The sequence below is a fragment of the Acinetobacter sp. V116_7 genome (genome assembly GCF_056735735.1).
The window spans coordinates 115343-173013 of record NZ_JBWZIF010000027.1 but is presented as its reverse complement, the minus strand read 5'-3'; the positions used below and the strand labels follow the sequence as shown (position 1 = coordinate 173013).

The 57671-nt window shown below is 40.2% G+C and carries 57 protein-coding genes (2 of these 57 running past the window's edge); 19 read left to right on the top strand and 38 right to left on the bottom strand.

Translation table 11 applies throughout. The features are described from left to right. Both AC1PJP_RS13420 and AC1PJP_RS13415 read right to left on the bottom strand, forming a co-directional pair. Window positions 1–109, bottom strand: the 5' portion of a protein-coding gene (locus AC1PJP_RS13420; RefSeq protein WP_479755315.1) for an MFS transporter. Its footprint begins 1193 nt before the window's first position; the window shows 109 of its 1302 coding nt (coding positions 1–109); the start codon lies at window positions 107–109; its stop codon lies off the left edge, out of view. A 78-nt stretch (window positions 110–187) separates the two neighbouring features. Beyond that, window positions 188–937 carry an SDR family NAD(P)-dependent oxidoreductase gene (locus tag AC1PJP_RS13415; protein WP_016138944.1) on the bottom strand — a complete coding sequence of 250 codons (750 nt, stop codon included), beginning with the start codon at window positions 935–937 and terminating at the stop codon, window positions 188–190. A 184-nt stretch (window positions 938–1121) separates the two neighbouring features. On the opposite strand from AC1PJP_RS13415, the gene AC1PJP_RS13410 reads away from it, so the two are divergent. Next, window positions 1122–1997 (top strand): LysR substrate-binding domain-containing protein, encoded by an 876-nt coding sequence (locus tag AC1PJP_RS13410; RefSeq protein ID WP_479767323.1) that lies wholly within the window; start codon window positions 1122–1124, stop codon window positions 1995–1997. 11 nt (window positions 1998–2008) lie between these two features. Here AC1PJP_RS13410 and AC1PJP_RS13405 read toward each other — a convergent pair whose 3' ends face one another. Then, a complete protein-coding gene (locus AC1PJP_RS13405) occupies window positions 2009–2455 on the bottom strand; it encodes a hypothetical protein (RefSeq protein ID WP_479767247.1) in 447 nt (148 codons plus the stop codon). A gap of 171 nt (window positions 2456–2626) precedes the next feature. On the opposite strand from AC1PJP_RS13405, the gene AC1PJP_RS13400 reads away from it, so the two are divergent. Next, window positions 2627–3772 carry an aldose epimerase family protein gene (locus AC1PJP_RS13400; RefSeq protein ID WP_479767245.1) on the top strand — a complete coding sequence of 382 codons (1146 nt, stop codon included), beginning with the start codon at window positions 2627–2629 and terminating at the stop codon, window positions 3770–3772. 67 nt (window positions 3773–3839) lie between these two features. Here AC1PJP_RS13400 and AC1PJP_RS13395 read toward each other — a convergent pair whose 3' ends face one another. Further along, window positions 3840–5060: an MFS transporter gene (locus tag AC1PJP_RS13395; RefSeq protein WP_479767243.1), complete on the bottom strand. Its 1221-nt coding sequence runs from the start codon at window positions 5058–5060 to the stop codon at window positions 3840–3842. A 105-nt stretch (window positions 5061–5165) separates the two neighbouring features. Here AC1PJP_RS13395 and AC1PJP_RS13390 point away from each other — a divergent pair, with 105 nt between their 5' ends. Beyond that, entirely contained in the window at window positions 5166–5954 is a 789-nt protein-coding gene (locus tag AC1PJP_RS13390) for an AraC family transcriptional regulator (protein WP_479767241.1), read from the top strand. Here AC1PJP_RS13390 and AC1PJP_RS13385 read toward each other — a convergent pair. Beyond that, window positions 5921–7243, bottom strand: a complete 1323-nt coding sequence (locus AC1PJP_RS13385) for a glutaminase (RefSeq protein WP_004703144.1) — start codon at window positions 7241–7243, stop codon at window positions 5921–5923. The two genes, AC1PJP_RS13390 and AC1PJP_RS13385, sit on opposite strands and share 34 nt — an antisense overlap. A 177-nt stretch (window positions 7244–7420) precedes the next feature. Next, the gene (gene def, locus AC1PJP_RS13380; RefSeq protein ID WP_004703146.1) at window positions 7421–7903 is read right to left on the bottom strand and encodes a peptide deformylase; all 483 of its coding nucleotides are present in this window, start codon (window positions 7901–7903) and stop codon (window positions 7421–7423) included. A gap of 234 nt (window positions 7904–8137) precedes the next feature. Here def and AC1PJP_RS13375 point away from each other — a divergent pair, with 234 nt between their 5' ends. Next, on the top strand, window positions 8138–9436 hold the full coding sequence (locus AC1PJP_RS13375) for an MFS transporter (protein ID WP_013198643.1): 1299 nt from the start codon (window positions 8138–8140) through the stop codon (window positions 9434–9436). 57 nt (window positions 9437–9493) lie between these two features. Here AC1PJP_RS13375 and AC1PJP_RS13370 read toward each other — a convergent pair whose 3' ends face one another. From AC1PJP_RS13370 to AC1PJP_RS13305, 14 genes are all read right to left on the bottom strand, one after another. Then, window positions 9494–10690, bottom strand: coding sequence for a hypothetical protein (locus AC1PJP_RS13370; protein WP_479767238.1), 1197 nt, complete (start codon window positions 10688–10690; stop codon window positions 9494–9496). Window positions 10691–10845: 155 nt separating this feature from the next. Further along, the gene (locus AC1PJP_RS13365) at window positions 10846–12486 is read right to left on the bottom strand and encodes a thiamine pyrophosphate-binding protein (RefSeq protein ID WP_323739643.1); all 1641 of its coding nucleotides are present in this window, start codon (window positions 12484–12486) and stop codon (window positions 10846–10848) included. 40 nt (window positions 12487–12526) lie between these two features. After that, window positions 12527–13993 (bottom strand): aldehyde dehydrogenase, encoded by a 1467-nt coding sequence (locus AC1PJP_RS13360; RefSeq protein ID WP_479767236.1) that lies wholly within the window; start codon window positions 13991–13993, stop codon window positions 12527–12529. A 13-nt stretch (window positions 13994–14006) separates the two neighbouring features. Continuing rightward, a complete protein-coding gene (locus AC1PJP_RS13355) occupies window positions 14007–14798 on the bottom strand; it encodes an aspartate dehydrogenase (RefSeq protein ID WP_005303282.1) in 792 nt (263 codons plus the stop codon). Window positions 14799–14813: 15 nt separating this feature from the next. Continuing rightward, window positions 14814–15608, bottom strand: coding sequence for an SDR family oxidoreductase (locus AC1PJP_RS13350; RefSeq protein ID WP_004703156.1), 795 nt, complete (start codon window positions 15606–15608; stop codon window positions 14814–14816). A 15-nt stretch (window positions 15609–15623) separates the two neighbouring features. Then, entirely contained in the window at window positions 15624–16448 is an 825-nt protein-coding gene (locus AC1PJP_RS13345) for an alpha/beta fold hydrolase (protein WP_479767234.1), read from the bottom strand. 36 nt (window positions 16449–16484) lie between these two features. Next, entirely contained in the window at window positions 16485–17006 is a 522-nt protein-coding gene (locus AC1PJP_RS13340; protein WP_013198649.1) for a cupin domain-containing protein, read from the bottom strand. A gap of 23 nt (window positions 17007–17029) precedes the next feature. Next, the gene (locus AC1PJP_RS13335; RefSeq protein WP_144733237.1) at window positions 17030–18253 is read right to left on the bottom strand and encodes an MFS transporter; all 1224 of its coding nucleotides are present in this window, start codon (window positions 18251–18253) and stop codon (window positions 17030–17032) included. A gap of 42 nt (window positions 18254–18295) precedes the next feature. Beyond that, window positions 18296–19507, bottom strand: coding sequence for an NAD(P)/FAD-dependent oxidoreductase (locus AC1PJP_RS13330; RefSeq protein WP_479767232.1), 1212 nt, complete (start codon window positions 19505–19507; stop codon window positions 18296–18298). Between the two features lie 28 nt (window positions 19508–19535). Further along, window positions 19536–20465: a VOC family protein gene (locus AC1PJP_RS13325; protein ID WP_479767230.1), complete on the bottom strand. Its 930-nt coding sequence runs from the start codon at window positions 20463–20465 to the stop codon at window positions 19536–19538. 11 nt (window positions 20466–20476) lie between these two features. Next, a complete protein-coding gene (locus tag AC1PJP_RS13320) occupies window positions 20477–21241 on the bottom strand; it encodes an SDR family oxidoreductase (protein ID WP_479753880.1) in 765 nt (254 codons plus the stop codon). Further along, the gene (locus tag AC1PJP_RS13315; RefSeq protein WP_479767228.1) at window positions 21234–22301 is read right to left on the bottom strand and encodes a Rieske 2Fe-2S domain-containing protein; all 1068 of its coding nucleotides are present in this window, start codon (window positions 22299–22301) and stop codon (window positions 21234–21236) included. Before AC1PJP_RS13315 ends, AC1PJP_RS13320 begins: the two co-directional genes overlap by 8 nt. A 16-nt stretch (window positions 22302–22317) precedes the next feature. Continuing rightward, window positions 22318–22617, bottom strand: coding sequence for a recombinase-like helix-turn-helix domain-containing protein (locus AC1PJP_RS13310; RefSeq protein ID WP_005070730.1), 300 nt, complete (start codon window positions 22615–22617; stop codon window positions 22318–22320). A 27-nt stretch (window positions 22618–22644) separates the two neighbouring features. Next, window positions 22645–22950, bottom strand: a complete 306-nt coding sequence (locus AC1PJP_RS13305) for a non-heme iron oxygenase ferredoxin subunit (protein WP_002117586.1) — start codon at window positions 22948–22950, stop codon at window positions 22645–22647. Between the two features lie 273 nt (window positions 22951–23223). On the opposite strand from AC1PJP_RS13305, the gene AC1PJP_RS13300 reads away from it, so the two are divergent. Beyond that, on the top strand, window positions 23224–24036 hold the full coding sequence (locus AC1PJP_RS13300) for an IclR family transcriptional regulator (protein WP_005303269.1): 813 nt from the start codon (window positions 23224–23226) through the stop codon (window positions 24034–24036). Window positions 24037–24083: 47 nt separating this feature from the next. Here the strand turns inward: AC1PJP_RS13300 and AC1PJP_RS13295 are convergent, their stop codons facing one another. Together AC1PJP_RS13295 and pnuC are read right to left on the bottom strand one after the other, a co-directional pair. Further along, entirely contained in the window at window positions 24084–24383 is a 300-nt protein-coding gene (locus tag AC1PJP_RS13295; RefSeq protein WP_479767226.1) for a hypothetical protein, read from the bottom strand. 14 nt (window positions 24384–24397) lie between these two features. After that, complete coding sequence (pnuC, locus tag AC1PJP_RS13290; protein WP_005303266.1) at window positions 24398–24979, bottom strand: nicotinamide riboside transporter PnuC; 582 nt, start codon at window positions 24977–24979, stop codon at window positions 24398–24400. Between the two features lie 402 nt (window positions 24980–25381). Between pnuC and AC1PJP_RS13285 the strand changes: the two genes are divergently transcribed. The 4 genes from AC1PJP_RS13285 to AC1PJP_RS13270 all read left to right on the top strand — a co-directional run bounded on the left by AC1PJP_RS13285 (window position 25382) and on the right by AC1PJP_RS13270 (window position 28811). Continuing rightward, window positions 25382–26326 carry a DMT family transporter gene (locus AC1PJP_RS13285; protein ID WP_479767224.1) on the top strand — a complete coding sequence of 315 codons (945 nt, stop codon included), beginning with the start codon at window positions 25382–25384 and terminating at the stop codon, window positions 26324–26326. Between the two features lie 193 nt (window positions 26327–26519). Further along, on the top strand, window positions 26520–27308 hold the full coding sequence (locus AC1PJP_RS13280; RefSeq protein WP_479767222.1) for a crotonase/enoyl-CoA hydratase family protein: 789 nt from the start codon (window positions 26520–26522) through the stop codon (window positions 27306–27308). A gap of 20 nt (window positions 27309–27328) precedes the next feature. Beyond that, the gene (locus AC1PJP_RS13275; protein WP_479767321.1) at window positions 27329–28222 is read left to right on the top strand and encodes an alpha/beta hydrolase family protein; all 894 of its coding nucleotides are present in this window, start codon (window positions 27329–27331) and stop codon (window positions 28220–28222) included. Window positions 28223–28250: 28 nt separating this feature from the next. Continuing rightward, a complete protein-coding gene (locus AC1PJP_RS13270; RefSeq protein WP_479767220.1) occupies window positions 28251–28811 on the top strand; it encodes a TetR/AcrR family transcriptional regulator in 561 nt (186 codons plus the stop codon). 45 nt (window positions 28812–28856) lie between these two features. Here the strand turns inward: AC1PJP_RS13270 and pgaD are convergent, their stop codons facing one another. The 5 genes from pgaD to AC1PJP_RS13245 form a co-directional block, all read right to left on the bottom strand. Continuing rightward, complete coding sequence (gene pgaD, locus AC1PJP_RS13265) at window positions 28857–29276, bottom strand: poly-beta-1,6-N-acetyl-D-glucosamine biosynthesis protein PgaD (RefSeq protein WP_005303256.1); 420 nt, start codon at window positions 29274–29276, stop codon at window positions 28857–28859. A gap of 89 nt (window positions 29277–29365) precedes the next feature. Then, window positions 29366–30622 (bottom strand): poly-beta-1,6-N-acetyl-D-glucosamine synthase, encoded by a 1257-nt coding sequence (pgaC, locus tag AC1PJP_RS13260; protein ID WP_479767218.1) that lies wholly within the window; start codon window positions 30620–30622, stop codon window positions 29366–29368. A gap of 13 nt (window positions 30623–30635) precedes the next feature. Continuing rightward, window positions 30636–32630, bottom strand: a complete 1995-nt coding sequence (gene pgaB / locus AC1PJP_RS13255; protein ID WP_479767216.1) for a poly-beta-1,6-N-acetyl-D-glucosamine N-deacetylase PgaB — start codon at window positions 32628–32630, stop codon at window positions 30636–30638. 243 nt (window positions 32631–32873) lie between these two features. After that, window positions 32874–33212 carry an FKBP-type peptidyl-prolyl cis-trans isomerase gene (locus AC1PJP_RS13250; protein ID WP_002117532.1) on the bottom strand — a complete coding sequence of 113 codons (339 nt, stop codon included), beginning with the start codon at window positions 33210–33212 and terminating at the stop codon, window positions 32874–32876. Window positions 33213–33299: 87 nt separating this feature from the next. Further along, on the bottom strand, window positions 33300–33830 hold the full coding sequence (locus AC1PJP_RS13245) for a YaeQ family protein (protein WP_005303252.1): 531 nt from the start codon (window positions 33828–33830) through the stop codon (window positions 33300–33302). Between the two features lie 188 nt (window positions 33831–34018). On the opposite strand from AC1PJP_RS13245, the gene dctA reads away from it, so the two are divergent. Further along, complete coding sequence (dctA, locus tag AC1PJP_RS13240; RefSeq protein WP_479767215.1) at window positions 34019–35281, top strand: C4-dicarboxylate transporter DctA; 1263 nt, start codon at window positions 34019–34021, stop codon at window positions 35279–35281. A 43-nt stretch (window positions 35282–35324) separates the two neighbouring features. Here dctA and AC1PJP_RS13235 read toward each other — a convergent pair whose 3' ends face one another. Then, window positions 35325–36323 (bottom strand): CobW family GTP-binding protein, encoded by a 999-nt coding sequence (locus AC1PJP_RS13235; RefSeq protein ID WP_479767213.1) that lies wholly within the window; start codon window positions 36321–36323, stop codon window positions 35325–35327. Window positions 36324–36822: 499 nt separating this feature from the next. On the opposite strand from AC1PJP_RS13235, the gene AC1PJP_RS13230 reads away from it, so the two are divergent. After that, window positions 36823–37023, top strand: a complete 201-nt coding sequence (locus tag AC1PJP_RS13230; RefSeq protein WP_000761577.1) for a hypothetical protein — start codon at window positions 36823–36825, stop codon at window positions 37021–37023. Between the two features lie 115 nt (window positions 37024–37138). Here AC1PJP_RS13230 and AC1PJP_RS13225 read toward each other — a convergent pair whose 3' ends face one another. From AC1PJP_RS13225 to AC1PJP_RS13210, 4 genes are all read right to left on the bottom strand, one after another. Continuing rightward, window positions 37139–37654, bottom strand: a complete 516-nt coding sequence (locus AC1PJP_RS13225) for an acyl-CoA thioesterase (protein WP_005303245.1) — start codon at window positions 37652–37654, stop codon at window positions 37139–37141. Between the two features lie 252 nt (window positions 37655–37906). Further along, entirely contained in the window at window positions 37907–38521 is a 615-nt protein-coding gene (locus tag AC1PJP_RS13220) for a MarC family protein (RefSeq protein ID WP_004794054.1), read from the bottom strand. An 11-nt stretch (window positions 38522–38532) separates the two neighbouring features. Beyond that, window positions 38533–40599 carry a choline transporter gene (locus tag AC1PJP_RS13215; protein WP_005303243.1) on the bottom strand — a complete coding sequence of 689 codons (2067 nt, stop codon included), beginning with the start codon at window positions 40597–40599 and terminating at the stop codon, window positions 38533–38535. 120 nt (window positions 40600–40719) lie between these two features. After that, window positions 40720–42342: a BCCT family transporter gene (locus AC1PJP_RS13210; RefSeq protein ID WP_479767209.1), complete on the bottom strand. Its 1623-nt coding sequence runs from the start codon at window positions 42340–42342 to the stop codon at window positions 40720–40722. Between the two features lie 265 nt (window positions 42343–42607). Between AC1PJP_RS13210 and betI the strand changes: the two genes are divergently transcribed. From betI to AC1PJP_RS13175, 7 genes are all read left to right on the top strand, one after another. After that, a complete protein-coding gene (gene betI, locus AC1PJP_RS13205) occupies window positions 42608–43231 on the top strand; it encodes a transcriptional regulator BetI (RefSeq protein WP_005303239.1) in 624 nt (207 codons plus the stop codon). Further along, on the top strand, window positions 43224–44696 hold the full coding sequence (betB, locus tag AC1PJP_RS13200) for a betaine-aldehyde dehydrogenase (RefSeq protein WP_479767207.1): 1473 nt from the start codon (window positions 43224–43226) through the stop codon (window positions 44694–44696). Before betI ends, betB begins: the two co-directional genes overlap by 8 nt. 94 nt (window positions 44697–44790) lie before the next feature. Continuing rightward, window positions 44791–46449, top strand: a complete 1659-nt coding sequence (gene betA, locus AC1PJP_RS13195; protein WP_111856049.1) for a choline dehydrogenase — start codon at window positions 44791–44793, stop codon at window positions 46447–46449. A 510-nt stretch (window positions 46450–46959) separates the two neighbouring features. Continuing rightward, entirely contained in the window at window positions 46960–48600 is a 1641-nt protein-coding gene (gene mqo / locus AC1PJP_RS13190) for a malate dehydrogenase (quinone) (protein ID WP_479767205.1), read from the top strand. 91 nt (window positions 48601–48691) lie between these two features. Further along, window positions 48692–49162, top strand: a complete 471-nt coding sequence (locus AC1PJP_RS13185; RefSeq protein ID WP_199942591.1) for a hypothetical protein — start codon at window positions 48692–48694, stop codon at window positions 49160–49162. 216 nt (window positions 49163–49378) lie between these two features. Then, the gene (locus AC1PJP_RS13180) at window positions 49379–50257 is read left to right on the top strand and encodes a homocysteine S-methyltransferase family protein (RefSeq protein WP_479767203.1); all 879 of its coding nucleotides are present in this window, start codon (window positions 49379–49381) and stop codon (window positions 50255–50257) included. A gap of 5 nt (window positions 50258–50262) precedes the next feature. After that, window positions 50263–51597 carry a basic amino acid/polyamine antiporter gene (locus AC1PJP_RS13175; protein ID WP_479767201.1) on the top strand — a complete coding sequence of 445 codons (1335 nt, stop codon included), beginning with the start codon at window positions 50263–50265 and terminating at the stop codon, window positions 51595–51597. A gap of 54 nt (window positions 51598–51651) precedes the next feature. Here the strand turns inward: AC1PJP_RS13175 and AC1PJP_RS13170 are convergent, their stop codons facing one another. Both AC1PJP_RS13170 and AC1PJP_RS13165 read right to left on the bottom strand, forming a co-directional pair. After that, on the bottom strand, window positions 51652–53565 hold the full coding sequence (locus tag AC1PJP_RS13170; protein ID WP_479767200.1) for an esterase/lipase family protein: 1914 nt from the start codon (window positions 53563–53565) through the stop codon (window positions 51652–51654). A 149-nt stretch (window positions 53566–53714) separates the two neighbouring features. Then, window positions 53715–54422, bottom strand: coding sequence for a YoaK family protein (locus AC1PJP_RS13165; RefSeq protein WP_151987128.1), 708 nt, complete (start codon window positions 54420–54422; stop codon window positions 53715–53717). A 322-nt stretch (window positions 54423–54744) separates the two neighbouring features. Here AC1PJP_RS13165 and AC1PJP_RS13160 point away from each other — a divergent pair, with 322 nt between their 5' ends. Next, window positions 54745–55020 carry a hypothetical protein gene (locus AC1PJP_RS13160; protein ID WP_016138988.1) on the top strand — a complete coding sequence of 92 codons (276 nt, stop codon included), beginning with the start codon at window positions 54745–54747 and terminating at the stop codon, window positions 55018–55020. A gap of 4 nt (window positions 55021–55024) precedes the next feature. Here AC1PJP_RS13160 and AC1PJP_RS13155 read toward each other — a convergent pair whose 3' ends face one another. The 4 genes in view from AC1PJP_RS13155 to hsmA are tightly spaced (at most 32 nt apart) and all read right to left on the bottom strand, a layout consistent with a single transcriptional unit that may run on beyond the window. Continuing rightward, window positions 55025–55465 carry a YbaN family protein gene (locus AC1PJP_RS13155; RefSeq protein WP_191010951.1) on the bottom strand — a complete coding sequence of 147 codons (441 nt, stop codon included), beginning with the start codon at window positions 55463–55465 and terminating at the stop codon, window positions 55025–55027. Window positions 55466–55493: 28 nt separating this feature from the next. Next, complete coding sequence (locus AC1PJP_RS13150; protein WP_080632545.1) at window positions 55494–56093, bottom strand: biliverdin-producing heme oxygenase; 600 nt, start codon at window positions 56091–56093, stop codon at window positions 55494–55496. Between the two features lie 32 nt (window positions 56094–56125). Further along, complete coding sequence (locus tag AC1PJP_RS13145; protein WP_416697012.1) at window positions 56126–57043, bottom strand: energy transducer TonB; 918 nt, start codon at window positions 57041–57043, stop codon at window positions 56126–56128. Between the two features lie 10 nt (window positions 57044–57053). Then, window positions 57054–57671 carry the 3' portion of a hemophilin secretion modulator gene (gene hsmA, locus AC1PJP_RS13140; RefSeq protein ID WP_465223388.1) on the bottom strand. The gene runs 873 nt beyond the window's last position, so 618 of the gene's 1491 nt are visible here — the last part of the coding sequence; its start codon lies off the right edge, out of view — the gene reads right to left on this strand; it ends in the stop codon at window positions 57054–57056.

Sequence of the window (57671 nt, the reverse complement as noted above, 5' to 3'; positions counted from 1 at the left end):
AGGCACAAAAATAACAAAGCATTAAAAATGGCATAAGCCGAAATGCAATTTTTCGATACGCCGATTTACGAACTGCCGTATCTACTTCAGATGAAAATACTGTATCCATCATGCGAATCCCTTTACATTTGGCCACGGTATCCTCTTGTGACCATCATTCTATTTTTAGTTTTTAAATGACAAGTGATTAATGAATCAGCATGCCACCATTTACATCGAGTGTTACGCCAGTTAAGTAAGCTGACAGATCACTTGCCAAAAATAATGCTGCATTTGCAACGTCTTGCGCTTTACCTAAACGCCCGAGTGGAATACCTGCAAGAATGTCGTGACGACGGTCATCATTCATTAAACCGCCAGTAATATCAGTATGAATTAGACCCGGAGTAAGCGAATTTACACGAATTTGGTCAGGGCCAAACTCTCGAGCCATTGCTTTTGCCAGACCTAATACCCCTGCTTTGGCAGCGCTATAATGTGGCCCGCCAAAAATACCACCGCCGCGCTGCGCTGAAACTGAAGATAAGCACACAATGCTTCCACCACCATTTGCTTTCATGGATGGAATAACAGCTTGCGACATAATCAGTGTTCCACGCAGGCTGACGTCTAAAATACGATCATAGTCATTGCGCTGAATATCGAGTGTTTTAACTGGCTGAGTAATACCAGCATTGTTAATTAAAATATCAATCTTGCCGTAGTGCTGTAGTGCTTGTTCAACAGCTGCTTTGACCTGTTCTTCATTTGCAACATTTGCAGCAAGACCTAAATGTCCTTCACCAAGTGCCTTTGCAGCGTTTTGGCTTTGAGCAAGATCTAAATCAACAATAATGACCTTAGCACCTTGTTGTGCAAAGATTTCTGCGGTTGCTCGCCCAATTCCACGTTCTGATGCTGCACCCGTAATTAATGCCACTTTTCCTTGTAGTAACATGTTGAATCCTCTTTTACGCTTTATTTCCTGAGTTCAGACTTAGATTCTCTTTTTTCAGAAGTTCCAGCAATCATCTCGAATTCAACAAGACATGAAAAAAATTCATGCCTGTGCTATTTTTAAATAAGTTTTAGGGATAAAAACGGATCATTTCATGGATAGTAGTGAAAACAATTTCAACCAGATGCCCTCAATTAAAACATTACAGGCTTTTGAACAAACTGCCCGTTTTGGCAATGTTGCCAAGGCAGCCGAGCATTTAAATCTCACGCCTTCAGCAGTCAGTCACCAAATTGCCAAACTAGAAGAAATGATTGGGCAAAGTTTATTTATTCGTGGTGCCCGTGGTGTGACGCTGACCCCGTCAGGTGAACGCTATTTTCAGGATGTCACGACCATTTTGCATAACCTGATGTTAGCCACTGAAAAAGCCGCTGATAAAAGCCCTAAAGATAGTTTATATATTCATTCATCCCCAAGTTTTGGTTTGCTTTGGCTACTGCCACGCCTCGAATCATTTAAAGAAAAGTTCCCAATGATTCAGGTCAACCTATCGTGCTCTTATGAAAACTTGCACTTTACTCGTGACAAGATCGACATAGATATTCGACATGGTCTACCTAACTGGACAGGTGTGGAAATCAGAACCATTCGTAATGAAAAACTAGAGGTACTTGCATCGCCTAAGTTGCTTGAGCGTAGCCCAGTGCATAAGCCCCAAGATTTATTAAAAAAAGAACTGATTTTATCGCGCTCAACCTTAGTCACTTGGCCCCAGTGGTTTGCGCATCAGGGCTTAAGCATTCCTGAGTTTCCCTATACTTTGAGTTTTGACCGCTCTTACATGTCACTTGAAGCAGCCACACACGGACTAGGTTTTGTTTTAGAAAGTAATTTACTTACTCAAAATTATTTGGAATCTGGAAAGTTGGTTAGAGTTTTTGCAGATGAGCTATTGATTCCTATCTCGGCTCATCATTTGGTATATCCACGAACCCATCAATTTATTCCTAAAATTGAACTGTTTTTAAACTGGATTCATGATGAGTTAGCGGATTGAGAAGTCATTTCTTAAAGGATCTGAATTTCCTCCACTCTTAAGTGATGCATCATCTCTCGAACAAATACAAAGTAGGTAAAAATATAAAGCTGATCTGGAGCCACTTGGTTTGTGTAGTAGCTCAAACGCTCAATAAAACTATTAAAACCATGTTCAAGCTCAATACGGCTGATTTTCTTTTTTGCACTAAAAAATAACTCACTGAGGTGTGTCATAGCAGCATCAGACGTAACAGCTACACCACTTATCTTTAGATTTCTGAGTGGCTTTGACTCGATGATTTCTTCAATGAAATAAATCATCTTTTCGATAGCAAGTTCATCAATTACACCATGACTAATACTGTTCGACTCAACAAAACTCAAGCCTTGTTTGAGTTCAATGTGCTGGTTGTCTATGTCAAATGACAAGCCATTAAGACCAAGCGAAAATTTTAAAACCGAGTCGGGATGATCCATAAAAATAGCTTACCGTTGAGTTTTATTAATAGGATTAGTGCCAGTTTGTTCAATACTTAGCGTTAACAGCGCTAATCATCATTAACACTATATATAATAAAAAACTCTTTAAAAAGACGAAAAATCAATCTTATATTCATCCAATTCCACGATTAAAAATAGAGTATAAACATGAAAAAATTAGTAATTTTAAGTTTCACCCTTTATAGCTTTGCGCAAATTACAAATGCGGCCACATTAAACGTAAAACCTTATGGCACCACTCAAGATGGTCAAAAAGTTGATTTATACACCATGAGCAATAATAAGGGAGTTTCGGTGTCTTTTATTAGCTTTGGTGGAGTAATTACACAAATTTTGACTCCCGATGCACAAGGTAAACAAAATAATATCGTTTTAGGCTTTGACGACCTAAAAGGTTATGAAGTCACTGATACCAAAGAAGGCATTCATTTTGGCGGATTGATTGGACGTTATGCGAACCGTATTGGTAATGCTAAATTTAGCTTAGAAGGAAAAACGTATAACCTTGAAAAAAATAATGGACCGAATTCATTGCATAGCGGTAATCCGGGTTTTGACAAACGTGTTTGGCAAGTTAAGCCCCTCGTTTCTAAAGGTGAAACCGTTAAAGCTTCTCTTAAGTTAACCAGTCCAAATGGTGATCAAGGTTTTCCGGGAAAATTAGATGTAGAAGTGATCTACAGTCTTTCAGATCAAAATGAATTCCAAATCGAATATAAGGCCAAAACTGATCAACCAACAGTCGTCAATCTTACCAACCACAGTTATTTCAACTTATCAGGTGCTGGTAATAACCCTTATGGTGTGCTCGATCATGTGTTACAACTCAATGCAGACCGTGTATTGGTGACCGATCAAAACTCTTTACCCACAGGTGAAATAGCTTCGGTTGCAGGTACACCTTTTGATTTTCGAACGCCTAAAGCAATCGTAAAAGATATTCGAGCGAATCATCAGCAATTGGCCTATGGATATGGCTATGACCAAACTTGGGTACTTAATCAAAAGTCTCAAGGAAAGTTAAATCTTGCAGCTCATGTTTTTGATCCAAAATCTAAACGGACACTGCAAGTCTTAACCACTGAACCAAGCGTTCAAATGTATACAGCCAATCATTTATTGGGAAATGTTGCTGGTGCAAATGGCGTACTCTATCGACAAGCAGATGCGCTAGCACTAGAAACGCAGCATTTTCCAGATAGTCCAAATCAACCATCCTTCCCTTCTACACGTTTGAACCCAAACCAAACTTATAACAGTGTCACCGTATTTAAGTTTGGTATTCAAAAATAGTCTTTTAATTAGAGATATATTTGGCTAAAAAAGACTCTCAGCTGAATATGCCTGAGAGTCTTTTCATTTATTTAACTTTTGTGTTTGGTAGAAGTGCTGTTGCAAAACCAAGTAATGGCAAGAATGAACATAAACCAAATACCCATTCAATGCCGTTAATATCGGCTAAATGTCCCAACCCTGCTGCAGCAATACCACTTACCCCAAACATCAGACCAAACATTAAACCTGCGATCATACCCACACGGCCCGGTACAGCTTCTTGTGCGTAAACCACCATTGCAGCAAAAGCAGACGACAACACCAAACCTGCAATAATTGAAAACACTGTTGTCCAAAATAAGTTTGCATACGGCATCATTAATGCAAACGGCGCCATACCAACAAATGAAACCCAAATAACAGCTTTACGACCAATTTTGTCACCAATTGGACCACCAGCAAATGTACCTAAAGCAACAGCAGCCAAGAATGCAAATAAATGCAATTGAGCGGTCTGGATGCTGATATGGAACTTTTGAATAAGATAAAAAGTAAAGTAGTTACTAATGCTCGCAATGTAAGTAAATTTAGCAAACATCAATAAACTAATTGTGCTCAAAGCAATAATTAGCTTACGGCCATGCAATTTACTTTGTACTTGGTTTGCACGTGTAGCTATCTGATTTTTAGCGTGACTTACCGTCCAACGGCTTACGCCAAATAAAACCCAAATCGCTAAAAGTGCAAATATTACTAAGCCCGCAACTGCATGCTGCCCAAATGGAACAATCAATAACGCTGCCAACAATGGGCCAATGGCAGTACCTGTATTTCCGCCCACCTGAAAAGTCGACTGTGCCGTACCGAAGCGCCCACCCGATGCCATTCGTGCCACCCGCGAAGCTTCAGGGTGAAAAGTTGCCGAACCTACCCCAATAAGTGCAGATGCACATAACAACACTGTGAAGCTTGGTGAAAATGCTAACAAGATAATGCCGCAGAATGTGACCATCATTCCGAGTGGTAGAAGATACGGTTTTGGATGTTTATCGGTATAAAGTCCAATCCAAGGCTGAAGCAGCGAACCTGTAATTTGATATACAAACGAAATCAGGCCAACTTGAGCAAAACTCAGCGTAAAGTTTGCTTTTAGCATTGGATAAATAGCGGGTAGCACTGCTTGAATCAAATCATTCAGTAAATGTGCGACCGCCACGGCGCCTACAATTTTAATAATCATTCCTTGAGGCTGATCATGTGCAACGGTATTGGCAATACCATCTTTCAATTGTATTGAAGACGTCATACCTGAAAAACTCCAATATTTTAAGTAAGATGCTTATTGTAAATTGTCGCTTATAAAGTTATCTTCCAATAATCATCGTATAAGTGACAATTTTCAGGATAGTTTATGTCCGATTCTCTTATTCAGTCTGATTTGTCTGAACTTGTGATTGGGCTATCTTCTGAGCACTCTTACCGAGAAATCACCCCTACCCACACACATACACGTGCGCAGTTTTTGTATGCATCCACAGGAAATATTCAGGTGTTTACACCGAACAATGTCTGGATTGTGCCACCCATGTGTGCCTTATGGATTCCTGCTCATGTCGAGCACAGTGTGATTTCGCTGAGTCACGTGAAGTTAAATACGGCGTTGGTTGAAGTAAATGCAGCAGCTCTAATGGGTCAGCATTGCTTTATTATTCGGGTAAGTAACCTGTTGCATGAGCTTTTGATTCGTTTAAATGAAATTGAACGAGAAGACACACCAAATACGGCGACGTCTCAAGAGCTTTCCCGCTCTTTACAAATTTTGATTTTTGAAGAAATTCATCGGGCCAATTTATTGCCTATTCAGATTCCTTGGCCGAAAGACAAGCGACTATTAAAAATTTGCCAAGATTTATTACATACTCCTGATCATTCAAAAGACTTAACAGATTGGGCTGATGAGATTGGTGCGAGTTCTAGAACCCTAATGCGTATGTTCCAAAAAGAAACTGGACTGTCTTATCGAGCATGGGTCCAGCAAATGCATATTGCACTTGCCTTAAGTAAAATTGCGAATGGTGAATCTATTGCTCGAATTTCTGAATCACTGGGGTATAACAACCCCAGTGCGTTCAGTGCAATGTTTAAGCGACATCTAGGAAAAACACCTCAGCAGTTTAGAAGTTCTGCGATGTCGCTATAAGTCTTTTTTTTTGCAGGTAGGTCATGCTTTTCGAGCAAATCATCAAAATCGTGGTAGACATGAAGCTCACGATCTTTACCAGTTCTCGCATGATCTAATCGTTGTTCAGGATCAACCAAAACAAGGGTATGGCCATCATCAATCAGACGATCTACACCTTCTAAGAACATACGTTTACCCACATCATGGATAAGTGAAATCTGGGTTAAATCAATGACGATGGTGCTTTGGTCAGTTGTCTCATCTTGTAAAATGCGCAACAACATTTCAGCTTCGGTAAATTTCAATACACCGCGAAGCACATATACACTTAATGAAGCATCTTTTCCTGTACGGTAATGGCTTTGCACAATCGTTTGTGCAGAAGGTGTACCTTCCATGAGGTGTAATCCCATGTCACGAGATAACCGTTCTAAAATATCGATGCCTCGAATACTATGACCATGCTCATCTAAACGAGGAGAAAAAGCAGCAATACTGACCTGACCCGGCAGCACACCTAAAATACCGCCCGCTACACCACTCTTAGCAGGAATACCTACAGTCGACAGCCAGTCACCCGCGGCATCATACATGCCACAGCTCATCATGACACTGAGCACTTGTCTAACGACAGATCGGTTTAATAAACGCTTTCCAGTTTTAGGGTCAACCCCACCATTGGCAAGTACACTACCCATACGTACCAAGTCTTTAACTGTAACCATGATCGCACATTGGCGAATGTAACCATTCACAATATCGACAGGGTCAGTCTCTAAAATTCCGACAGTTCGCAACATATAACCGATCGAAAGATTACGGTAGGCCGTTTTAACTTCCGAATCGTAAACAGACTCATCAAAACTTAATTCACGCCCTGCAAGCTCGCTCATAAAACGGCGTAGAATTTCTGCACTATGTAAACCATGCTTGACCTGAATCAAGGAATGTACAGTAATTGCGCCAGAGTTAATCATCGGGTTTTTCGGACGTCCGTCTTTACCCAATGAAATTTCATTGAAGGCTTCCCCCGAAGGCTCTACTCCTACTTTCGCAAGTACTGCATCAATGCCAAGCTGTTGTAAAACATAGGCATATACGAACGGTTTAGAAATCGATTGAATGGTGAATTCAACATCATCATCTCCAATCGAATAAATTTCGCCATCTACCGTAGACATGGCTAAAGCTAATCGATCTGGATTTGCATTTGCTAACTCTGGAATATAGTCAGCTAGATGTCCGCTATTATCTACCTCACAGGCTTCTATCACATTTGCCAAATAATCTGGGAGAGGGGTTTTCATGGTCAGTAACCTTAAATGAGGAGATTTACACTTTCGATCATTTTTTCAGCACAACCTGCTGATAATATTAAAATTATAATTTTTTAGTGAAATAAAAATCACGATATAAGTATTGTAATTCCGATGGCTTATTTATTTCAAGCTCATTATACGTTTTTAAAAACTTTAAACAGAAGATTAGATTATTCTTTCTACAAATAGAACTCCATTTAAATGATCGACTTCATGTTGAACAATTCGAGCCGGAAAACCATGGAAAACCGTTTCAACGGCTTCACCCTGAAGTGTTAAATATTTAACCTTAACCATTTCGGCACGTTCAACTTGTCCACGCTCATCTGGCACACTTAAGCAACCTTCTTCACCCAAAAGCGTTTCATTTGAGAACTCTAAAATTTCAGGATTCACCATCACCACAGCATCCATTTCAGGTGCATCGGGATAGCGTGGGTTTGGTCGAGATGCCACAATAATGACGCGTTTAGAAATATAAACTTGCGGTGCGGCAATCCCTACTCCATTGCGCTCAAGCATCGTTGCTTGCATAGCAGCGGCAAGCTGATAAAGCCAATCACTGTTCAACTCATTTGCCGAGACAGGAGCCGCAATCAGTTTTAAGATATCTTCACCACGCTTTGCGACTGGTAAAACTACGCTCATCCTTTGAATCTCTCATTAAACTCAATATGACAAGTTTTATTGTGTCGCTGAACAGCTCAAAAGAAAAGTCATTCCTACATCTGTTTTTGTTTCATCTAATGCGTTTTTTGTTTTAAAGCTTTTTTATTTGAGTGATGAAAATCTACACCTCTTCATAGAACAAATTTCCTCCATTTACTTTTACTTCACTTTTCCATTAATATCCAAACTTCAATTACAACAATTAAGTAAAAAATGGATCAGGACTTAACTTTGCAGGATGCGAACTATCTTAATAAAGAAGATAAACGAACTCTTGCCCTTTCTTCATTGGGCGGTGCTTTAGAGTTTTACGATTTCGTGATTTATGTGTTTTACGCCAAAATCATTTCTGACCTCTTTTTCCCCAGCACACTCAGCCCATTTTGGGCCATGCTTAACACTTACGGTATTTTTGCAGCAGGTTACTTTTTTAGGCCATTAGGCGGAGTTGTCATGGCCCATTTTGGTGACTTAGTCGGGCGTAAAAAACTGTTTTCACTTTCTATTTTGCTAATGGCGCTACCTACTCTGTTTATCGGGATATTGCCGACCTTTGAAAATATTGGGTATTTAGCCCCCCTACTTTTACTACTTATGCGTGTAGTGCAAGGGATTGCGATTGGGGGTGAAATTCCAGCTGCATGGACCTTTGTGTCAGAACATGTACCCGAAAGAAAAATTGGACTGGCAAATGGTTTACTAACTGCCGGACTGTCTTTAGGAATTTTACTAGGCGCGCTGATGTCTTTATGGATTTCACTGAATTTTAGTGAAGGACAGATTCACGACTGGGCATGGCGTATTCCTTTCATTGCAGGTGGTATTTTTGGTCTAGTCGCACTTTATTTACGGACTTATTTAAAAGAAACTCCAGTGTTTAAAGCCATGCAGGCACGTAAAGAAATTTCAAAAGAAATGCCTGTAAAACAAGTATTAAAAACGCATAAAACAGCCGTTGCAATTGGCATGTTATTTACGTGGTTTTTAACGGGCTGCGTGGTGGTAGTGATTTTAGCCATGCCAAATTTATTGATTGGTTCATTTGGCTTTGAACGCGCACAGACTTTTGAAATGCAAAGTGCCGCCATTGTCATGCAAATGGTCGGCTGTATTTTGGCAGGCTATTTTGCTGACCGTTTTGGCTGTGGCAAAGTCATGATGGTCGGTGCGCTTGCCGTTGCACTTACAGCAGCAGTTTTTTATAACAGTTTAGGACATGCCGCCCATTCAACCATTTTTGGCTTATATATGTTGTTGGGTCTATGCTCTGGTACTGTTGGCATGGTGTCGAGCAGTATGGTCAAAATGTTTCCCGCGCCTGTGCGTTTCTCGGGCATTTCATTTTCTTATAATTTGTCTTATGCGATTGTTGGTGGTATGACACTGCCTTTAGTGCATTGGCTCAGTCAATATAGTGATATTGGTGCGATGTATTATATTTTCGCGCTAACAATTTTAGCCTTTGTGACTGCTTTTGTATTTTGGAATAAGTTTGAGAAAAATAGATATTAAAAGCTTTAACCTATGAAAAAACCACGCCGATTGCGTGGTTTTTTATTGTTATTCACTTTAGAAAGTAAAGCCAATATTAAAGTTAATACGGTATAACCATTTATCACTGTTTGGCGAGGTTGCAGAGGTATAACCCGTTGAGTTGGTTGCCCCACCAATAATGTTGGAGTTTTTACCCCACGTATAATCTGCCCAAACCATAAATGGTGAAGCAATAAACATCATACCTGTGGTGTTCATTTGTGAGTCGGACCAATCATCACGTTTTTTATCCAGATAACTATAGTCATTATAAAACTTAATGGATTTTAGCTTGCCCATATTAGTGACAGGCAACGTATAAGCAAGGTTTAAACTGGCAATCATACCTTCTGAAGCAATGAAATAAGCAGGTGTAAGTCCATTCGCCCCCATTAAAGTCATATCACTATTTACACCATCCGGATTTTTAGCATCGTATTGATAGTGAATGACCGAGCTTTGTAAATTAAAGCGTTTGTAGTTGTTTTCGGTGTGCAAACCGACTGCATAATATTTGCCGTCTTTATCGGTAATATCATTATGTAGCTGGGCAATTGCACCCGATACCCCAAACTCTTGCTTACCGAAATCAGTTTCTAACTTACGAACAATGCGGGTATTCACCTGATTGCGCTTTTCATTTTGATAGGCTTTTTGAGATGGAAATGCATTTCCTGCCAAGTCATCATAAGTTGCACTCTCAGGTGAATAACGCAAGTTCGTCTCTAACATTTGCGGGTAATAACCGAGTTTTACATCCCAATCTTTGTCGTGATAATTCCAGTTAATCCCCGGTGCAATATTGTTGCCATAACCTAAAAAGAATGGAATGTGATAGGTCCAGCCGTTTTGTGGGTATGGATAAATCGTGAAAGGCTTATAAACTAGGCCCGCTTCAATGCTGTTATTGGCATCTAGGTTATAGCCGACATATGCTTTTTCAATGGACGTTTTCTGTTGGTCTTGAAACATATAACTGGCATTGATGTAGGCATCATCAAATTTACCTTTTAGATCGACCCTGAAAATATCAAAATGGAGCTTACCAAAACCACGGTTTGGCCCTTCCCAATCTTCATAGCGTTGATTTAACCGAACCACCCCACCTAACTTTAATGAGTCGGTGCCGTCATCACTTTTCCATTCAAGCAATGAATCTTTTGCAAATGCATTGACGCTTACCCCCAGCGTAAGCGGTGCAATGAATGCCATAATCAATGAAGTCTTTTTCATCTCTACATCCTTGATTGAGTTCCAGCATCCTGCTGGAACTTTATTTGTTTTACCTGTAAAACTTCGTTTTTATTGTTTTTTAGACAAAAAAATTTATCTAAAAAAAGGATGGCTTAGCAGCTCCCATCGCATATGTACTAAACCATCCAAACTGGTTAATACAGTTTCTTTTGCGGTGGACCCGCGAAGTTTAATGGTCCAATCGAATTCATATCGAGCTCAATCACAGTTGGTCCTTCAAAAGCGACAGCCTCTTGAATAACCGTTTTAAACTCATCTGCACTACCCACTTTCCAGCTCTTCACACCCATTGATTCGCCAAGAAGTTTGTAATCAGGTGTATGCAATTCATTGAAATACTGACGACCACCAAAGTAGTTATTTTGAATGCCACGCATTACGCCATAACCACCATCATTCATAATCATTAAGACCATGTTGGTGTTTTCTTGCACCATAGTTGCAATTTCACCAATACCAAGCATTAAGCCGCCATCGCCGACTAAACCAATCACTTTTTTGTCAGGGTTAGCAACCGAAGCACCGATTGCAGTTGCAAGGCCTAAACCAATTGCACCCGCGAGTGAGTGAATGTTTTGATTTGGTGCTTGTACAGGGAATAAACGACTGCCCCATGTGCTACCCGACATAGTGATGTCACGTACAAAAATGCCGTCTTGAGGTAAAGCTGCACGCAAGTGATCACAAATTAAAGCGTATTGGTCGATTTGCTTACGAAGTGCATCAATTGCAGCTTGTTTAGCAGCTACTACAGCAGCATCATAATCAGCATCAACTTTTGAAGTTCCTTGAAGCTGTTCCAACACACGTGTTAAGACATCTTTAGCATCGCCACAAATGAAGTTGCGGATTTTGTAATTACGTTGCTGAGCCACTGGGTTTGCGTCTACCTGAATAATATTTTCAGGGAACTCAACCGAATAGGTTTTAGTTTCATTACTGCGTAAACGAGAACCCACCACAACCATCAAGTCAGCATCTTTTAATAACTGCTCAACCGCCGCCGAGTTATGAAAAGCACCTAAACTACGTGGATGATCATCTGCTAACACACCGCGGCCGTGCGTAGACGACACCACCGGAATACCTAAATCTGCAATTGCTTTCACTTCTGCAACGCTATTTAAAGTTCCACCACCAATCCAGAAAATCGGGCGTTTTGCTTTTTTGATTTCGCTTACCAGAAGGTCAATTTCAGTTTGCTCTGCCTGTGGTAACTCAAGCGCTTTGACTGGCCCAAGGTTAAATGGCAAATCAATCTCTGCTGCTTGTACATCAATTGGTAGCTCAACACTAACCGGTCCCATTGGAACTGTGGTTGCTACACGGATGGCTTCACGAATCACGCCAACAGCATTGTCTGGGCTGGTAATACGGAACGCCGCTTTGCTTGATGCACGTAAGAATGTAAGTTGGTCTTTAGTTTCATGAATGAAACTTGCATCACGGTCGAGATATTCACGCTCAACTTGACCTGTTAAATGCAATACAGGACTACCAGCATTCATTGCTTCTATCAATGAACCTACCGCATTACCTGCACCAGCGCCTGTACTGGTTAACGCTACACCTAGGCCTTTAAAGCGTGAGTGTGCATCTGCCATGGTGACCGCACCCGCTTCACCACGGGCTGCAACAAAACGCATTTTTTCACGGCGTCCTACTGCATCGGCAATAGGTAAATTGTGGATGGAAATAACACCATAAATACTATCAACTTGGTGCGCTTCTAAAACTCTTGCGATTGCTTCGCCTACATTTACACGTTCAGTCATGTCTGTTCCTCAAAATTTGTTTTTTCAGTCCTTGAATTTATTAATCGCACCAAGGGTTAGGCTGTTCATTCAGCCCCATATAAATACTCTTTTGTTGCATGTACGATAAAATGCCCAAACGGCCTTTTTCGCGCCCGATACCACTGTCTTTAAAGCCACCAAACGGCGCACTAATCGAGAACTTTTTATAGGTATTAATCCATACCGTTCCCACTTCTAATGCACGTGCAATGCGCCAAGCTTTGCGATAGCTTTCAGTCCAGATGCCTGCGGCAAGACCAAAACAACTGTCATTGGCTTGGGCAATTAAATCTTGTTCGTTGTCATATTTCATAACGACTAAAACAGGGCCGAAAATTTCTTCCTGACAAGTTTGAGCACTGTTATTTAAGCCCGTAATAATCGTTGGTAAGTAATAGCTTCCTTTGACATAGTCACCAGCCGTAAGCGCTTCACCACCAATCAGAACTTGACCACCTTCGCTTTTAGCAAGCTGCACATAGCGGTCAACAGACTGCAAATGTTTGTCATTGACCAGTGGTCCTAAATGCACACCAGCTTGTTCCGGATGGCCCACACGTAAGCCTTTGGTAATTTCAACCAAACGCGTTAAAAACTGATCGTAAAGACTGCTATGAATAAACAAGCGAGAACCTGCGATACACGCTTGGCCTGCCGAGCTAAAAATACCGTACGCGACACCTTTAGCAGCCAGTTCAACGTCTGCATCTGGCAAAACGATGGTTGGTGACTTACCACCTAACTCAAGCGAAGTAGTAATCAGTTTATCTGCGGCAATATGTGCCAAATGACGACCTGTGGTTGTTCCACCTGTAAAAGAGATTTTGCGAACCAATGGATGTTGAGCAATTGCGTCACCAATGATAGAACCACGCCCCACTAACACACTGAGTAAGCCTTTTGGTAAGCCAGCTTCTTCAAAAATCTTGGCAAGCTCTAAAGCAATCAGTGAAGTTGCTTCTGCTGGTTTTAAAACCACGGCATTTCCTGCTGCCAAAGCTGGAGCAAGCTTTTGAACTTCACTCGCAATTGGAGAGTTCCAAGGGGTAATGGCTGCCACAACACCTACAGGTTCATGCACGCTCATGGTCATAAAGTCTGGAGCACGTTGAGTGGTGAGCTCATCGTTCAATGTTTCACAAGCCGCAGCAACATAACGTGCAGTTGCCGCCGCGCTCATCACCAAGCCACGAGTTTCGGTTAAAGGCTTACCATTATCACGTGTTTGTAATTTCGCTAACTCATCTACACGCGCTTCAATAATGTCTGCAACTTTGTAGAGAATACGTGCGCGCTCATGCGGCAAGCTGTTTCTCCAGCTCGGTTCACGCCAAGCCTGATCTGCTTTTTCAATTGCTTCATTTACATCTTCAAGCGTTGCTGTTGAAAGCTCAGCGTTTACCGACTGATCTGCCGGAAACAGGCTTTGAATGACTGCACCACGACCTAATCGCCATTCACCTGCAATATAAATTTCCTTTGCCATGATCAAATCCTTCTTAAATCTGTATTGCTTCTACACTGTTGCGACAAGCACGAATCACGCTAAGCGCAGCCAAAGTTGATGTTTTCGGGTTACTTGGTAACGGCACGCCCACCAGTTCAATGGTCATTTGCCCAAAGCCACCTTCTGCCACAATGGTGTGTTTGTTTTTGTTGATGGTTGGATCAACAGTTAACTCAACCATGGTTTCATCCATTCCAAGCCCTGCTAGTGCAATGGTTGCTGCAACGTTGGCATTGGCTGGAAATTTAGTCGCAGCTTCGCGGGCTGTTCCAGTAAAAAAAACTGTAGCTTCAGCAACATGGTCTAAATCGACCAATTGCTCTGCATAACTACCCTTCCAGCTTTTTGGGCTTTTACAGCCTTTGTAAGTGACTTTTTGCAAACCACCTTCTTTGGCCGCAGAAATACCGTCAATGCCTGCGATAGCCCCTGCCAGTAAATGCAGATGGGCATCATTTTTTTCAGCAGTTTGTTTAAGCTGAATTAAAAACTCGTTATCAGCCAAAGTACCCACCGAAATCAGACCAATGGTCCAGCCTTTCGCTAAAACTTTTTGAGCATGCTCTTTCACGGCTGCTTGACCTGCCACCTCAATAACATAGTCAGGCTCACCATCACATTGCTCAATATCTGAAATCACCTGAATCTCGGAAGACACTTGTGACTGCACTTTTTCAATACTGCGAGATGGCACGACAATCCATTTGAGTTGCAGATCTTGAGGCAAGTGGGCATACACTTCTGCCGCCATTGCGCCAAAACCAATCATCATCAACTTTTTCATGACAGCACCTAATATTTATAAATGTTTGTTAAAACCACCCGAGACATCTATTGCTGAACCTGTGGTGTAAGATGCCAATGGTGATGCCAAGAAAACTAAAGCACGTGCAGGCTCTTCTGGGCGGCCTAAACGCTGCATTGGAATACCGCGATTTTTTGCAATATTGCCTGTCCACTCCTCCCATGACAGATTTAAATCTGAACGGGTTTCATAACGGCGTTTCCACTGCGCAGATTCGACCATACCGAGTAAAATCGAGTTCACGCGAACACCATATTGAGTAAACTCATGTGCCAAAGAATGGGTTAAGTTCAAAAGTGCAGCGCGTGCAGATGAAGTCGCAATCATGTGCGGTTCAGGTTGCAATGCCAGTAATGAGTTCACATTGGTAATAGACGCATTTGCCGACTGTTTTAAGTCGTCAAGAAAAGCTCTTACCGGATGTAAAACACTGAAATATTTCAGCTCAATTTCTTTCATCCAGTCTTCATCTTGCGTATTTTCAAAATTTGAAACACGACCTTGCCCAGCATTGTTAATGAGCATGTCCACATTGCCCAAATTGAGTTTGACGTCTTTGGCAAATTGCTGAACTTCTTCTTTTTTCAAAACATTACATGCTTTGGTAAAAATATTGGCATGTGGAAATTTTTCTAAAATATAGTGCTTAGAAGCATTTAAACGTTCTTCATCGCGACCACACCAAGCAACTTTTGCACCCTCTGCAACCAGTATTTCAACAGCAGCCAGCCCAATCCCAGATGAGCCACCGGTAACAACTGCAACTTTTCCTTCAACTTGGAAGCTCATAATCCTTAATCTCTCTTACGATTGTTCCTGAATCGTCAACATAATTTGGTTAAATGCTTGCGGTTGGTCGACATAACTTAAATGTCCTGCATCTTCTATGATGAAGCGCTGTTCCAACTGCAATTCCTGAGCAAGCTCTTGTATACCTAACGCAGGAGTGATTTGATCTTGCTGCCCTGCAATCACTGTGCATGGGACTTTTAAATGGGTTAAATAATTACGTATTTCGTCATATGCCAGTAAGTACGATGCATGTGTGAAACCCTGTAGGGTCAACTGTTGCATCACCTCTGAAACTAAGGCTAAGGCTTGTGGCTCTTGTCTATAAATCAAATGAGGTCCACGGCTTTCGGCCATGCCTTTAGCACCAAGTTCTTTCAACATTTTTGGTCTTTTTTCAAAAACCTGAATTTGTGTTTGTTCATCGTGGCGCTGGTAACCTTGCGCTAAGTTAGCGACAACCAAGTGTTCCACTCGCTCTGGGTAAAGTGCAGCGAATGCACTCGCCTGTAAGGCACCTAATGAGTGTCCAACCACAATTGCTTTTTCAATTTTTAAAACATCGAACAATTCAACCAAACGCTTTGCATAATCAGTAGCATCGGGTTGATCAGTTAAAAGTTCATCTGATTTGCCATAGCCCGGCGCGTCCCAGGCAATGACATGAAAATGATGAGACAACACTTCAAGTTGGTTCACCCATGAAGCAGAACCTGAACTAATGCCGTGCAGCAGCACAAGGTACTCGCCCTGACCGGCTTCCCGATAGGCTTGCTGCTGGCCTTGAACAGTGACGGTTTTCACCGGAAATTCTGCTAACTTTTCAATGAGTGTCATCATTTTCAATTCTTTCCTTTTATTCACTTCATCAAACAATTAACGTTTGATTTGAGACAATGGATGCTCTGGTGGATAGTTCGGAATGGTTGGTTTACCTGTTCCTAACATCACACACATCAAGGCATCTTCTTGACCTGGGTTAAACAAACCACGGTAAATTCCCGGTGGAATTGAAATCAGGTCACGCTCTTTTAAACGAGTCTCAAATTTTTCGCCGTTGTGCTCAATGAACAAATCAATTTCGCCGCGAAGCATAAAGAACACTTCTTCAACATCGTGATGAATGTGCAAAGGACCTTCACACTGTGGTGGCAGAACCATGGTTGAAAACGTGAAGTTTTCTGCTGGAACGGTGTTACCGTCATTTGCAACACCTGTTGCACCGGTACCCATGTAACGCATTTGTGCACGGCGATATTTCGGGTCGTAATCAGCTTGGAACTTCAAAGCCTCAAAGTCATATTTACGTGTCTCAAAGCGAGCAATACGCGTGTTTAACCAATCTTCTAAAGAAGCATTTTCTGGTTGTGCCCACGATTCGAATTGTTGTGTAGTCATTTTTTAAACTCCTATACAGTGAATTAATAACGTTTTAAAAGAGGAACTAAGAACAACGATCCAATGACAGCGACAGCAGCCAAGAAGGTAATTCCTAAATTAAAACTATGTGTTTGCATCACGATGTAACCGATAAGAACAGGCGCAATTGCACTTGCAAAATTACCTAAACCGTTAAATATTCCACCCGCAGTCGCCCCTACATTTGAGGTCGTCACTCTTGCAAGCAGAGCAAATACCGCCGCTACTCCAAAGCCCCACGCCATAGCACTTAAAGACATGGCAGCAATAATCAATAGTGGCTCAGTCATAATGACCATCACATACATGAAGATGCCCGCGAGTAATAAACCGCTAAATACTTGAATTGCACGGCGGCCTAACTTGTCAGATAAAAACGCACCGATAATTTCGCCAATTAACATGGCAATGAACGGAAAGCTTGAATACATCCCAAACTCTTTGAGATTGAATCCTTTGTCTTGCATTAAGTAAGAAGGAACCCAGCTGTTTAAGCCCCACAAATACGTCATCAACGCAATGTTAAAGAGACACACCAACCAGAATGCGCTGTTGCTGAGCAGCAATTTAGTGTTAGCAATGTGGCCTTTGAAATTGGTACGTTTACTCTCACCATCAATTTCGACAGTTTTCTTGAGCTGCAAGTTACGTAAACCAAAAACAATGCTGAAAATGGCAATGAGTGTTAAACCAGCCATCACAAAAAACGTGGTGTGCCAGTCATGGTGCGCTAAAACATTTGCAGTAATCGGGAACCCAAGGAATGCACCAATCGGTGTTCCAAGTAAGAACATGGTAGAAGCACGTGCTTGCTGATGGTCTGTGTAAGTCTGTTTAACAATGGTGTATGCCAAGGCAAATAAGGGACCTTCTGCTAAACCAAGCAGTACACGTAAAATCAACATGCCTGAATAACTGGTGGTGAAGCCCATGCAAAACATGAGTAAACCCCAAGAGGTCACGCTCCAGAACAGCATTTTCTTGGGGTTAAAAATGTCACCCAAAAAGCTTAGAAAGACTGATGAAAAACCATAAGCAAGCAAGAAACTTGTCATGAGCCATCCAAGCTTGGCCTTATCTTCAGCAATTCCCATTGCACTTTGAAAATGAGGATCTGAAAATAAAACCGCAATACTAATCTTGTCGAAAAATGCCAGTACCACACACACCATAAGGACAAAAGCAGGTACCCAATGCTTCAATCCACTTTTTTCTTCATTACTCATGTGTCATTCCTTCGATTTGGTAATGAGAACCAGATTTAATGTTTACGGTTTTAACTTCATGACATTAAATTCAGCATCTGCTAATAGTTTTGGATCTAAAACGGTGTTGGCTTGCATCCAACGTTTTGCCAGTTTGACTAGCTTCGAGTCATTAATGGCAATCATGTTGAGCAAACGATTTTCATGGTCCAGATATAAATAGCTCACCTGATCTTCATCGCCTTGGCGAATGACCACTTCCTTTGTTTTTTCAGGCTGATAAGTACCTAAAATCTGGATGTTAAAGTGATATTGATCAGACCAAAGCCATGGAATATCGCTATATTCAGTTTCAATTCCGAGCATTGATTTCGCTGCGGCAATCGCCTGATTTTGCGCATTCGACCAAGACTGAATGCAATAACCCAAGCCCGGATGAATCGCAACATCACCTGCGGCATAAATGTTTTGATCTGAAGTTTGCCCAAAACAATTCACCACAATGCCATCTTTCACATCGAGACCAGCGTGTACACCTAACTCTTTGGCAATATCAGCGCCCGCACCTACCACAACACAGTCAAATAACTGACTATTTTGTGGGTGATTCACCACTTCAACTTTCTGATTAGGCGCTTCAACCAAATGAAGGCTCTTGCTGTCTAAATGAATTTGTGTACCTTGGGCTTCATGTATATTTTTTAAAAATGCAGACACTTCCAGACTCACACTTCTTGCACATAAACGGTCGCCATATTCAAAAATATGAACATCTTTACCTTGCTTACGTGCAGTTGCTGCAATTTCTAAACCAATCCAGCCACCGCCAATCACAGCGACATTTTTTGCATTCTTTAAAATTTCAGCCAAACGTTCACAGTCTTGCACATTGCGTAAGGTCACAACATTTGGAATGAACTGCCATGTATTGACCGGTACACGTGCACGGCTTCCGGTTGCAATCAACAATTTGTCATACGGCAAAACTTGGCCACTTTCTAAATGAACCTGTTTTTGCTCACGGTCGACTTTTGTCGCAATTTCCGGTTTATGCCATTGAACCTTGAACTCTTGAACCTGCTCAGGAGAGAACAGATTCAAACTTTCATAAGTTGCTTCTTTTGAAAGTACTTGCTTAGATAGTGGTGGACGCTCATAAAACACTTGATCTTCATTTGAAACCACGTGAATTTCGCCCACATAACCGTTTTGGCGTAGTGTACTTACTGCCCATCCCGCTGCCTGTCCGGCACCTACAATTACGATCTTTTCCATAGCCATCTTCCTTGTTCAGCAACACCTGTTAAACAGGCTTCACCTGACGGCGGGTTGTGTCATCAAGACCACCTTCAATCGCCCATTCGGTGAAAAGCTCTAGACGATGTTCTTCTACACGTGGCTGCCATTCTTCTGTCAAATAGTCATCGTTGGTGTAGTACTCAAATGCACCACCCAATGGTGAGTTGACGTACCAGAAATAAGCAGAAGAAATTGGATGACGTCCCGGTCCAATAAAAGTTGACCATTCCGAACGATTCATATTTAAACCGCCCCCAATCACCTCATGGATATCACGTACTACAAACGCAACGTGATTTAGACCAGCAGGTTTATTTGGAACACTGAGCAAGAATAAATCATGGTGATAACCTTCACCGCGGCAACGTAAGAATGCACCACGATTTTTATAGGCATCCGATAAATGAAAGCCTACTTTTTCAATATAGAAATTTTCGGTTGTTGCCAAATCCGGTGTGAAAAACACCACATGTCCAATCGCAACAGGTTGACCTTTTTCATAGACAGGACTTGCGGCATTAACACGTTGAATGTTGCCGTATTGGTTAATGCCTTCCGTTTTAAGTTCTTGAACATCTTTCACAAAACTTTGTTCAAAACGAATGGTCATGCCATTTGGGTCAAGACACTTAACTGTATTTTCAGTACGTTTAAAACCTTCTACATCGGCCAAACGTACTGCTAAGTCTTCTAGGTCTTGTGTGCTTTCAACACCCCAGGTGACTTCACGTAAAGTTGAACCTTGTTCAATAGCAACTGGCAAACGCTCATCATCACAATTAAATAAATAAATCTTGCTGCCATTTTGGGTTTGGTAAAGATCTGTACCTTCAATATCAGAAGTACTTTGACTTAAACCAAAATCTGCCAAAAACTTGTTTGAAGCGGCTCTATCTTCAACTCCAAACTTTAAAATCTCGATCCCTGTAATCATTTGACTACTCCTTAGTTAAAGACAAAACCGCCATTGACCGGAATATTTTGACCTGTCACAAAAGAGGACAAATCCGACAGTAGATACAATGCTGTTCCATTTAAATCTTGTGGAAGTTGCTGACGTTGAATCGCTCTTCCGTTGACATATAAATCGTGACGTTCTTGAGGCACATACTCGGTTGCTTCAACCAAAGTTAACCCCGGAGACAACGTGTTGACACAGATATTGGACTGCCCCAACTCTCTTGCCATTGAACGCGTCATGGCAATAATCGCACCTTTACTCGCAACATAAGCCATTAGGTTCGGTGCACCCCAAAGTGCTGTATCAGAAGCAACATTAATAATTTTGCCAGCCGCCGATTGCTTTAGATGGGGAACGCATGCCTTACTGATTAGCCATGTACCTTTCACATTAATATTCATGACCCGATCCCAAAGTTCAGGATCGTAATCAATCATATTTTTTCCACCAACATTGGTTGCTAGTGCCGCACAGTTCACAAGGCCATCTAGTCCTTTTAATACTTCCACGCTTTTTGCAACCGCATTTTCAATAGAGTCCGCATTGGCAAGGTCAACGGTGACAGCATGAACGTTTAGCCCTTGTTTCTGTAAAGCTTGTGCTTCTTGTTGCACCAAGTCAGACAAAATATCTGCCATTACAACTTCAGCACCTGCCTCGGCAATAGCTTGAGCAAAATCTCGACCTAAACCACGCGCAGCACCAGTCACTAAAACTTTTTTGCCTTGCAACAACGCTACATTAGCCATGAGCTTCTTCCTGCATCTCGATACGGTTTGATGCATTTAGCGCAGCAATTTTCTTTAATTGCTTTTCAGCTTCTTTTTTCATTAAACGGCGTAAACGTGCAAGCCCAACATCATGTTGATAGAGGAACTCTTTTTCACGCGCATGTGGTGCAAGGTTTTCTAAAATAATTCGGTCTTGTTCCAATACATCCCAATGCAATTGTTCTAAATGATTGCGATACAAGAAGCGCCATACATTTCGTTGCCAACCACTCACCTTACGGCAGCGCCAGAAAAATACACGGGTATTGTTGGCATCAATTGGCGTTGCATAGCCCACAATCCAGAACTCACCACCTGGGCCAAATTGCTTACGGTATGGAATTGAAAGTCGTAACCAACTCGCACCTGTTGAACCATATTCAACCCAGTCGAAGTTCACACCTAATTGACCTTCTTTTTCAAAAACAAAGCCATTATCGGTGGTACGGTGTTTCATCTCTGCGGTACGATCACCATCTGCCATCGAGTGCGATGTTGCATGTAAATAACTACCATGCATTGGGTCCATCACGTTATCAATCGCGTATTGATGGTTTACTTTCCAGTCTGCTTGGCAAAGGAACGCACTCCACTCTTCGCTTGTAAGTTGCTCTGGGAACTCAAGCGGTTTTGGCTGTTCGTTTGCATCAATACCAAACCAGATAAAGATTGCGCCATGCTGCTCAATTACTGGATAGTTCTTTAAACATTTAGTTCCGGTCATTGGACATTCATGAACAGCTGGCACATCGGCAACCACACCATCAGCACGAACTTCAACACCGTGATACCAGCAAGCAACTCGGTCACCCAAGTTCCAACCAAGTGAAAGACGTGCACCGCGGTGTGGACAGCGGTCTTCAAGCGCATGAACCTGACCTTCAGCATCACGCCAAACCACAATGTTCTCACCTAAACGAGTAATTCCAACTGGATTAGCAGCGACTTCCCAACTTGCTAAAACAGGATGCCATTGGTCACGTAAACCAAGTTCTAAATATTCTTCAGCGCTTTGTGAAGTTGATACGATTGCGTTCATTTTATTCTTCCCTGAATCAATAACCTAAACGTTGCATTTCTTCTGTAAAGCTTGCAGAAGTCCATTCATCACCAGATTCACAGCGGAAACCCTGTTGATTAAGTGCAGAAACAACATCATCTAACTCTGTTGCGCCCGCAGAAAATGCTTGAATCAAGTTTTTTACAAAATCTTGTTCGTAGAGCGTTGGTTCTTTATAACGTGTTTGCCAAACCAACAATTCAGATTGACCAGGAATTTGAATATTGTTGATACCTGCTTCGGTTGCCGGCGTTGCATGAATCCAGCTTGCCAACTTTTCATTAAATGTCTTCATTGTTCTGCTTCCTTGTACATGTGAGGACTAGAGTTGAATTTGAATATCCTGTCCTTCAACACGAACTGGGTACGTACATAGGTTTCTACACCCGGGTCCACTTTTTAGCTCACCTGTCTGAATGTCAAAAATTGCTTCGTGCAATGGACATTCAACAGTCTGATCTTCGATAAATCCTTCGGTTAATAAGGCATACGCATGAGGGCAAACATTTTCGATAGCAAAGTAATTTTCGTCGACGAAAAATACGCCTATTTTTTTCCCTTCAATTTCGATGGCTTTCGGCTCATCTTCGCTAACGTCACCCTGCTGACAAACTGAGATCCAACTCATACCTTGCGTCCTCATTTTGTTTTATATACAAAACATAATTTGATTTTCAAAACACAGGCTAAGCATAATACCCTTGATCATTTTTTGTCAAAGTAAAAATAAATATAAAATTCATTTACTTAATTAATTTTAAATATTTTGTTACGTTTCAAACAAGAAACAAAGTTTTGAATATAAAAATTGTTTTATGCATTTTTAACAATTACAATAGTTATAAAATAAAGCAGCATGCCCCAAATTGAATCATGTTTTATTTATAGGAAAATGACACGAATGAGCATAGCAATTGAAGAAGATTCGCAAGAATCAGAAACAACAAAAAATGATGATCGTTATTTAGTACCCGGACTTGTACGGGGTTTAGCTATCTTGCAAGCATTTAACCAACAAGCGCAAGAAATGACCATTACAGAAATTGCTGAAATTTTAGAAGTGAACCGTTCTAGTGCATTTCGTCTAATCTATACACTCGAATCTTGTGGCTATTTAAGAAAAGCATCTCAAAAAACTTATGCTCTCGATTCTAAAGTCATGGAACTTGGGTTTAACAGTTTATCTAAACTTTCATTACTCGATTTATCGACACCATTAATGAAAGAACTACGTGACCAAACCAAACTTGCGGTACACCTTTCTATTTTAGAAGGCACTCATATTGTCTTTGTAAATAACATTCAGTCGATGGGAACCTTCACGAGCAACATTAGTTTAGGGACTCGCTGGCCTGCTCATGCAACCGTCATTGGTCAAATGTTATTGTCTGATTTACCTGAAACTGAAGTACGTCAGCGTTACCGTAACTTTGATGATTGGGATAGTTTTTCTGAACTGACTCCAACCAATTTAAAAACCCTATTACAAAGATTAGTCTATGTAAAAACCCAAAAAACCATGGTGAGCTGGGGTCATTACAATCATGATATGGCAGCCTGTGCGGCACCTATTTTTAAACAATCAAACGGTAAGATGGTTGCTGTTATCTCTGTGAGTTGTCCAATTACCACTTACGATGAAAGAACATTTAAAGAAGATATCGCAAGCCTCGTTGTTGAAACAGCAAACAAAATTTCCAAATTTATTTATTAAAAAAAAAGCGACGTTAAGTCGCTTTTTTTGTGATTTTATTTCTTAAATTAAAAATTACACTTCAATACGTTCCCATTCGTATCTTGAAAAATCAGTACCGAAAGGCTTTCTTTAATATCAAGTTTTAAATACTGCTGTTTAAATTGAACAACCGCATAAAACTCTTCAGCACCATCATCTAAGCCAGTCGCAGAAATCTGGCTGCCTTGTGGGAAATCTTTGAGCCATTCAGCATTATAGAAATCTGACACTGAACTAAATTCACAATACTGTTTTGGCTCTACCATTATTTTTGCAGCAATCAGATCAAACTGTTGTTGTTTATAGACATCTAAGCTCAACAACATGATCACTCTCCAAATTAAAGCTGGTTAGAGGCTAAAAGCTGTTTCTTTTTAACTTTTTCCCATTGATACCAACCATAAGCTGCCATCAAAACAAATGCTGCATATAAAGCAGCTGTTAAAAATAAATCTTTATAGATAAACATGCCCACATAAATAATATCGACAAATACCCAAAGTACCCAAGTCGCAATATGCTTTCGACTGGTCCAATACGTTGCAAGTAAACTAAAGGCTGCAAGCTGGGAGTCGAGCATAGGCACTGCTGCATCGGTAAAGTTTTTAAGAATTAAACCAAACAGTAAACCACCTACCGCAGCAATAATCATTTGGATGATAGCGGTTTGAACTGCAATAGGTTCAATTCGAATGTCGTGATCTTGCTGCTTTCCTTTGAACCAATAGTAAAAGCCATAAAAATTTACGACCATAAAAAAGAACTGCAAAATTGTTTCGCCATATAGCTTAAATTCGTAAAACAAATAGGCATATAAAACAAAGGCAAAGAAATTAAACAGCCAACACCACATATTACGGATGACGGTTAATCCAACTCCAATGAGACTAATTAAGACCGCAAAGATTTCTAGAGGTGACATAAGCTGCTTATTGAGATCAATTTGACGAGGTATTATGAGAAAAATATGAAGCTAAGCAAACTACTAATTTAAAGTAATCAAAAAATCTATAGTTCATGCTTGAATATAATTTGTACTTTTCTATTTCTATGTTATAAAAATATCATCTGTATTTTTAATATACTTATCATGTTTTTATCTAAAACCCATTGTTGTCTAGCGCGTCAATCATACGCCCCAGAGATTAAGTTCTATGTGGTCAATTGGCGACGTCCTTATTTTGGACAATTTGGCGCTTTAGATACGAAAATCGAGATATTTAATTTGTAATATATCCTCTGATTTTCATCACAAGCCGCCATAAAACGCGGCTTTTTTTATGCCCTTTTAAAACACCAAAGAACAAACTTTCTGGAGCTTTATATGAAGCCATTATTTGAACAACAGAGTATATCCACCCCGCAGATTCAGCCGGCTGTAGCATTATCTTCATCTCCGACTCGCCTTGCTACAGCCGGCCAATTTATTGCTGTCGTCATTATTTGGTCGCTTACTCCACTCGCGGCCGTCTGGACAGTACAAGAAATTCACTGGGCATGGGGATTATTTATTCGATTCAGTTTGGCAATTCCAATCGCCTTGCTGTGTCTAAGATTTTTTCGTTTAAAGCTCATCTTTAGTAAAAAAGCTGTTTTAAGTTATTGTGCTGGAGCCATTGGCTTATTTGGATCTATGGCCTTTTGCTACATGGGTGCAGATAAAGTTCCCTCTGCCATTATTTCAATTATTTATGGCACCTCTCCGTTAGTATCTGGACTGATTAGCTCTTTTTTATTAGGACGCGAACGTTTTTCAGTGTGGCAATGGCTTGGACTCGGTATTGCTCTTGTCGGAATGAGTTTTACTTTAGGGCTATCTTCCTCAGGTTTTCAGCTCAACCGCATCGGTATTCTATTAGAACTGATCGCGATGCTGTTTTATGTCTTGTCGACGTTTGCCGTGAAATCTGTCGGAGCGCATATTCCGCCCATTACACAAATGACAGGTGCTACCCTTGTCTCATGGGTCGGTTATGTATGCTTGTTACCTTTCTTTTGGTCGCATCTTCCAACTGAATTTCCAAGTCTGAAAATTTCTTTAGCAGTGCTCTATAGCGCGGTTTTTTCATCTGTACTTGCCATGATTTTTTATTATCAGCTCATCAAAATACTACAACCAACGACTGTGCTACTTATTACCATTATCACCCCAGTGTTAGCCACATTTTGGGGAACATGGTTCAACCATGAGCAGCTCAGCTCACATCTTATTTTAGGTTTAACTCTGTTATGCCTAGGGCTATTGATGTACTCACGTCGTCCAACATAATATTTATAACCTGATTGAGAGCACTCATCAGGTTATTCTCTCCCTCATTCTTACATTAAACTTAATAATAAAAACTTAGTTTTATTTTAATCGCTCTTCTATTTTTGTTTACGGAATAGTCAACAAATTGTATTTGACACTTTTTAAACGAACGTTTAAAAACTTATTAAAAATAAACAAAGGACATCAAAAAATGTCAAATCAAGAAGGAAAAGTCAGCCGTGAAACTCGTGGACATATTTTTTTAATCGGTTTAGATCGAGCAGCAAAACGTAATGCCTTTGATAGCCACCTGATTAAAGATTTATCACTGGCGCTTACCGAATATGAAAATAATGATGCTCTTCGCTGTGCAATTATCTTTGCTCATGGCGACCATTTTACGGCCGGATTAGATCTAGTTGAGTTACAACCCAAGCTCGCTACAGGTGTTTTTGATTTTAGTGATGAAGAAGTGAACCCTTGGGGTACAGTTGGACGAAAACTGAGTAAACCATTGATTGTTGCGGTACAAGGTTATTGCTATACCGCTGGTATCGAACTATTTCTGAATGCAGACATTGCTTTAGCAAGTGAAAATACTCAGTTTGCACAGATGGAAGTTCAACGTGGCATCTTACCTTTTGGTGGAGCAACTGCACGCTTTACTCAAGCTGCGGGTTGGGCCAAAGCTATGCGCTATTTACTCACAGGTGACTCTTTTGATGCAAAAGCCGCCTTTGATATGAATCTGATTACAGAGATATGTCCAGAAGGTACTCAAATCAACCGTGCAATAGAACTGGCTGAACATATTGCTCAAGCCGCACCACTTGCTGTAAAAGCGACCCTCGCTTCTGCCCGTGAAGCCATTAATGAAGGTTATCAAACCGCATTTAGCCAATTACAGGGCCATCTTCAGCCTTTACTCACCACAGAAGATGTTCAAGAAGGTGTGTTTGCCATGTTGCAAAAAAGACCGCCTGTTTTTAAAGGTAAATAAAATTTCATCACGCTAGAAAAATAAAGAGAAAAGCAATGCAATCAGCAACTCAAATCAATGAACAGCTTAGCCAAACTTTACAATTCCCAGCTTTAGATGGCTATCAACTCAAGGGCACACGTTACTTTACAACGACACCAGCTAAAGCAAATATTGTCGTTGCGGGAGCAACGGGTGTGCCACATGAGTTTTACCGCCGCTTTGCTGAATATATGACGCAATTTGGCTTTCAGATATTCACATTTGACTATCGAGGGGTAGGAAAATCGAGTCCAAAATCTTTGAAAGGATTTGATATGTCTTATTTAGATTGGGGCAAACTTGATTTAGCAGGTGCAATTGAATATTTATCAAAAGAACCATTACCTCTTTTCATGGTTGGTCATTCCTATGGTGGCCATGCGCTAGGTCTACTACCTAATCATGATAAATTATTGGCCTGCTATACATTTGGTACAGGTGCGGGTTGGCACGGTTACATGCCACTGAAAGAACGTTTTAAAGTTCAAGTGGTCTGGAATATTGTGTTTCCACCTATCGTTGCCGTGACAGGTTATTTGCCTTGGAGCAAATTTAATATGGGTTCTGATTTACCCCTCAATGTTTATAAACAGTGGCGTAAATGGTGTAAAAACCCTAAGTATTTTTTTGCTGATCCAGAACAACAACACTTAATTGAACAATATGCTTCTGTTAAAACCCCAATTTATGCAGTCTCTGCCCTAGATGATGATTGGGCTTTACCCGCTTCTTGTCGCGCATTTATGCAGCATTATCGACAAGCTCAAGTCTCATACGTCAGTCTTAAACCTCAAGATGTTGCGATGAAAACCATTGGCCACATGGGCTACTTTAAAAAAGATGCTGAACACATCTGGAATAAAATCCGCACCACTTTTGATGATTTTTTATAAAACTGCTTTATGTTTTGGATAATGTGAAATGAGACCGCAAAAACTGACCAAAGAAGATCTGCTTAAGCACTGCGCTTTGCAGTTCAAAACTTATGGATATGCAGGAACAAGCATGGACATGCTGGCAAAAGCTTGCGGCCTCACTAAAGCTTCTTTTTATTATTATTATCCAAATAAAGAAGCGCTTTTGCTTGAAGTGTTAAATGGTACTCATCAATATTTAATCCATTCTTTATTTGGAACAACTGCAAGTTCAGAACTCTCAGCCATTGAACGTTTTGAGCAAATGCATAAACGTGCTGTTCAGTTTTTCACCCAAGGTGTGAATGGTTGCCTGATTGGGGTAATTTCAATGGAAGCGGCGTATGGTTCACCTGAAATTTTAGCCAAAATACGCAGTATTTTTCAGGACTGGCAACTGGCTATTCAGTCTATTTTTGCTTGTTGCATTGCTCAAGATCGAGCTGAGATTTTAGCAAAACAAAGTATTGCTGATTATGAGGGAGCGATATTGATGTACCGTGTCACTCATGATGAGTTTTACATCAATCAAGTTAAGCAACGTATTCTTGGATTTCTTAATTCTTAAAAAAATAAAGCCCACTTAAAGTGGGCTTTATTTTATGGCTAATCGTTATTCAACTCTAACGATTTTACCTAATTCATCGTGGTGAACGACTGTAATTTTTTGGCTACGCCCCTGCTCAATTTCATGTTCAGGTAAATCGAAGTAGCGCGCATAATCATCAGTCTGTTTTGCTTTAAGTGCACTGCCACCGACACGGCGCTCTGGTAGCAAATGGCTCCATAACAATAAGCAAATTGCACAAGCAATTAATGCGGTAAGGCCATGTTCAATTCCTACACCAAAGGCACTAAATAAACGGTGTACCAAATGAGTTTTTTGTAATTCAACCAATAGCCATACAAACACGAACGGACGCCACAACAACAACCAAACCGCCCACATCATGGCTGTGCTTGTTGTAGAAGCATAGCGTTTATGCCATGGTAATTGACGGCGTAAATCAATAATCAACGAATCTGTCTTCATTTCTCTCTTTACCTAACGAAGTGCTGTGGTTTTTCCCCAGACATCAATACAGCACGATCTTTAAAATCTCATGACTCTTGCATTTCATTCTAGCGAATGCCCCGATCCGGGCTCACCCAACGTGCTCGTTTCTCATCTCCACGTCGTAAGACTTTTGGAAATGCCACAATGGTTGCTGAAATAGTGATTAGCCAAAAGACCAATGGATACCAGATCATCCAGAAATAGTTTTTTCCTAGATGCGGTTCATAACGACTATCCATCCATTTGCTTAAAGCAAACTGAATTAGACAGGTTGCCCCCAATAAAATACCCGTACCATACGGTAAAAATGGGGAGCTCACAACAGCTAATGCAGGTACTGGTAAAATAAAATGTACCAACCACAACAAAGCCATCGCTAGCATTAAATATGACCAGACTAAAGTTAAGCAAAGCTCAAACATTAAAGGCCATAAAAAATTCAATTTTGGTTTAGTGAACACATCAATATTTTTAATTAATACTTGTGCACCGCCCATTGCCCAACGTAAACGTTGTTTCCACAACCCATTGAGGGTTTCAGGCATTAAAATCCAAACCAAAGCATTGGGTTCAAACTCAATATCCCAACCTGCACGCTGTAACTTCCAAGTAATATCGATATCTTCAGTCAACATATTCGGTGACCAATAATCGACTTGGTGAACGGCGCTTTTACGAAAAGCCGTAATTACCCCCGATACGGTAAACAAGCGACCAAAAGTACGCTGTGCACGTTTAATCATGCCCACAATCGAAGAAAACTCACCGACCTGAATACGCCCTAACAAAGTTGAGCGAGTACGGATACGCGGGTTTCCAGTAACAGCTGCAACCGTTGGATTTTCAAGGAAATGACGAATCATCCACTTTGCTGCATGTGGATCAAGTAAAGCATCACCATCAATACCAATTAAAAACTCGGCATCGGTCATTAAGCTTCCGGCTTGCAACCCCATGGCTTTACCTTGGTTTTGCGCCAAATGAACAACACGCAATTTTTCATGTTGTTCTGCTAAGCGGTCAAGTACTTCACCTGTATTATCTGAGCTGCCATCATTAATCGCGATGACTTCAAAATGAGGATAGTCCAGTTTTAAAGCATGGCTAATAGTTTCTTCTGCATTATCCCCTTCATTAAAACAAGGAACTAATACAGCGACTTTTGGATAACTTTCCAATGGAGCTGGTTGATAGTAAGGCGGAGCCTGACGTTCTCTCCAATAGAAAATGATCGCACCCATCATCCATAAATACGACATGAATAATGGATAGTAAAAAACGAATTTTAAGGCATGCGACCATATTGCAGCAAAGATTGTCATGTTTCAGCCTCGACTACGGCACAAGACGAGATGATTTTTCAGCAAATGCTTTATGCATTACGTCAACATCCGGGTGATCTTTGATTGGATCATCTGGGTAATATCCGACATGCATTACACCTTGCTGGTATAGTGAATGAATTGTTGCTGCCATTTCAGTTGAAGGTACCTTTTCATTTTTACGCCAGTCGGTTGCCTGTAATTCAAAAACGGTTTTCTTGAGGCCATTAGGATATTGTTTCACGCGATCAATCATGTCTTTATAGAACTGATCTGAATTATCGACCTGCTCCATATAAGGCATTGCCATAATAGCTGTAAAATCGTAATGCTTTAATGACTCTTCAAGCGATTGTGAATACCAGTTTTCTGCATATGGTTTTAAAGCCACCTGCGCATATAAGTTACGTGCAGTTACCAAGAACGGCTCATATTGTCTCACGTCATCAACGAGTTGCATTGCAAAATCATCTAAATATTTTGTCTTATATGCAGTCCATTTCTGCAAGTCTTGATCGTTATCACGGATTTTTGCTAAATCTGTTGGTAAACCTTGTTTTGCATAAGCCTTTAAAGCATCAGGGCTTGCATCTTCATAATCAGATAAGGTGACGTCGTCATGGAATAAAAGTCCGTTAAACGGCGTTGATTTAGCTAAATCCTGATAAATTTCACGAATAGTTTGGCGTGCATCTGCTGAGAACGGACTTAAACGGATATAACCCATATTAAGGTGTTCACCCGCTTTTTCCTGCTGAGTTACCACCAAGTCCTTAGAAACAGGATCAGTTTTTGGTAGTTCCCACGCCAATAACGGCATCCACGCATAAATACGGCTTACAGAAGTACGCGTTTGAATTTGCCATGCAACACGGTTAAACAAGTCTGCACGCATTGGAATATGGCGGTTTGGGAAATAAACCATATCCGCAGAACCATTCGCATCTGGATCTGAAAATGCCTGTAAATAAACTGTATTTACACCCATGCCATTAATTCGATCTAACAAGTGTCCTAAATTACGCTCTTGTTGTTTCGGGTCTGGATCATAAATATAGTCCAGATCGACATGCATGATTTTTTGCGGACGATTATTATCCGTTAAATTTAATTCACGGTTTTTAATTTCTTGAGCCAAATCATCAGTTGTCATTCCACCTTCTACCAAAATACGGCTCATATTTTGTAGAGATTGTTTTGCATGGTCTGCCCCATCATCAAGTGTAATGGTCACTGGCATACCCAATTTTTTTGCAATTTGGACAGTTTGCATATTATAGCGACCATATGGCCATACCATAATACGTGGCGAACGTAAGCCATGCGCTTTTAATAAGTCATTGTTCTTTTTCAGGTCGTTATAGATTCGTGCTTCATATTGTTTATCGTTTTCATATGTTTGTGTTTTAACATCATAAAAACGAGTCGTTGCAGCAGGTTCAGAGTTACCTTGTGGGTTACCTGTAATACCACGATGCAAATGATAGCTATGATTAGCAATTTCTACAAAACCACTATCTTGCATCTCTTTAAGTTCATTCCAGCTTAAGATTTTATCACGTGGAATTTCTTCACCCGAAAAATCTACTTTTTGGCCAGCTTTTGGCTCTAACCATGAACCCACTACAGCCAAAACAACCGGAATCTTTTTAGCTTTAAGAACTGGATAAGCATTTTGATAAAAAGACTGATAACCGTCATCTACAGTTAATAAAACTGGTTTTGTAGGCAGTTGAAATTTACCCTGATGAGCACGGATCAACTGATCAACCGTAATAAAATGGAACCCGTTTTTTTGTAGCCACTCAACGTGCTGTGTAAATTGTTGAGTCGTCACTGCATATTGAGGAATTAACGCATTTTTAGTATCGGTAATTTCATGATAACCAATCACCGTGAGTGTTGAAGCGTCCAGTTTAGGTGGTTTGGCTAATGCCATGCCTGACAAACCTGCCAAAGCCAAGCCAAGTGATATGTTCAACAAAGGAGATGCAAAGCGGATAATCATGAAATAGCGTCTCAATAACAATATAGATTACTTATGTGAAATTTGATGTTAGGGCACAAACTTTTTGAAAGTTGGTCTTAATATCACACTGCTCACAAATGAACAGTTTTTCAGTCAGCATTTATAATCAAATAATCTGAAAATAATCTTAAATATTCAAAAAGCTAAAATATAAATTAATAATGTATTTATATTTAAAGCTCATATAAACAAGAAAGCCCCCTAAAGGGCTTTCAATTTTCACTAGTCACGAGTTTTGACATCAAATAATTCAATTTCAAAAATTAAATTAGAATTCGCTGGAATAATTTTACCCATTTTACGCTCACCATAAGCTAAATGAGCAGGCACGATTAACTTACGCTTTCCGCCAACTTTCATTCCCATAATGCCTTGATCCCAGCCTTTAATTACACGACCTGTTCCAATCACGCATTCAAAATAGTTACCGCGGTCAATTGAAGAGTCGAATTTAGTGCCGTCTTCTAACCAACCTGTATAGTGAGTTGTAATCAAAGCACCTTTAACCGCTTCTTTGCCTTCACCTACTTTTAAATCGATAATTTCTAATTCATTTGACATGGTTTAACCCTTAAACTGAATTTCTAAAATCGCAATTAGTACTTAGTGTACCAACTGAATCTGTAGAATTTGTTGCGCTTTTCTAAATTACTGTAACTGTGTCCAAACAACATTTGCCTGACCCTTTTCACCTAAAAGCGTCCACTCGTTGTCCATCACATTTAATTGTAGTTGCATCGTACGCTCACAGAGCTGTTCAAGCTCGGCTGTACTTTGAGGGGCAATTTGCCACACCTGAACGTTACTTAAAGTTTTAATTTTACTGTTTCGCTTCCACCAGTCTTCGACTTGTGTGCCATAAACAACAACCGCAACCGTTTTACAACGCGCACTGGCTTTTTTAACTTTATCTTCAGACGGCAAACCGACTTCAATCCAGGTTTCTAATTGACCCGTTAAATCTTTTTGCCATAACGCTGGCTCGTCAGTTTCAAAAAGGTCTTTAGTAAACTCAAGCTCATCACTTGCGAAACGGGCAAAAGCCATCAAACGAACCATTAAACGTTCTAAAGTTTCCGAAGGATGCAAGGCAAGCGTCAGTTGATAATCACCATAAATATGGTCATCCATATTGGCAATATTCAAGTCTGCCTTATAAATTGTTGCTTTAAGCGCCATGATTAATATGTTCCAAAATTTGGCGCTAAGGATACTCGATTTTAGGTAAAAATTATAAAAAAACTAAGCAATCCACCGCATAGTAATTGGAAATTTGCATATTCTTCCAAAACGCTCAGCTTGCTTTAGAGTTGGCCAGCTTTTTGCTTGAAAGAGAAATATTCTCCTCTTGCTAAAATTGATGACTTATGTGGCAAAAGCTTAAACGTAGTTTATTTTTACAGGTTCTTTGTGCTCTCTTTCTAGGAGTTGCAGTTGGGGCTGGTTTTCATGATTTCTCCCTATCTTTAAAGCCATTGGGCGATGGTTTTATTTCTTTGATTAAAATGCTGATTGCACCCATTGTGTTTTGTGTCGTTGTACTGGGAATCTATGGTGCAAACGATATCAAAAAAATGGGCAAAGTAGGTGCAAAAACGATTCTCTATTTTGAAGTGGTCACCAGTATTGCTTTAGTTTTAGGCATTATTGTGGCCTATGTATTTAAACCGGGCGTCGGTATGAATATCGATATCAGCCATTTAGACGCAAAAGATTTAAGTACCTATACCGAACGTGCTCATGAAATGCACACAGGTTCGGAATTTCTACTCAATATTATTCCGAAAACATTCACTGCTGCTTTTGCAAACGGCGATATTTTACAAGTTTTACTCATCGCTATTTTATTTGGTGTATCACTACTTTTAATTCCTAAACATTTGGCAGAGTTAGTACGTCAGGCGCTTGAAGCTTTTTCAGAAGTCTTCTTCAAAATTATGGGTCTGATTATTCGTTTAGCGCCGATTGGTGTATTCGGATCAGTGGCCTATACCACCGCCAAATTTGGTTTAGATTCCCTTCTACAATTAGGCTATTTGGTTCTACTGTTTTATGCGACCTGCATTTTATTTGTTGTGGTTGTCTTAGGTTCAATTTTAAAACTTGCCGGTCTCAACATCTTCAAATTTGTGGCTTATTTTAAAGATGAGTTAGCGATTGTTTTAGGTACAGCATCTTCTGACTCTGTTTTACCCCAAATTATGAAAAAGCTCAGAAATCTGGGAATTAAGGATTCAACGGTAGGTCTGGTCATTCCTACGGGTTACTCTTTTAACCTAGATGGGTTTTCAATTTACTTAACTTTAGGGGTTATCTTTATTGCACAAGCCTGCAATATTGATTTATCTACTCACGACCTGTTGGCTATTTTACTGGTTTCACTCATCACTTCTAAAGGCGCACACGGTATTCCCGGCTCGGCTTTAGTTATTCTTGCAGCTACCCTGTCAGTTATTCCAAGCCTTCCTGCAATTGGCTTAGTACTTCTACTGTCCGTAGATTGGTTCATTGGCATTATTCGTGCCTGCACCAACTTAATCGGTAACTGTGTTGCTGCTGTAGTGATTGCACACTGGGAAGAAGATATTGATCATGCTCAAGCCAAAGCAGTATTAGATACAAAACGTTAAAATCCATTATGAGAACATTAAATCATCTTTGGTTTAATGTTCTCTATTCTTTAAGCTGACAAGCAAGTAACGCCGTTTCAAAAGCCAACCAATCGTGATGATGTTCGCTAATGATTTCAATACGGTTATCAATACCCTCTTCGCCAGACTTATAATTAAACTGATCAGGATTAAAGTTAAAAACTTTCCAACCTTGATCTGTGTTAAAAATTCCCTTAATTCGAAGCCAGTCTTGCTGCGCACACAATAAATCTAGCAAATTATAAAAATCGAATTTCCAACGTTTAGGTAATTTCCAACCTGCCACAATATAGCCTTGTGCCGACTCGACATAATGATAAGGTAATTGCTGAATTTCCTTCTTAACCTCGGTTTCAGTCATTTGCTTTTGAAGTTTAAGTAAAGGCTGTATAGATCGCTCAGTTAAACGAGCAGCTACATCAATTTTATTTAACGCTAACTGACCATTTTCAGTTTTAATCCACTCTTGGTGATAAGGCTTGTATTCTTCTTTTAATAAATCAAGCGCCTGATCATCTTCAAAAGTCATCACATCAGTATGTGACACCACCACAATCTGGGCAGCTTTTAACTGATCTTCATAAAGGTTTTGTTTAACCCAGTTTGTATCGTGCAAACGGCTACCATCTACCACAGTGATTAATGCCCGCATGGCTAAACTACTTTGCCAATGAGGTTCGGTCAGTTGGTCAAATAATTGAGAAGGATGTCCAAGTCCAGTCGGTTCAATAAAGAGTCTATCTGGCTTTTGTTCACTCAATAAACGGGCTAAAGCAATATGCATAGGCAATTGACTGCTACAACACAAGCAACCACCTAATAATTCTTTAACTGCATAGCCTTCATCTTGAGGTAAGAGTTGTTGGTCTACTCCAATTTGCCCAAACTCATTCATTAATACAGCCCAGACTTCATCTTTAGGCTTTTGACTTAATAAATGCTGTAATAATGTGGTTTTCCCTGCCCCTAAAAAACCGGAAATAATATGGGTAGGAACAGTTTTTTGGGCAATAAATTTCACAAGCGACTCAAATCAACAAGGTTTCAAAACTAAGAAAGGTATATCACTGTTTAAATCCCATGAAAATGATTTTTCACTTTGAAGATATACTTTTCAATTATCAGGCTAAAACACTTAATATGTGACATACATCTCACTCAAAATCTAAATTAACTTTTGATAATTAAAATTCAAACGGAATATTCTATTTATCCGCATTCACAATTCATGCCAGAGTGTAAGTTTTACGTAACACAATTGATGTTTTTTCATTCGATAAGAAATATTTTTACACATTTTAAGGTGTAATTAAGTCCTTTAATTTTACAGATTCCGCACATAAACGGTCCGTATATTTCATATTGTTAAGATAGCCGTAATAGATTGTTAAGTTAATTGATGTAATCCAAACCTCGGCTTAGCATGTGTCCTAGCTTAGTCATTCAGCCATACAGGTTTCATGTAGGTACGAACGATTAGGTTTAATTTATTTTTAAATGAAATTTAAGGATGCCATAAAATGAAATTAGCTAAAACTTTACTCGCTACTACACTTGCTTTAACTGCTGCTTCAACTTTCGCTGCTTCTAAGCACGACCAAGCACATAACACTGCTGGTGAAGAAAAAGTTGTTGTTTCAACTCAAGAACAAGCAAACACTGCAAATGCTGCATCTGATGCTGTAGGTTCTGCTTCTGAAGCTGCTCCTGCAACTCGTTAATTCTCTCAGCACTCTCCTCCAAGCTCAGAGATAATTTTACTGAAATGAAATATGGACGCTGAATTTTAGTAAAGAAGAAAAAGGATCGAACCATGCTGCGGTTCGATCCTTTTTTTTAAGAAGATTTTTTATACATACTACAAGATGGGTTATGGTTTTCTTGTAGACGTAAAACTTTACGGTGCTCAGCTGCTTCAAAGCGGCAACGCTTCCACTCTGTATCAAGTTTCAAATGAGGAACTTCACATGGCTTGCCCTGTTCATCAACAGCAACCATAGTGAAATAACAGCTATTGGTATGGCGTACTGTGCGCTTCTGAATATTTTGGGCTTCAACACGTATTCCGACTTCCATTGAAGTACGGCCTACATGGTTAACACTTGCCAAGAAGGTTACCAGCTCACCTACATAAATAGGTTCTTTAAAATTTACCTTATCTACAGATAAAGTCACTACGTAGCCACCCGAATAACGACTTGCACAAGCGTAAGCGACTTGGTCTAGTAGTTTTAGAATCGTACCACCATGAACATTACCTGAAAAATTTGCCATATCAGGCGTCATCAAAACTGACATCGTCAATTCAGACTGATCATCAGTTGCTGTGGTTATTTCATCTAATGTAGGCATAGCTAAACTCTGTGTCTTAAAACAAGCTCAGTAAACATTATGGTTGATAATTCACAAAAAAAACATGCTTAAATCCACAACATAGCATTGTATTTTTTAATATCTTTGATTGTTTTTTAAAATTTAAATTTTTAAAGCATTATTTTTAAAGTTCTTTTTTAAAGCTTTTTTTATTTATCTTAGTTTTTTTAGAAGATGCTATGCCATTTTATTCCACACTAAATGGCATAGCACGATGTTATAAGTCGCTCGCTATACTTTAGTAATAACGCCTGTCACACCATTAATGATCATATCAATGGCGATCGTACCGATTAATAAAGCAGATAAACGCCCGACAATATCAAAGTAGCGGTCGATATGCTTGGCATGTTTATAGCGTAAATGATCATGTGAAAATTTCATCAAAATCAAAATACTACAGGTTAAAAATAAGGTAAAGGCAATCACTAGGGCTGCCTCACCAATTGACATTTCAATGCCTGTAACCACAGCAGCACTAATGGTGCCCGGACCAATCATAAACGGCATGGCAATGGTGCCAGCCAGATGTTCTGGCGCACCGCGCATTTCACCAATCGTATCGGCACCCTGAAAAACATAGCGATAGCCAATCACCAAAAAGATAAGTCCTCCAAATATCTGAAAGGCTTCAAAACGTACATTCAGATATTTACTAAAAATTGTTTCGCCGCCCCATGCAAATAGCATGAACACGACAAAAGCAATCAAACTTCCCTGAATCAGTGCTTTATTAAACACCTTGGCTTCTGAATGACGGATCAGGCCAATCATGTAGATGCTCATTAGAAATGGATTGAGCAACGAGAAAAATAAAGCAAAAGAATGTAGATAAGGAGAAGCCATGCATTTTCCTCTTAAGCTTGTGGATCTGGGAACAATGGACGATTCCCTGGGCTAATACGATTAATATGTAAGAACGTCATATGTCTTTCATATTTATCTAAAATGTCATTAATAACCTGTTCTTTACTATAACCGACCAGATCGTTATCTTGAGAGCCATCATAAAGATAGGTTTCAAGACGGTAATAGAACTGTTTACCTCGTTTCACACGTTGACTGAAGTTTGGTGCGCTATAGCGTACAGGCCAGATCTGGTAAACGAAGTTTTGTTCTTCTTCTAAATGAATAGTGAAATCCAGATGGAAAAGCGTCTCTTCATCTTCAAGCGGCGTTTGCTGCACATCTACATTCATGCCCTGCTTAATAAGTTCACCAGCAACGGCCTGAACAGCAGGTAGACAAACTGCATCTAGCATGCGTTGGGTTTCAGTGGTTCCCGGATGATGCATGACTCGAGTTAAACGCTGTTTCCAATTCAGAATATCGACATTACCTACCACTGGCGCTGCATTCATACTTCGACTGGCTTGCCGGTAATCTTCAAGCCTCAGCGACTTATAAAGCCCTGCCATCACAAGGAACATTACGAAACTAAACGGTAGTCCCATAATGATGGTCGCGTTTTGCAAAGCAGTAATTCCGTTGGTCATGAGCATGGCGAGCGTTAATAAACCAATTGCCACTGCCCAAAATACGCTTAACCAACGCGGAGCATCATTATCGATATTCGTAAGTTTAGTCGTGAAGTTACCTAAAACCAGCGCTCCCGAATCAGCAGAAGTTACGTAGAACAAAAGCCCTGTTACGGTGGCAATTGAAGCGATAAAGGTAAAGCCTGGATATTGTGCTAACAGGTCATAAAAACCATGAGCCGGATTTGCTAACACAGTCGCAGCTAAGGTTTGGTTGCCTTCAAAAATAACGCTGTGCAATGCACTATTACCAAAAATGGATAACCATGTAAGTGTAAATAGAAGCGGAATAATTAAGGTACCGCATACAAACTCACGAATGGTACGCCCTCTTGAAATGCGTGCCAGAAAGAGTCCTACAAATGGAGACCACGCAATCCACCACGCCCAGAAGAAGAAAGTCCAACTACTCATCCACTCTTTCGGCTGTTCAAAAGCAAAACTTTGTAATGCTAAAGCAGGGAAACGAGTTAAATAGTCACCAATATTTTGAACAAGGGCATTGAGTAAAAACTCAGTATTTCCTAAGAATAAAATAAACAGCAATAAACCGACCGAAACATAAATATTAATTTCAGATAAAATCCGTAGGCCTTTATTGACCCCAGATGTCACCGAAATAACACTAATACCGACCGCGACAGCAATTAAAATAAATTGCATCCAGATATTTTCTGGTAACCCCAATAACACATGTAGGCCATAATTCAGCTGTACCACTCCAATCCCGCAGGTCGTCGCAATACCAAAAATTGTCCCGATGACGGCAGCCGTATCAACACTATGCCCAATTGCCCCATTAATTCTGTTCCCGAAAATTGGGTAAAGTGCAGAACGAATGGTAAGTGGCAAATTATAACGATAACTAAAGTATCCCAATGACATACCAATCAAGGCATACATACACCAACCGGTTAAGCCATAGTGGAATAAGGTCCAGACCATACTTTGGCGTGCCGCCTCATAGGTTTGACCGGCTCCGACTGGAGGTTGCATATAATGAGATAATGGTTCAGCGACCGAGAAGAACATCAGATCGATACCGATACCAGCCGAAAACAGCATCGCAGACCAACTGAGTAAACTAAACTCAGGTTTTGAATGCTTAGGTCCTAATTTAATACTGCCGTATCTTGAACAGGCAATAAAAATCACGAAAACCATATATAACGTTGCGGCAAGCAGATAATACCAACCAAAGGTTGAGGTTACCCACTGAAGTACGGCGTTCATGACTCTATTTGCAAAATCATTGAACAAAAACGTGACGAGAGAAAAAATTAAAATAAGTACAGCTGAAAAATAAAAAACCACACGGTTGAGCGGGTCTTTTTTAGATTTAGATAATGTTAAATCATCAACTGCTCTTGGATTATCTGTTGCCATACAATCCTCAAGGAATAAAATAAAAACAAAATATTTAATTTCGTCTTTTCACTCTTATTTAAAACAATGAAAAGACGACTTTAAACGCAAAAAATAATATATAGATGTGATCGGTTGAGGTTATAAAACCTCAGTCACTTTATTCTGGTCACAATTCGACGGAACCGAAATGTCTTTTGAAACAGCTAACTGTTTTTTCACTAATTGAGGGTCAAAATCATCTTGCTTTAACGCTTTGGCTAAACCAAACATATAGAGCAAAATAATGACTGAAAATGGTAAACCACATAACACCACAGCACTTTGCATGGAGTTAAAACTACCGGCTAAAAGCAAGCCAATACTTACAATGGTAATTACCACAGACCAAAAAACGCGTAACCAGATCGGTGAATCACTATCATTGGTGCCCCCTTTTGAGGACAAATTAGCGATCATTAGTGTACCAGAGCCAACTGGTGTCAAAAATAAAACGAAACAAATTACAACAACAATGCCAGCAACATACGGATTAAACGGTAGATATTCGAGTAACTTAAATAAAGACAATGCCGGATCAGTTAAAACCATATCGCCCAAAACTTTCTGTTTCTGGTTCAAAATAAAGTAAATGGCAGTATTTCCAAAAACCGAGATCCAAGCCAGTGTAAAACCGAGTGGAATCAGGCATACACCTAATACAACCTCACGAATCGTACGTCCTTTTGAAATGCGCGCAATAAACATGCCGACAAAAGGCGCCCATGCAATCCACCAAGCCCAATAAAATACGGTCCACGACCCTAACCAGCCACTGGCTTTTTGATTGTATAAATACATATCAAAACTTTTACCAATAAAATTGCTTAGATAATCACCCATATTTTGCACAAGACCATTTAATAAATGGTTTGTAGGACCTGTTAAAAATACAAATAAAAGTAAGGCATACAGCAGACGTAAATTAATACGCGATAACCACGACAAACCTTTTTCAATGCCCACCACTGTCGTGATCGTGGCAACACTCATCATGATGAGAACAGCAGCAATTAAGGTCACTGAGTTATTAGGAATTTGCGGAAGTAAATAGCAAATGCCTGATACCAGCACCAATGCTCCGATTCCCAAGTTGGTGACCAAGGAAATAACCGTCGCTAAAATTCCAAAGCCATCGACGAAATCACCCACCAAGCCATGGACTCGCTCGCCAAAAATTGGGTAAAGCGCTGAACGCAAAGCTAGGGGTAAATTTTGTCTGAAAGCAAAATAACCCAACGTGACTCCGAGCAATGCATAAAGTACCCAGCCATGGATGCCCCAATGCAAAAAGCTATAGGTCATGGCATTACGGGCTGCCTGAATGGTTCCTGACTCACCTTCAGGTGGTCTTAAGAAGTGATCAACAGGTTCAGCAACACCATAATAAAGTAGTGCAATACCAATCCCTGCCGAGAACAACATTGAAGTCCAAGCCAGATAACTAAACTCAGGTTTGTCGTCGTCTTTTCCTAAAGGAATTTGCCCTACTTTTGAAAAAGCGAGCCAAGCGACAAAGCCCAAGCACAGCACAATAACCAACATGTAATACCACCCAAAAAAGTGATTTACCTGCTCTTGTACATAGGTCAGCCAAAACTGACTTTTTTCTGGAAACAGCACAAAAAGTAGGCCAAAAACACCAATACTGATGGCTGAACTCCAAAATACAAAACGATTTAACCGAATATGGTCTGAAGAATATTTATCACTTTTCAACACCATCTTATTGCTCCTTGCAATCGGTGTATTTTCTCAAAATAACGTGATAAGTAATGTACTTATGCGCATCATCCTATCCTTAAGAACTTTTGATTTTAGCGCTTTATTCCTCGTGCTAATCTTCAAAAATTCATTGATTTTTACATATCATACTTGTTATTGATTGAACGTTCAATCAATAACAAGTATGATAAAAAAAGTGCTATGATGCTCTGCAAGTTAACATGCTGAATTTAAAGCACCACTAAAAGTGCTGATGTGGAAAAACATGACAAAACGCAGAGTAAAACCAGAGCACGTGCGACGTGAAGAAATTATGAATGCCGCACTCGACGTGATTTATGAAGTGGGGTTATCCAATACCACCATTGCTCAAATTGCAAAAAAAGCCGAGCTGTCGACCGGCATTGTCAGCCATTATTTTGGCGACAAACAAGGGTTGATAAATACCTGTATGCAAGAAATGTTAAATGTTCTGCGTCGTAAAACCGAACAGTACAGAGCAGAAGCAGATTCGCATCCAGAGAGCCAGATTAAGGCCATTATCGACTCTAACTTTGACATTAGTCAGGTCAATGAAAAAGCAATGCGGGTCTGGTTAGACTTTTGGTCAGCAAGTATGCATGTACCAGACTTAAGCCGCTTGCAAAAGATTAATGATCAACGCCTGTACTCTAACTTGAAGTTTTATTTCCTCAAGTTAATGAATGAACAACAGGCCAGTGTTGCCGCTAGAGGGTTGGCAGCATTGATTGATGGATTATGGTTACGAGGCAGTTTAAGCCGTCATAACGAATTTGACAGCAACCTTGCCCGTTCCATTGCTTACGATTATGTACAAACGCAAGTTCAATTTGCGAACAAGCCTTTGCAGGAGAGACAAAATGAGTGATGCACAAGTTCATCAACTGTATATCCATGGACGCTACGTTAACGCAACCAGTGGAAAAACATTTAATAGTATTAACCCTGCCAACGGCGAGACAATCGCGACTCTTCAACAAGCTTCTGAACAAGATATTGAAGCTGCTGTACAAAGTGCCCAACAAGGACAAAAAATCTGGGCTGCCATGACTGCCATGGAGCGTTCACGTATTTTACGTCGTGCTGTCGACATTCTTCGTGAACGAAATGATGAGCTTGCACGTCTTGAAACACTCGACACAGGCAAAGCTTTTAGCGAAACATCTACCGTCGACATCGTGACTGGTGCAGATGTACTCGAATATTATGCAGGACTTGCAACCGCCATTCAGGGAGACCAAGTTCCACTTCGCGAATCAAGTTTCTTTTATACACGCCGTGAACCTTTAGGCGTGGTTGCTGGTATTGGGGCTTGGAACTATCCAATTCAAATTGCTCTATGGAAATCTGCCCCTGCCCTTGCTGCCGGCAATGCCATGGTTTTCAAACCAAGTGAAACGACTCCACTTACTGCATTTAAACTTGCAGAAATCTATACAGAAGCAGGCGTTCCAGACGGCGTATTTAACGTGGTGCAAGGTGCTGGCCGTGAAATTGGTCAGTGGCTCACTGAAAATCCTGTAATTGAAAAAATCTCATTCACTGGTGGTGTGGAAACTGGCAAAAAAGTCATGGCAAGCGCTGCTGGCTCTACGCTTAAAGAAGTGACCATGGAACTTGGTGGTAAATCTCCACTTATTATTTGTGAAGATGCTGACCTTAACCGTGCCGCAGATATTGCCGTTATGGCAAACTTCTTTAGCTCAGGTCAGGTATGTACTAACGGTACACGCGTATTTGTTCCAAAATCACTTTTAGCTGACTTTGAAAAAGCTGTTGTAGAGCGTGTAAAACGTATTCGCATTGGCGATCCAATGGCTGAAGACACAAACTTCGGTCCGCTCACTAGCTTCCCTCATATGGAAAAAGTGTTGTCCTTCATTGAGTCAGGCAAACAACAAGGCGCTAAAGTGTTAATTGGTGGTGGCCGCGCAACTGAGGGCGAACTTGCCAAAGGCGCTTATGTACTACCGACAGTATTTAGTGACTGCACTGACCAGATGGCCATTGTTCAAGAAGAAATTTTTGGGCCTGTCATGAGCATTTTAAGCTATGAAACCGAAGAAGAAGTCATCCGTCGTGCTAACGACACCACCTTTGGTTTAGCTGCTGGCGTTGTTACTCAAGATATTAGCCGCGCTCATCGCATTATTCACCAGATTGAAGCTGGTATTTGCTGGATTAATACTTGGGGCGAATCGCCTGCCGAGATGCCAGTTGGTGGCTACAAACAATCTGGCGTGGGCCGCGAAAATGGCTTGACCACACTTGGGCACTATACCCGTATCAAATCTATTCAAGTTGAACTTGGCAATTATCAAAGCATTTTTTAATGCGTCAATCGCTCTAACACTTCAATCTAAATCACATATGCCGAGCAGTCTTTATAGATTGCTCAGGCAAACTGTTAGTAAAAAAAGGATAGTTATGAATATTAAAGAATATGATTACATTATTATTGGCGCAGGATCTGCCGGAAATGTACTTGCTGCGCGTCTAACTGAAGACAAAGATACCACCGTTTTACTCTTAGAAGCTGGTGGCCCGGATTATCGCTTGGATTTCCGTACACAAATGCCGGCAGCTTTGGCCTACCCTCTTCAAGGTCGTCGCTATAACTGGGCTTATTTAACCGACCCTGAACCGCACATGAATAACCGTCGTATGGAATGTGGTCGTGGTAAAGGTTTAGGTGGCTCATCTTTAATTAATGGTATGTGCTATATCCGTGGTAACGCAATGGATTTAGAACAATGGGCAACTCATAAAGGCCTTGAAAACTGGTCTTATGCCGACTGCTTGCCTTACTACAAAAAAGCCGAAACCCGTGACATTGGTGAAAATGACTACCATGGTGGCAATGGCCCTGTGTCCGTTGCTACCCCGAAAAATGGCAACAATGTGTTGTTCCATGCCATGGTTGAAGCTGGTGTACAGGCAGGTTATCCACGTACTGATGACTTAAATGGTTATCAGCAAGAAGGCTTTGGTCCAATGGACCGTACAGTTACCCCAAAAGGTCGCCGTTCAAGTACCGCACGTGGTTATTTGGATATGGCAAAAGGTCGTCCAAACCTGACTATTTTGACTCATGCTACGACCAATAAAATCTTGTTTAATCAAAAACAAGCGATTGGTGTTGAATACATTATTGGCGCCGACCAAAACAACTTACAACGTGCTCTGGCTAAACGCGAAGTGTTACTGTGTGCAGGCGCAATTGCTTCACCTCAAATTTTACAGCGCTCAGGTGTTGGCGAAAGCAATTTCTTAAAATCAATGGACATTGATGTCGTTCATGATTTACCGGGTGTAGGTGAAAACCTGCAAGACCATTTGGAAATGTACTTACAGTATAAATGTAAGCAACCCGTTTCTTTATACCCTGCCTTGAAATGGTATAACCAACCTGCGATTGGTGCCGAGTGGCTATTTAATGGCACAGGTATTGGTGCAAGTAACCAGTTTGAAGCAGGCGGATTTATCCGTAGTTCGGACGAGTTCAAATGGCCAAACATTCAGTACCATTTCTTGCCAGTTGCCATTAACTACAACGGTAGTAATGCCGTGAAAGAACATGGTTTCCAAGCACACGTAGGTTCAATGCGTTCACCTTCTCGTGGTCGTATTAGACTGAAATCAAAAGATCCGTTTGAGCATCCAAGTATCTTGTTTAACTACATGTCGACGGAACAAGACTGGCGTGAGTTCCGTGATGCAATTCGTATAACGCGTGAAATCATGCAGCAACCTGCGCTTGATCCATATCGTGGTGAAGAAATTAGTCCGGGCAAACATTTGCAAACTGATGCAGAGCTTGATGACTTTGTTCGTAACCACGCAGAAACCGCTTACCATCCATCTTGTAGCTGTAAGATGGGCGAAGACGAAATGGCTGTTGTAGATGGTCAAGGTCGTGTACACGGTATGAAGGGTTTGCGCGTAGTTGATGCCTCAATTATGCCGCTGATTATTACCGGTAACTTAAATGCAACCACCATTATGATTGCCGAGAAAATTGCAGATCAGATTCGTGGACGTGACGCATTACCACGTTCAACTGCACCGTTCTATGTAGCATCATAAAACCTTAAAGGGCATATTTCTCATACAGAGATATGCCCTTAATTTCATATTCATTGAGCCAATATTAATAAGAACTATGTATGACAGAAAATAAGCATGTGTAAGGAGCTTATTTACATAAATATGTCATGAAATAAAAATTAATCTATTTTTATAGGCAAATATTCTTCAAATGATTTAACTTTAGCCAAATCAATATTATTATATTAATTTCAAACACTTAAATTAAAACAATTAACTTAAACTATCTTATAAAAGCTCAGTTTGATTAAATATAAATCATATTTATGATTTTGATGAACCCCATTTATTATAAAAATTGTCTTGTCAATGCAAAATTAGTCTAAAATATAGAGTGTTTGCGATAATCCCAAGTAATTTTTATTTTTTTCGAAGTTCTCTAATTTTGAGAATTCAGTTTCGCATTTATATCCTTTTTGTCTGGATACGCTGTCTAGGTTTCCTCACTCCTTAAGTGACTCAAATAACTTATTTTAAGGTCCCCCTTACATGAAAAAGTTTTTGAAATACCTTCTGGTATTAATCATTCTTATTTTAATTGCAGGTATTGTTTTCTTGTTTAGACCAACTGCGTCAAAACAAGTCGAAACTGCAAAAGATGAGCCAGTTGTTGATGCTGTTCTTGTTGGCGGCGGCATCATGAGTGCCACTCTTGGTACTTATTTAACTGAGCTTGAACCAAACTGGCAAATTCGTATGTATGAGCGTCTTGACCAAGTTGCTCAAGAAAGTTCAAACGGCTTTAACAATGCCGGAACAGGCCACTCTGGCTTTATGGAAATGAACTATACCGAAGAAAAAAACGGTAAGATGGAAATTGTCAAAGCTGAAAAAGTTGCTTCTCAGTTTGAAGTAGCAAAACAGTTCTGGTCATATCAGGTAAAACAAGGCGTTTTAGCTGAACCTAAATCATTCATTAACCCAGTTCCGCACATTGCTTTCGTTTGGGGCGATAACGTTCAATTCTTAGAAAAACGTTATGCTGCAATGATTCAAAGCCCGTTGTTCAAAGGCATGAAATTTACTGAAGACCCAGCTGTGATTAAACAATGGGCACCTTTAGTCATGAACGATCGTGACCCTAGTCAAAAAGTTGCAGCGACCCGTATGGATGTTGGCTCTGACGTAAACTATGGTTCTATCACTAAACAATTAGTGAATCGTTTAGACCAAAACCCGAATTTCAAATTACAGACTTCAACTGAAGTGACTGGCATCAGCCAAAATGATGACAAAACTTGGACTGTGTCTTTCAAAAATTTGAAAACCGGTAAAGTAGATCACGTTAAAACACGTTTTGTATTTATTGGTGCAGGTGGCGCAGCAGTTAAATTATTGCAACTTACTGGTTTACCAGAAGCGAAACAATATGCTGGCTTCCCTGTTGGTGGTGAGTTCTTAATTACTGATAACCCAGCAATTACTGCTCAGCACACAGCAAAAGTTTATGGCCGTGCTGAACTTGGTGCTCCTCCAATGTCTGTACCACATATTGATACACGTTATATCGACGGTAAAAAATATGTATTGTTTGGACCATTTGCAACGTATTCAAACAAGTTCCTGAAAAATGGTTCTCAGCTTGATTTGCTTGCATCAACTAACAAAAACAACGTTTTACCAATGACTACTGTTGGCTTGGAAAACCTTGATCTTGTTAAATACTTGGTGAGCCAAGTAATGATGTCAGATGAAGATCGTCTAAATGAACTTCGTAAATACTACCCAGATGCGAAAGCTGAAGACTGGCGTTTAAGCCAAGGTGGTCAACGTGTTCAGATCATCAAAAAAGAGCCGGGTAAACCTGCAACACTTCAATTCGGTACAGAAATCTTTGCGTCTAAAGATGGTGCTGTAACTGCATTGTTAGGTGCGTCTCCGGGTGCTTCGACTTCTCCATACATCATGCTTAACTTGCTTGAAAAAGCTTTCCCTCAGCAAACTGAAGGTAAGTGGAATCAGAAGCTTCATGAAATTGTAGTGTCTTATAAACAAGACTTGAGCAGAGACCCTGTGTTACTCGATAAAGTTCGTCAATACACAAGTTCTACGCTTGGCTTGAACTATACATCTCCGTTCAAAGCTGCAAACGATGAAACTGCTGCTGCCCCAGTTGCAAAAGCAAACTAAGTTTGACGATGTATAAATAAAATATCAAAAGGATGAATTTCGATTCGTCCTTTTGTTTTTTAAGCCCTCACTTGAGATATTTAGATTCGCTATGACGCCTTTAAACTCATCATCTCGCCTTTTGTCATTTTGTTTTAAGCTCGTGCTTGTTTTGCTACTGGCTTATCTTTTGGTGAGCGGGTTTTACATGTGGATGATTGGCGGTACAGCCATTTATGTCAGCTCAGCGGTGTTACTTGCTCTGACGGCTTATGCGTTTAAGCTCAATAAATATCAAAAACTATGTTCTGTTTTAAATATGCTGATGAGTGCAGCCGCATTATATTTCAGTACCAGCCATTTATTTTTCTCTCCTATTCAGTTCTTTATATTTTTACCTGCTCTGTTTTTTGTTCTATTAGCATTCACGCCACAAAACAAGACTCGCAGCTTATGTAAGCTTTTATTATTCATCAGTTTATTAATTTGGTGTAGCATACATTTTACGCAACTTGAACAACTTCAAGCCTATTATCAAACTCAGCACACAGGTGAAAGCTGGCAGCAATTTGGTGCGCTATAAGATTATTTTTTATTCTATATTTTCAAATAAATACATACTCTTTTTCACATGAAGTTCATCAGTAAAACTGAACAGCATCTACAGAAATCCTTTTAAGAAAAAATATTCATAACAATCTAATTTATTTAGAAATATATCGAGCATATTCGCGATTGAACACGGCTCATCTACACGCTAGATTAATCAAATATTTTTTCTCCCTTTATGTTGTAATTTATGAAGATTTTAGATGGCGGTTTAGGCCGTGAATTGGCCCGTCGTGGCGCTCCGTTTCGTCAACCAGAGTGGTCTGCGCTTGCACTGATTGAAGCACCAGAAACAGTAAAAGAAGTACATCTCGATTTTATTAACGCGGGTTCAGAAGTTATTACGACTAATAACTATGCTGTTGTGCCTTTTCATATTGGACAAGAACGCTTTGAAACTGACGGCGTGCGTTTAATTCAAGTTGCAATTGAACAGGCAAAAAATGCAGTTAAAGAAAGCGGCAAAAATGTCAAAATCGCAGGCTGCTTACCACCGTTATTTGGCTCTTACCGTGCAGACTTGTTCCAACCTGAACAAGCTAAAAACCTTGCTGAGCCAATCATTAATACTTTGGCACCAGAGGTTGATTTTTGGCTCGCTGAAACTCAATCGTGCTTAAAAGAAGTCGAAACAGTTCATGCGCTATTACCAAAAGATGGTAAAGACTATTGGGTGTCGTTCACGCTGCAAGATGAAATTAAACAAGAACAAGCATTACTTCGTTCTGGCGAAAACATGCAACAAGTGGCTGATTTCATCAAACAATCAAATGCCAAAGCAGTGTTATTTAACTGCTGCCAACCGGAAGTGATCTTGCAAGCGATTAATCAAATTAAAGGACTCATTCCAGAGTCAGTGCAGATTGGTGCTTATGCCAATGCTTTCCCACCTCAAGATGAAAGTGCTACCGCCAACGATGGTCTGGATGAAATTCGTAAAGACTTAGACGCTCCAGCTTATCTTGGTTTTGCTAAACAATGGCAAAAAGCAGGTGCAAGTCTAGTCGGCGGTTGCTGTGGTATCGGGCCAGAACACATTGCTGAACTTTCTCAATTTTTTAAAGAATAAATACCATGTCTGCTGCCAAAATTGGACTATTATCTCTTACAGCGCTGGTCTTTAGTTCTATGGTGGGGTCAGGCGTATTTAGCCTCCCCCAAAATATGGCTCAAGTCGCTAACGGCTCTGCCCTTCTTGTTGCATGGCTCATTACTGGGGTCGGCATTATTTTCTTGGCCCTCACGCTATTGCATTTAACGCGTCAACGACCAGATCTTGACGGTGGTATTTATAACTATGCGCGGGAAGGTTTTGGAGACCTGATTGGTTTTTGCTCGGCGTGGGGTTATTGGTTGTGTACCACCATCGGTATTGTCGGTTATGTGGTGATTGCCTTTTCAGGCGTCGGCATGTTTACCGATAGCAAAGACCATATTATTTTTGGTGAAGGTAATACGCTCTACTCTCTGATTGGCTCAAGCATTTTTGTATGGCTGGTGCACTGGTTAGTAAGTCGAGGCATTAAAGAAGCTGCGATTGTGAATTTACTGGCAACCATTGCCAAAATCATTCCAATGGTGGTTTTCATCTTCTTTACTTTCATTGCCTTTAAGTTTGATTTGTTCAAACTCAACTTAAATGACTTCTCTTTAAAAGTTCCGCTTTGGCAGCAAGTGAAAGACCTGATGCTCATTACCCTTTGGGTATTTACCGGTATTGAAGGTGCTGTGGTTTTATCATCGCGTGCTAAAAAACGTCATGACATTGGTAAAGCGACCATTTTAGGTGTGTTACTGGCATTAACTTTTTACGTGATGGTGACCGTATTGGCTTATGGCGTGGTAAGTCGTGAGGCGCTTGCTGGCATGCACAACCCATCAATGGCAACCATTTTGCAGCAACTGATCGGTTTACCGGGCACGATTGTTATTACCATCGGGCTTATTATTTCAGTTTCTTCGTCTTATTTAAGCTGGACTTTATTCGCCACTGAAATTCCATATTTGGCTGCAAAAAATGGTGCATTCCCAAAATTATTTTTAAAGAATAATCAAAATAATGTACCCATTTCATCACTTTGGCTGACCACCATTGTCGTGCAAGGTGCATTGATTGCGGTTTATTTTTTCAATAAAAACTACACCCAACTTTTATTAATTTCATCGGTGATGATTTTGCTGCCTTATTTTCTGGTGTCGGCTTTTTATCTTAAAGAATCCATTCGCCATAAACGCACACCGCATATTGCCATTGCAAGTGTCGCTTCCATTTATGCACTTTGGTTGCTCTATGCAGCAGGATTAGATTTATTACTTCTGTCTGTAGTGTTGTATTTGGTCGGCTTGGTTATTTTTTCCATCAGCTATTTTGAGCATAAAAAATCGCTCAAACAAAATCAGCTTAATTAATCATTTCAACCACTGTTGAGTCATTTCAGCAGTGGTTTTCTAAATCAAAAAATTCTATTTTAAAGGCTGTGACTGCTTTAAATGCAACCGTAAAATACGGCGTAATTCTAAAATTGCTTCTGGGGTAGTTTGAATCGAATGCCCGCCCTTAATAATGAGTTCCGACTGTTCACCATCTAAATGTGAACTTTGATACGGCACAATCCCATCACTGCTTTTTAACTTATCTGTGGTGCCATTTATGTTCCCCATAATCGAGTGATAGACCACACTGGACGATGGCTGAATGGCTTGCGTAAGCTGCATAAAGCTAGAAGAACGACTTAAATTACTCGCCCCATTTTCAATTAAGCCTTTTCTGAGTTTTGTATTTTTCTCATCTCTCATTTCAACTGCAATAAAGAAATCAGCTGGCAAACGAATAATACGGCGGGCAATTTGGGTAAACCATCGGTCAGCGTAGTCAGTGCCATGATGCGGTGCCGAAACAAAAACAACCCGCTTAAAATAAGGCAAAGCTTTGAATTGAAAACGCTCTAGCACCACAGGATTTTCTTTTAAACGGTTTAGCTGGGCTTCATTCATTTTTTGCATGGCTTGCTCTGAAACATCAGCATCACTTACCAATAGGCGGCTAATCACTCCGCCCATACTATGTCCAACCAGCACTGCATCGTGTGCAGCGTAGCTGTCTTTAGCAACATTTTGAAAAGCTTGATTCAGCAAAGAATAAATCTGAAAACGACTTTCAAAAATCGGCATATTCGTTGAATAAAACACCTGCCAGACTTGATAGTTATTCCTTAATTCGGCATCGCCCATAATGTCATTGGTTAGACTCACCCACGCCTCTGGGCTACTTGCCAAGCCATGAATAAATACAATGATTTTTTTATTCGGGTTAAAGGGTTCCAGCATATATAAATGCGGCATGATCAAATTGGTTTCTTTATTAATTAAGGACCAATAACCTGCTGCACCTAAATTATATTTCGACAACCAAAGCCCATAAGGCGCCGAATAGTTTGCAGTAAGCGGATAGTCCACACCTTCAACCTTTACACGATCTTGTCGATATGGATCGAACATGGCAATTTCTAAATCTGCTCCTGCAATGACCTGATCTGCTGTGGCTTTTTGTTTTGGGTAAGCAATCGCAGTGACTGGAAAGAAGCGCGGTAAATGGATGTTCGGATTATTCTGGTGAGCGTAAAAAGCATCAGGGTCTAAAATGAAGCCGTGATTTACATCATTTTCTTTACGCCCGACAATAAACTCTGCCCCTAAACCATCCTTACGGTTAACGGTATTAAAGCCAGAAAAGTTCATGTTATAGCTTGAGCGAAAAGTATCGACTTCAATTTTTTGTACATCTAACGCGTGGTCAAAATTGACGTGGTACTCATGCCCATCTGCTTTAAGCAACGGTGGAAAACGATGCGTATTTAAATGATTAAAATATGTGGTCATGAGCTTCGATAAAGCCACGTTATAAAAAATACGCACCTGATTTTGGCGATGGTCAAATACCCGATCGAATGGCGACTCTTCAGAGTCAAATAAATAGACATAACTATAGCGCAAGCTTTTATCAAACAGCGCCAACTCTTGCTCAATGCAACTGTTACTTTTATTAATGACATTACATTGGCTATTACGTCCGACGTCTAAAGCCTTGGCTAAATAAATTTCACTGAGCGCAGCATAGCGTTCTTCTCGACTGCTATTTTCAGACAAGCTTTGAATTTTATTTAAACAATCATCAAAATTTTGCAGACAAGATTTTTCGTCTTTTTTAACTAAATACAGCAAATTTTGGGTTTGATGGCTTAAGGTTCCGTCGGTCAGAATACTTTCATTCTTACTTTTTAAAGCGTTACTTAAATTACTTTCTTTTAAATTAATGACCTGACAGCCACTGAGCAAAGCCATTATTGTTATGATTGAATAATGATAAGACTTTGTCATTGTGCATTCCTTAATCGAATGTATTCCCCATCTGGTCATTATGCCTGTAAAGCAGTGAACGAACAATTTCGGCTCAGCTTCCATTTTCCTTTATTACGAAAAAAAGCCTGAACTCATTTTAATTCAGGCTAATTTATTATTTTCTCTAATCAAGCTTGGTTAAACTTTTGCTGTGAAGCTAAATAAGAGAAATACAAAATAGGCAAGATAAATGGCGCTACACTCCAGAAGTCAAAATAGACATAGAGTATCGCTCCTAAGAAAGCACCAATTACAAACCCAATCACAATACTGGCACTTTTTAGAAAACTTGCCCGATTGGCTGCATTATTGTTTTTAAGCAAGTTGGCAATATCAATACCAAGCTGGGTAGTGTTACCTGTCATCATGGTACTTGGGCTAATATTTTTAATGAGGGTTTTGCTGGACGTATTACGAATAGCTAAAGCAATTAAACCCAACCCGCCTGTTACTGCAACTGTTAGCGCATCCGGATTTTTAAATGGCTCAAAGTAAAGTCCTGCAACCATGAAGGCACATAGAAAAATAGCTTCAAATAAAAATAAATAAGACAGGGTTTTGTGCTTAACCTGACTACGGTCAATTAACAGTTTCGTGATCACCACTGTCAAAATAAATAGCGGAATAGCAGCAAGCTTAATCCATATGCCAGCGCCGCCTTTAACCCATGCAGCACCTGCCAATACTAAGTTTCCCGTAACATGCGCGGTAAAAAAACCAAACAGCGCAATAAAACCTATGGTATCAATTGCCCCACCCACCATAGTCAACAAAACAGGATCTCGACATATTGCCCAGGTACTTTCTGTCTCTTTTTGAATTGGGGTATCTGCCATATAAAATATCCTGTTAAATTAGAGTTTTAAAACAAGTAAGTTGTATATAAATGATTTAAAAAATAAGTAATACTAAAGTGTTTATGAAAACAAAAAATGATGTAAAAAAATAGGGTGTGTAATGTCGCAACACTGTCTTTAAAATGGCAACAATTAAAATTGAGTGTTTTTAAAACAATAAACGGTTATCAACTTCAAATCAATTTGACCTCTAAAACTGTTATAACTATGATGAAGCCGCAAGTTGATATCAATTGGTTTTGAACCTGAAAAAGTTATGCCAAGATATGGATAATGAAAAACAACAACCAAGAGTAGATATATGTCACTTTATAATTTTTCAGTTTTTCTAGGTGGATTATTATTTGTATCGATTGCCTCTGCTGGCTATAAAAGTAATGCACACCGTGATTTTTACTCAAAATGCATCGCAGCTGGACATAGCCGTTCAACCTGTCTGTGTATTTATCATCGTTTAGAGCGTCAATATTCCCCTAAACTCATGCATAAACTTGGAAATTTAAGTCTACAAAGCCCTGAAGTACCGCGTGATTTTGTGAAAACCATGATGCGCACCATGCAACAGTGCAGATCATAATTCTTTATTTTTTAAGCCACATCCACACCAATACCCCTGCCATACATAAAATTGCCGGATAGACAAACCACGGATGTGGAATGGTCCAAATCATAAGCCCCGCAGCCAGACTCATACTCACTGTAGAGATGTATTTTGCTTTTTTAGGAATACGCCGATGTTCTTGCCACTCGCGAATGAGTGGACCGATATAACGATGATTTCGAAACCATTGATGAAGTTTTTCAGAGCCTCTAGCCGCAAAGAACACAGCCAAAATTATAAAATCAACGGTGGGTAAACCCGGAATAAAAATACCCAATATGCCAAGCGCAATACACAACCAAGCCAAACCAATAAACACCCAACGCGCCCAAACAGAACGGGCAAGCTTACTGACTGGTTGAGCAGGTGCTAGCGACTGCTCATGTTTTACGATCACATTTACTTGATTGAGTTTGTCCATATCGGGTATTCCCTTTATCCACTTTTTATTATTTCAATTCATCAAGCTGATCAAGCGCTTGACCAAAATATCCAAAAGCATCTAACGCCCCTTGAACGACTCGGTCTTGCTGGGTTTGGTCAAAGCCTGTTTCATCAAGTGCTTGTACAAAACGTTTCCAGACTTTCGCGCGCCCTTCGGGATAGGCCGCTAAATTACGCGCAGCAAACGTTTCAGAAAAACCCAAATGCTTTTGAGCTTCTTTAAATAAAAATGCAGCCCCTAAAGTTGAACCTTCAGACACATAAATCCAGCCTAACGCTTCGGGTAGCTGTACGTTTTCACTGTGTAATTGCTGCCCGTTGGGTTGAATACCCAAATCATTTAAATCGGCAAGTGCCTGTTTTGAGCGGCCACGAATGTCTAAGTCTGGAATCAGGCCTGCTACCCCTTCTTTCTCAAAAAGATGTTCAATTTCACGCTGAAAGTAATATTGAGACAACGTAAATTGCGCGTATTTTTCTTTACTTGAAAATACCTTTGCCTGTGACATTAATTGATGCATACGTTCGTGTTCAGCAGCAGTTTCTTGTTTCAAACGTAAAGACAAGCTGTTGCTAATGATTTGGTCTGTAGATGAGTTCATCATCTTTCTCCTACAAAATAGATATTAATCATCGGTTAACGGCCCCGATTGAGTTTGAGTTGGACTGGAAAATCCACAACAATGGTCACGGCTCGACCGTTAATTTTGTGGGGTTTAAATCTGGATTTACGTGCAGCTTGCATGACCCGCTCATCAAGGCTTTGAATGCCCGAACTTTGACTTAATTGGATGTCGATCGGCTCTCCTTTTTCATTAATGCGAATCCGAAGCTCAACCAAACGATTTTGTTGTTTTAACTCGCGGTCATCGTAGTCAAGCCCGCCAAAACTCAGTACATCCACGCTACTCACCTGAACAACATCATCGTGTTCAACTTGAGTGCTCGGTGCTTTGGAATATTCTTGCTGCGTTGCGGGTGTTTTGACGCCGCCACTTTTGGTTTCGCTATTGCTGCTTAGCAAATGCTCAGTTTGCGTTTGTTCAAGGTCTGTCGAACTCAGTTTTTTATCATTATGAACCGCTCGCCGTTCTGTAGGCTGCGCTGATTGGATTGAAGCTGAATTGTTTAAAGTCGTTTTTGGTTGTGCTTGCTGTTTGTCATTTAAATTATTTTGCACGACCTCTTTAGAGGCAGTTTTTGACACTAATGTTTGAACATTTGTAGGCGAGTTTTTTGATTCTTCAGGTACTGAAGAGACTGAACTGTTTAATGTAGATTGAGACGTTACACTTTTTTTAGGTTGGCTTTCGATCTTTTCAGCCGATGGCTTTTTAGCAGGTGCCAATGACACAAAACTTACTTTTAAGGCATTTACTTTTGGCGATGCTTGAAAAGTATAAGGCTCTATTAAATGACTCAGCATCCAGACAACAAACACATGCAGACCAATCACCACGACTACAGTTAAGCACTTATAAAAATGCTTCGGCCCTTGTGGTAAAGGCAACATAACCATCGGCTTATGTGTAGGGAATAAAGATTTTGATTTCATGACTTATTCCCTAAAAACGATGCTCAAGCTTGAGGCTAATATTGTGTTTATCGTAGGAATACAGCCAATCGACATTGCTTTTATTATGGTTATAGCGATAGGTTAAATTAGGCGTCATGCCATAAAACTCAAAGCGCGGCATTTGCACAACAAAAGTATAGTTCTGTTCAAAATCATGACGACGAGCTAAGAAAGTTTCTGCGTATTTATCAAACTGTCGCCAACGGTAAGAACTCAATAAAGTAGTGTTAAAACCAGCACTCCAAGACTTACTTAAGCCTAAACGCACACCTTGCTGTTGATAGGCAGCCATGTATTTTTCTTGGGTCGAATGGTCGAGCACATCTAGACCACCCAAAAAAGTCCACTGGTCTGGAAAAATCTTCCAGAAAGTAGCAAAAGCTGAGCTTTCTACCCCATCTAGGGTTTTATATTTCTGATAATTTAAATCTTTACCCTCAGCCTCAAGCTTGAAGGCTTTATCTGCCGAGATAAAATGCATCCACTCGGCACGTGCGCCCCATGCATTGTAAAGACCATCGTTGCCATAACGTTTATGTTCAAAAAGCGGACTCACCCCAATTTGATTTTTTAAGTCAAAGTAGCTGTAGCCTGCATTAATGTTAAT

What these genes read in the sequence shown, in the direction of transcription:
- AC1PJP_RS13415 (WP_016138944.1), bottom strand. Translation starts at nt 937, where the DNA reads ATGTTACTACAAGGAAAAGTGGCATTAATTACGGGTGCAGCATCAGAA.
- AC1PJP_RS13410 (WP_479767323.1), top strand. Translation starts at nt 1,122, where the DNA reads ATGCCCTCAATTAAAACATTACAGGCTTTTGAACAAACTGCCCGTTTT.
- AC1PJP_RS13405 (WP_479767247.1), bottom strand. Translation starts at nt 2,455, where the DNA reads ATGGATCATCCCGACTCGGTTTTAAAATTTTCGCTTGGTCTTAATGGC.
- AC1PJP_RS13400 (WP_479767245.1), top strand. Translation starts at nt 2,627, where the DNA reads ATGAAAAAATTAGTAATTTTAAGTTTCACCCTTTATAGCTTTGCGCAA.
- AC1PJP_RS13395 (WP_479767243.1), bottom strand. Translation starts at nt 5,060, where the DNA reads ATGACGTCTTCAATACAATTGAAAGATGGTATTGCCAATACCGTTGCA.
- AC1PJP_RS13390 (WP_479767241.1), top strand. Translation starts at nt 5,166, where the DNA reads ATGTCCGATTCTCTTATTCAGTCTGATTTGTCTGAACTTGTGATTGGG.
- AC1PJP_RS13385 (WP_004703144.1), bottom strand. Translation starts at nt 7,243, where the DNA reads ATGAAAACCCCTCTCCCAGATTATTTGGCAAATGTGATAGAAGCCTGT.
- def (WP_004703146.1), bottom strand. Translation starts at nt 7,903, where the DNA reads ATGAGCGTAGTTTTACCAGTCGCAAAGCGTGGTGAAGATATCTTAAAA.
- AC1PJP_RS13375 (WP_013198643.1), top strand. Translation starts at nt 8,138, where the DNA reads ATGGATCAGGACTTAACTTTGCAGGATGCGAACTATCTTAATAAAGAA.
- AC1PJP_RS13370 (WP_479767238.1), bottom strand. Translation starts at nt 10,690, where the DNA reads ATGAAAAAGACTTCATTGATTATGGCATTCATTGCACCGCTTACGCTG.
- AC1PJP_RS13365 (WP_323739643.1), bottom strand. Translation starts at nt 12,486, where the DNA reads ATGACTGAACGTGTAAATGTAGGCGAAGCAATCGCAAGAGTTTTAGAA.
- AC1PJP_RS13360 (WP_479767236.1), bottom strand. Translation starts at nt 13,993, where the DNA reads ATGGCAAAGGAAATTTATATTGCAGGTGAATGGCGATTAGGTCGTGGT.
- AC1PJP_RS13355 (WP_005303282.1), bottom strand. Translation starts at nt 14,798, where the DNA reads ATGAAAAAGTTGATGATGATTGGTTTTGGCGCAATGGCGGCAGAAGTG.
- AC1PJP_RS13350 (WP_004703156.1), bottom strand. Translation starts at nt 15,608, where the DNA reads ATGAGCTTCCAAGTTGAAGGAAAAGTTGCAGTTGTTACCGGTGGCTCA.
- AC1PJP_RS13345 (WP_479767234.1), bottom strand. Translation starts at nt 16,448, where the DNA reads ATGATGACACTCATTGAAAAGTTAGCAGAATTTCCGGTGAAAACCGTC.
- AC1PJP_RS13340 (WP_013198649.1), bottom strand. Translation starts at nt 17,006, where the DNA reads ATGACTACACAACAATTCGAATCGTGGGCACAACCAGAAAATGCTTCT.
- AC1PJP_RS13335 (WP_144733237.1), bottom strand. Translation starts at nt 18,253, where the DNA reads ATGAGTAATGAAGAAAAAAGTGGATTGAAGCATTGGGTACCTGCTTTT.
- AC1PJP_RS13330 (WP_479767232.1), bottom strand. Translation starts at nt 19,507, where the DNA reads ATGGAAAAGATCGTAATTGTAGGTGCCGGACAGGCAGCGGGATGGGCA.
- AC1PJP_RS13325 (WP_479767230.1), bottom strand. Translation starts at nt 20,465, where the DNA reads ATGATTACAGGGATCGAGATTTTAAAGTTTGGAGTTGAAGATAGAGCC.
- AC1PJP_RS13320 (WP_479753880.1), bottom strand. Translation starts at nt 21,241, where the DNA reads ATGGCTAATGTAGCGTTGTTGCAAGGCAAAAAAGTTTTAGTGACTGGT.
- AC1PJP_RS13315 (WP_479767228.1), bottom strand. Translation starts at nt 22,301, where the DNA reads ATGAACGCAATCGTATCAACTTCACAAAGCGCTGAAGAATATTTAGAA.
- AC1PJP_RS13310 (WP_005070730.1), bottom strand. Translation starts at nt 22,617, where the DNA reads ATGAAGACATTTAATGAAAAGTTGGCAAGCTGGATTCATGCAACGCCG.
- AC1PJP_RS13305 (WP_002117586.1), bottom strand. Translation starts at nt 22,950, where the DNA reads ATGAGTTGGATCTCAGTTTGTCAGCAGGGTGACGTTAGCGAAGATGAG.
- AC1PJP_RS13300 (WP_005303269.1), top strand. Translation starts at nt 23,224, where the DNA reads ATGAGCATAGCAATTGAAGAAGATTCGCAAGAATCAGAAACAACAAAA.
- AC1PJP_RS13295 (WP_479767226.1), bottom strand. Translation starts at nt 24,383, where the DNA reads ATGTTGTTGAGCTTAGATGTCTATAAACAACAACAGTTTGATCTGATT.
- pnuC (WP_005303266.1), bottom strand. Translation starts at nt 24,979, where the DNA reads ATGTCACCTCTAGAAATCTTTGCGGTCTTAATTAGTCTCATTGGAGTT.
- AC1PJP_RS13285 (WP_479767224.1), top strand. Translation starts at nt 25,382, where the DNA reads ATGAAGCCATTATTTGAACAACAGAGTATATCCACCCCGCAGATTCAG.
- AC1PJP_RS13280 (WP_479767222.1), top strand. Translation starts at nt 26,520, where the DNA reads ATGTCAAATCAAGAAGGAAAAGTCAGCCGTGAAACTCGTGGACATATT.
- AC1PJP_RS13270 (WP_479767220.1), top strand. Translation starts at nt 28,251, where the DNA reads ATGAGACCGCAAAAACTGACCAAAGAAGATCTGCTTAAGCACTGCGCT.
- pgaD (WP_005303256.1), bottom strand. Translation starts at nt 29,276, where the DNA reads ATGAAGACAGATTCGTTGATTATTGATTTACGCCGTCAATTACCATGG.
- pgaC (WP_479767218.1), bottom strand. Translation starts at nt 30,622, where the DNA reads ATGACAATCTTTGCTGCAATATGGTCGCATGCCTTAAAATTCGTTTTT.
- pgaB (WP_479767216.1), bottom strand. Translation starts at nt 32,630, where the DNA reads ATGATTATCCGCTTTGCATCTCCTTTGTTGAACATATCACTTGGCTTG.
- AC1PJP_RS13250 (WP_002117532.1), bottom strand. Translation starts at nt 33,212, where the DNA reads ATGTCAAATGAATTAGAAATTATCGATTTAAAAGTAGGTGAAGGCAAA.
- AC1PJP_RS13245 (WP_005303252.1), bottom strand. Translation starts at nt 33,830, where the DNA reads ATGGCGCTTAAAGCAACAATTTATAAGGCAGACTTGAATATTGCCAAT.
- dctA (WP_479767215.1), top strand. Translation starts at nt 34,019, where the DNA reads ATGTGGCAAAAGCTTAAACGTAGTTTATTTTTACAGGTTCTTTGTGCT.
- AC1PJP_RS13230 (WP_000761577.1), top strand. Translation starts at nt 36,823, where the DNA reads ATGAAATTAGCTAAAACTTTACTCGCTACTACACTTGCTTTAACTGCT.
- AC1PJP_RS13225 (WP_005303245.1), bottom strand. Translation starts at nt 37,654, where the DNA reads ATGCCTACATTAGATGAAATAACCACAGCAACTGATGATCAGTCTGAA.
- AC1PJP_RS13220 (WP_004794054.1), bottom strand. Translation starts at nt 38,521, where the DNA reads ATGGCTTCTCCTTATCTACATTCTTTTGCTTTATTTTTCTCGTTGCTC.
- AC1PJP_RS13215 (WP_005303243.1), bottom strand. Translation starts at nt 40,599, where the DNA reads ATGGCAACAGATAATCCAAGAGCAGTTGATGATTTAACATTATCTAAA.
- AC1PJP_RS13210 (WP_479767209.1), bottom strand. Translation starts at nt 42,342, where the DNA reads ATGGTGTTGAAAAGTGATAAATATTCTTCAGACCATATTCGGTTAAAT.
- betI (WP_005303239.1), top strand. Translation starts at nt 42,608, where the DNA reads ATGACAAAACGCAGAGTAAAACCAGAGCACGTGCGACGTGAAGAAATT.
- betB (WP_479767207.1), top strand. Translation starts at nt 43,224, where the DNA reads ATGAGTGATGCACAAGTTCATCAACTGTATATCCATGGACGCTACGTT.
- betA (WP_111856049.1), top strand. Translation starts at nt 44,791, where the DNA reads ATGAATATTAAAGAATATGATTACATTATTATTGGCGCAGGATCTGCC.
- mqo (WP_479767205.1), top strand. Translation starts at nt 46,960, where the DNA reads ATGAAAAAGTTTTTGAAATACCTTCTGGTATTAATCATTCTTATTTTA.
- AC1PJP_RS13185 (WP_199942591.1), top strand. Translation starts at nt 48,692, where the DNA reads ATGACGCCTTTAAACTCATCATCTCGCCTTTTGTCATTTTGTTTTAAG.
- AC1PJP_RS13180 (WP_479767203.1), top strand. Translation starts at nt 49,379, where the DNA reads ATGAAGATTTTAGATGGCGGTTTAGGCCGTGAATTGGCCCGTCGTGGC.
- AC1PJP_RS13175 (WP_479767201.1), top strand. Translation starts at nt 50,263, where the DNA reads ATGTCTGCTGCCAAAATTGGACTATTATCTCTTACAGCGCTGGTCTTT.
- AC1PJP_RS13170 (WP_479767200.1), bottom strand. Translation starts at nt 53,565, where the DNA reads ATGACAAAGTCTTATCATTATTCAATCATAACAATAATGGCTTTGCTC.
- AC1PJP_RS13165 (WP_151987128.1), bottom strand. Translation starts at nt 54,422, where the DNA reads ATGGCAGATACCCCAATTCAAAAAGAGACAGAAAGTACCTGGGCAATA.
- AC1PJP_RS13160 (WP_016138988.1), top strand. Translation starts at nt 54,745, where the DNA reads ATGTCACTTTATAATTTTTCAGTTTTTCTAGGTGGATTATTATTTGTA.
- AC1PJP_RS13155 (WP_191010951.1), bottom strand. Translation starts at nt 55,465, where the DNA reads ATGGACAAACTCAATCAAGTAAATGTGATCGTAAAACATGAGCAGTCG.
- AC1PJP_RS13150 (WP_080632545.1), bottom strand. Translation starts at nt 56,093, where the DNA reads ATGATGAACTCATCTACAGACCAAATCATTAGCAACAGCTTGTCTTTA.
- AC1PJP_RS13145 (WP_416697012.1), bottom strand. Translation starts at nt 57,043, where the DNA reads ATGAAATCAAAATCTTTATTCCCTACACATAAGCCGATGGTTATGTTG.